39 protein-coding genes (1 of these 39 running past the window's edge) are annotated in these 57,671 nt (G+C 69.4%); 30 read left to right on the forward strand and 9 right to left on the reverse strand.

The features are described 5' to 3' along the window. The 4 genes from ACAM49_RS07815 to ACAM49_RS07830 all read left to right on the forward strand — a co-directional run. Positions 1-6,849, forward strand: a 6,849-nt coding sequence (locus tag ACAM49_RS07815; RefSeq protein ID WP_369634774.1) for an amino acid adenylation domain-containing protein, incomplete at its 5' end; no start/stop codon positions are given. Positions 6,850-7,080: 231 nt separating this feature from the next. Then, a complete protein-coding gene (locus tag ACAM49_RS07820) occupies positions 7,081-21,918 on the forward strand; it encodes an amino acid adenylation domain-containing protein (RefSeq protein WP_369634775.1) in 14,838 nt (4,945 codons plus the stop codon). A 160-nt stretch (positions 21,919-22,078) separates the two neighbouring features. After that, positions 22,079-23,071 (forward strand): alpha/beta hydrolase, encoded by a 993-nt coding sequence (locus ACAM49_RS07825; RefSeq protein ID WP_369634809.1) that lies wholly within the window; start codon positions 22,079-22,081, stop codon positions 23,069-23,071. Positions 23,072-23,222: 151 nt separating this feature from the next. Continuing rightward, complete coding sequence (locus tag ACAM49_RS07830; protein WP_369634776.1) at positions 23,223-24,476, forward strand: Nramp family divalent metal transporter; 1,254 nt, start codon at positions 23,223-23,225, stop codon at positions 24,474-24,476. Positions 24,477-24,484: 8 nt separating this feature from the next. Here ACAM49_RS07830 and ACAM49_RS07835 read toward each other — a convergent pair whose 3' ends face one another. Continuing rightward, positions 24,485-25,279, reverse strand: coding sequence for an enoyl-CoA hydratase-related protein (locus ACAM49_RS07835; RefSeq protein ID WP_369634777.1), 795 nt, complete (start codon positions 25,277-25,279; stop codon positions 24,485-24,487). Positions 25,280-25,406: 127 nt separating this feature from the next. Here ACAM49_RS07835 and ACAM49_RS07840 point away from each other — a divergent pair, with 127 nt between their 5' ends. Further along, positions 25,407-26,657: a TetR/AcrR family transcriptional regulator gene (locus tag ACAM49_RS07840; RefSeq protein WP_369634778.1), complete on the forward strand. Its 1,251-nt coding sequence runs from the start codon at positions 25,407-25,409 to the stop codon at positions 26,655-26,657. A gap of 31 nt (positions 26,658-26,688) precedes the next feature. On the opposite strand, the gene ACAM49_RS07845 is transcribed toward ACAM49_RS07840, so the two are convergent. Continuing rightward, positions 26,689-28,194 (reverse strand): aldehyde dehydrogenase family protein, encoded by a 1,506-nt coding sequence (locus tag ACAM49_RS07845; RefSeq protein WP_369634779.1) that lies wholly within the window; start codon positions 28,192-28,194, stop codon positions 26,689-26,691. 330 nt (positions 28,195-28,524) lie between these two features. On the opposite strand from ACAM49_RS07845, the gene ACAM49_RS07850 reads away from it, so the two are divergent. From ACAM49_RS07850 to ACAM49_RS07865, 4 genes are all read left to right on the forward strand, one after another. Then, positions 28,525-29,532: an ATP-binding cassette domain-containing protein gene (locus ACAM49_RS07850; RefSeq protein ID WP_369634780.1), complete on the forward strand. Its 1,008-nt coding sequence runs from the start codon at positions 28,525-28,527 to the stop codon at positions 29,530-29,532. Further along, on the forward strand, positions 29,529-30,341 hold the full coding sequence (locus ACAM49_RS07855; RefSeq protein ID WP_369634781.1) for an ABC transporter permease: 813 nt from the start codon (positions 29,529-29,531) through the stop codon (positions 30,339-30,341). The genes ACAM49_RS07850 and ACAM49_RS07855 overlap by 4 nt, the downstream gene beginning before the upstream one ends. Further along, complete coding sequence (locus ACAM49_RS07860; protein WP_369634782.1) at positions 30,338-31,216, forward strand: ABC transporter permease; 879 nt, start codon at positions 30,338-30,340, stop codon at positions 31,214-31,216. Before ACAM49_RS07855 ends, ACAM49_RS07860 begins: the two co-directional genes overlap by 4 nt. 113 nt (positions 31,217-31,329) lie before the next feature. After that, positions 31,330-32,358, forward strand: a complete 1,029-nt coding sequence (locus tag ACAM49_RS07865; RefSeq protein WP_369634783.1) for an SDR family oxidoreductase — start codon at positions 31,330-31,332, stop codon at positions 32,356-32,358. A 3-nt stretch (positions 32,359-32,361) separates the two neighbouring features. Here ACAM49_RS07865 and ACAM49_RS07870 read toward each other — a convergent pair whose 3' ends face one another. After that, positions 32,362-33,579 (reverse strand): lycopene cyclase family protein, encoded by a 1,218-nt coding sequence (locus ACAM49_RS07870; RefSeq protein ID WP_369634784.1) that lies wholly within the window; start codon positions 33,577-33,579, stop codon positions 32,362-32,364. A gap of 59 nt (positions 33,580-33,638) precedes the next feature. Then, positions 33,639-34,115 carry a hotdog fold domain-containing protein gene (locus ACAM49_RS07875; RefSeq protein WP_369634785.1) on the reverse strand — a complete coding sequence of 159 codons (477 nt, stop codon included), beginning with the start codon at positions 34,113-34,115 and terminating at the stop codon, positions 33,639-33,641. 185 nt (positions 34,116-34,300) lie between these two features. Between ACAM49_RS07875 and ACAM49_RS07880 the strand changes: the two genes are divergently transcribed. The 13 genes from ACAM49_RS07880 (at position 34,301) to ACAM49_RS07940 (ending at position 41,301) form a co-directional block, all read left to right on the forward strand. Next, positions 34,301-34,732, forward strand: coding sequence for a hypothetical protein (locus tag ACAM49_RS07880; RefSeq protein ID WP_369634786.1), 432 nt, complete (start codon positions 34,301-34,303; stop codon positions 34,730-34,732). A gap of 508 nt (positions 34,733-35,240) precedes the next feature. Further along, on the forward strand, positions 35,241-35,546 hold the full coding sequence (rpsJ, locus tag ACAM49_RS07885) for a 30S ribosomal protein S10 (protein ID WP_040804197.1): 306 nt from the start codon (positions 35,241-35,243) through the stop codon (positions 35,544-35,546). A 14-nt stretch (positions 35,547-35,560) separates the two neighbouring features. Further along, a complete protein-coding gene (gene rplC / locus ACAM49_RS07890; RefSeq protein WP_369634787.1) occupies positions 35,561-36,226 on the forward strand; it encodes a 50S ribosomal protein L3 in 666 nt (221 codons plus the stop codon). Continuing rightward, positions 36,223-36,894, forward strand: coding sequence for a 50S ribosomal protein L4 (rplD, locus tag ACAM49_RS07895; protein ID WP_040804200.1), 672 nt, complete (start codon positions 36,223-36,225; stop codon positions 36,892-36,894). Before rplC ends, rplD begins: the two co-directional genes overlap by 4 nt. After that, entirely contained in the window at positions 36,891-37,196 is a 306-nt protein-coding gene (rplW, locus tag ACAM49_RS07900; protein ID WP_033091018.1) for a 50S ribosomal protein L23, read from the forward strand. Before rplD ends, rplW begins: the two co-directional genes overlap by 4 nt. A 32-nt stretch (positions 37,197-37,228) precedes the next feature. Then, complete coding sequence (gene rplB / locus ACAM49_RS07905; RefSeq protein ID WP_369634788.1) at positions 37,229-38,059, forward strand: 50S ribosomal protein L2; 831 nt, start codon at positions 37,229-37,231, stop codon at positions 38,057-38,059. A 14-nt stretch (positions 38,060-38,073) separates the two neighbouring features. Continuing rightward, positions 38,074-38,355, forward strand: a complete 282-nt coding sequence (gene rpsS / locus ACAM49_RS07910; RefSeq protein ID WP_040804204.1) for a 30S ribosomal protein S19 — start codon at positions 38,074-38,076, stop codon at positions 38,353-38,355. Next, positions 38,352-38,753 (forward strand): 50S ribosomal protein L22, encoded by a 402-nt coding sequence (gene rplV, locus ACAM49_RS07915; RefSeq protein WP_040804205.1) that lies wholly within the window; start codon positions 38,352-38,354, stop codon positions 38,751-38,753. The genes rpsS and rplV overlap by 4 nt, the downstream gene beginning before the upstream one ends. Further along, positions 38,754-39,560: a 30S ribosomal protein S3 gene (rpsC, locus tag ACAM49_RS07920; protein WP_040804208.1), complete on the forward strand. Its 807-nt coding sequence runs from the start codon at positions 38,754-38,756 to the stop codon at positions 39,558-39,560. It begins immediately after the preceding gene. 3 nt (positions 39,561-39,563) lie between these two features. Further along, on the forward strand, positions 39,564-39,980 hold the full coding sequence (gene rplP, locus ACAM49_RS07925; RefSeq protein WP_040804212.1) for a 50S ribosomal protein L16: 417 nt from the start codon (positions 39,564-39,566) through the stop codon (positions 39,978-39,980). After that, positions 39,980-40,219, forward strand: coding sequence for a 50S ribosomal protein L29 (gene rpmC / locus ACAM49_RS07930; RefSeq protein WP_040804215.1), 240 nt, complete (start codon positions 39,980-39,982; stop codon positions 40,217-40,219). Before rplP ends, rpmC begins: the two co-directional genes overlap by 1 nt. Further along, positions 40,216-40,512 carry a 30S ribosomal protein S17 gene (gene rpsQ / locus ACAM49_RS07935; RefSeq protein ID WP_157388622.1) on the forward strand — a complete coding sequence of 99 codons (297 nt, stop codon included), beginning with the start codon at positions 40,216-40,218 and terminating at the stop codon, positions 40,510-40,512. The genes rpmC and rpsQ overlap by 4 nt, the downstream gene beginning before the upstream one ends. A 198-nt stretch (positions 40,513-40,710) precedes the next feature. Further along, complete coding sequence (locus tag ACAM49_RS07940; RefSeq protein WP_369634789.1) at positions 40,711-41,301, forward strand: hypothetical protein; 591 nt, start codon at positions 40,711-40,713, stop codon at positions 41,299-41,301. A gap of 4 nt (positions 41,302-41,305) precedes the next feature. On the opposite strand, the gene ACAM49_RS07945 is transcribed toward ACAM49_RS07940, so the two are convergent. Then, positions 41,306-41,701 carry a VOC family protein gene (locus tag ACAM49_RS07945; protein ID WP_369634790.1) on the reverse strand — a complete coding sequence of 132 codons (396 nt, stop codon included), beginning with the start codon at positions 41,699-41,701 and terminating at the stop codon, positions 41,306-41,308. A 64-nt stretch (positions 41,702-41,765) separates the two neighbouring features. Continuing rightward, positions 41,766-42,224, reverse strand: coding sequence for a MarR family winged helix-turn-helix transcriptional regulator (locus tag ACAM49_RS07950; protein ID WP_369634791.1), 459 nt, complete (start codon positions 42,222-42,224; stop codon positions 41,766-41,768). Positions 42,225-42,363: 139 nt separating this feature from the next. On the opposite strand from ACAM49_RS07950, the gene ACAM49_RS07955 reads away from it, so the two are divergent. Continuing rightward, entirely contained in the window at positions 42,364-43,557 is a 1,194-nt protein-coding gene (locus ACAM49_RS07955; RefSeq protein ID WP_369634792.1) for an MFS transporter, read from the forward strand. A gap of 204 nt (positions 43,558-43,761) precedes the next feature. Continuing rightward, positions 43,762-47,127: an FAD/NAD(P)-binding protein gene (locus ACAM49_RS07960; protein WP_369634793.1), complete on the forward strand. Its 3,366-nt coding sequence runs from the start codon at positions 43,762-43,764 to the stop codon at positions 47,125-47,127. Position 47,128: 1 nt separating this feature from the next. Here ACAM49_RS07960 and ACAM49_RS07965 read toward each other — a convergent pair whose 3' ends face one another. Next, positions 47,129-47,554 (reverse strand): DUF5997 family protein, encoded by a 426-nt coding sequence (locus ACAM49_RS07965; protein WP_369634794.1) that lies wholly within the window; start codon positions 47,552-47,554, stop codon positions 47,129-47,131. Positions 47,555-47,614: 60 nt separating this feature from the next. Here ACAM49_RS07965 and ACAM49_RS07970 point away from each other — a divergent pair, with 60 nt between their 5' ends. The 3 genes from ACAM49_RS07970 (at position 47,615) to ACAM49_RS07980 (ending at position 51,473) form a co-directional block, all read left to right on the forward strand. Next, a complete protein-coding gene (locus tag ACAM49_RS07970) occupies positions 47,615-48,538 on the forward strand; it encodes a LysR family transcriptional regulator (protein ID WP_369634795.1) in 924 nt (307 codons plus the stop codon). A gap of 197 nt (positions 48,539-48,735) precedes the next feature. After that, positions 48,736-49,260, forward strand: a complete 525-nt coding sequence (locus ACAM49_RS07975) for an EXLDI protein (protein WP_369634796.1) — start codon at positions 48,736-48,738, stop codon at positions 49,258-49,260. Positions 49,261-49,304: 44 nt separating this feature from the next. Further along, the gene (locus ACAM49_RS07980) at positions 49,305-51,473 is read left to right on the forward strand and encodes an MMPL family transporter (protein WP_369634797.1); all 2,169 of its coding nucleotides are present in this window, start codon (positions 49,305-49,307) and stop codon (positions 51,471-51,473) included. Positions 51,474-51,625: 152 nt separating this feature from the next. On the opposite strand, the gene ACAM49_RS07985 is transcribed toward ACAM49_RS07980, so the two are convergent. Together ACAM49_RS07985 and ACAM49_RS07990 are read right to left on the reverse strand one after the other, a co-directional pair. Continuing rightward, the gene (locus ACAM49_RS07985) at positions 51,626-52,408 is read right to left on the reverse strand and encodes a lysostaphin resistance A-like protein (RefSeq protein WP_369634798.1); all 783 of its coding nucleotides are present in this window, start codon (positions 52,406-52,408) and stop codon (positions 51,626-51,628) included. A gap of 79 nt (positions 52,409-52,487) precedes the next feature. Beyond that, positions 52,488-53,423, reverse strand: a complete 936-nt coding sequence (locus ACAM49_RS07990; protein ID WP_369634799.1) for an RluA family pseudouridine synthase — start codon at positions 53,421-53,423, stop codon at positions 52,488-52,490. A 94-nt stretch (positions 53,424-53,517) separates the two neighbouring features. Here ACAM49_RS07990 and ACAM49_RS07995 point away from each other — a divergent pair, with 94 nt between their 5' ends. The 3 genes from ACAM49_RS07995 to ACAM49_RS08005 all read left to right on the forward strand — a co-directional run. Then, a complete protein-coding gene (locus ACAM49_RS07995) occupies positions 53,518-54,327 on the forward strand; it encodes a DUF4190 domain-containing protein (protein WP_369634800.1) in 810 nt (269 codons plus the stop codon). 97 nt (positions 54,328-54,424) lie between these two features. Further along, positions 54,425-56,296 (forward strand): ABC transporter ATP-binding protein, encoded by a 1,872-nt coding sequence (locus ACAM49_RS08000; RefSeq protein ID WP_369634801.1) that lies wholly within the window; start codon positions 54,425-54,427, stop codon positions 56,294-56,296. Further along, positions 56,293-57,671: the 5' portion of an ABC transporter ATP-binding protein gene (locus ACAM49_RS08005; RefSeq protein WP_369634802.1), read on the forward strand. It continues 358 nt past the right edge of the window; 1,379 of the gene's 1,737 nt are visible here — the first part of the coding sequence; its start codon is at positions 56,293-56,295; its stop codon lies off the right edge, out of view. Before ACAM49_RS08000 ends, ACAM49_RS08005 begins: the two co-directional genes overlap by 4 nt.

Below are 57,671 nucleotides of genomic sequence, written 5' to 3' on the forward strand. Positions count from 1 at the left end.
GCCCACCCCATCTCCTACGCCGACCGCATCCGGCCGCTGACCGAACAGCACCTGGCCTACGTCATCTACACCTCCGGATCCACCGGCAAGCCCAAGGGCGTGGCCATCACCCACGCCGGCCTGGCCGGACTGGCCGCCCGCCGGGAAAGCCGTGCGGTGACCGGGGACTCGCGCATCACCCAGCTCACCACCCCGAGCTTCGACTTCTCCATCGTCGAGATGCTCTACGCGTTCACCGCCGGGGCGACCTTGGTCGTGGTGCCGCCGGACGTGTTCGGCGGCCAGGAACTGAGCGAACTGCTGCGGCGCGAGCGGGTCACCCACATCTGCATCACCCCGGCCGTGCTGGAATCGCTGGATCCGGCCGTGCCGGAGGATCTGCAATCGATCATGTGCGGTGGTGAACGCGTCCCGCCCGCGCTGGTGGACCGCTGGATCACCCCCGACCGCGACTTCTATATCGAGTACGGCCCGACCGAGGTGACCGCGCTGTCCACCGGCACCGGCCCGCTGGAGCCGGGCGGCGGCACCCACATCGGCACGCTGCTGCCGGGCATCGGCGCGTACGTCCTGGACGCGGGCCTGCGGCCGGTGCCGCCGGGCGTGGTGGGCGAGCTGTACCTGGCGGGTCCCGCGCTGGCCGAGGGCTATCTGAACCGGCCCGTGCTCACCGCCGAACGCTTCGTCGCCAGCCCGTACGGTGAGCCCGGCCAGCGCCTGTACCGCACCGGCGACCTCGTCAAACGCCTGGAGAACGGCAACTTCGAACACCACGGCCGCACCGACTTCCAGGTCAAGATCCGCGGCCTGCGCATCGAACTCGGGGAGATCGACAGCGCCTTCGTCGCGCATCCCGACGTGGATTTCGCGGTCACCCTCGGCACCACGCTGCCCACCGGTGCGGCCGCGCTGGTCACCTATGTGCTGCCGAGTCCCGGAAAGACCCTGGACACCGCGGAATTGGCGGCCTTCGCCGGAGAATCCCTGCCCGCGTACATGGTTCCCGCCGCGATCATGGTGCTCGACGAGATCCCGCTGACCCCGGTCGGCAAGGTGGACCGCGAGCGACTACCCGAGCCGGTGTTCAATACCCGCGCATTCCGGGCACCGGCCACCCCGGCGGAACGCGCCATCGCCGAGGTGTTCTCGGGCCTGCTCACCCCGCCCGACGCCGAGCCGCTGCGCGTCGGCTCCGACGACGACTTCTTCGAACTCGGCGGCAACTCGCTGCTCGCCACCCAGGCCGTGGCCCGCATCGGCACCGCCCTCGGCACCCGGGTGCCGGTCCGTGTGCTGTTCGAGGCCTCCACGGTGGCCGACCTCGCCGCGCTGCTGGCGGGGGAGGAGGCGGCCGAAACCGCCACGCCCGCACTGGTTCCCGGGCCGCGCCCGGATCGGGTGCCGCTGTCCTACGCGCAGCAGCGCATGTGGTTCCTCAACCGCTTCTACCCCGACAGCGCGGTCGACAACGTGCCGCTCGCGGTGCGGCTTTCCGGCGAACTCGACCTCGACGCCATGCGCGCCGCGGTGCGCGACCTGGTGGAACGGCACGAAGTGCTGCGCACCGTCTACCCGGAGGTCGACGGCGAGGGCTATCAGCAGGTGCTGCCGCTCACCGATGAGCGTGCGGTGCCCGAACTTTCGGTCGAGGACATCGACGCGGCCGACCTGACCGCGCGCGTGATGGCCATCGGCGGCGCCGGGTTCGACGTCACCGCCGCCCCGCCCATCCGGTTGAGCGTGCTGCGGCTCGGGCCCGGCGAACAGGTCCTGGTCGGCGTGGTGCACCACATCTCCGGCGACGGCTTCTCCATGGGACCGCTGACCCGGGACCTGGTGACCGCCTACGTGTCCCGGACCTCGGGCACCCCGCCGCGGTGGGAGCCGCTGCCCGTGCAGTACGCCGACTACACGCTGTGGCAGCGCGCGGCCCTCGGCACCGAGGACGACGAGAACTCCACGCTGTCCAAGCAGATCGCGTACTGGCGCGAGACCCTCGCCGACCTGCCCGACGAACTGGCGCTGCCCGCGGACCGCCCGCGCCCGCCGGTCGCCTCCTTCCGCGGCAGCACCTTCCGCTTCGAACTCGCCGACGACGTCTACGCGGGCGTGCGCCGGCTCGCGCGCGGCCACAACGGCACCACCTTCATGGTGGTGCACGCCGCGCTCGCGGTGCTGCTGGCCCGGCTGTCCGGCACCCGCGACATCGCCGTCGGCACCCCGGTTGCGGGCCGCGGCGAGGCCGCGCTGGACGACCTGATCGGCATGTTCGTCAATACCCTGGTGCTGCGCACCGATGTCGATCCGGCCGCCGGATTCGCCGAATTGCTGGGCGGGGTCCGCGAATCCGATGTGCGCGCCTTCGGCCACGCCGACGTGCCCTTCGAACGCCTGGTGGACCTGCTCGAACCCGCGCGCTCGCAGGCGCGCAATCCGCTGTTCCAGGTCATGCTGTCGTTCCAGAACCTGGCGCCCGCCGAATTCCGGCTGCCCGGCCTCACCGTCTCCGGCACCGACCTCGAGGTGCCCTTCGCCAAGTTCGACCTGCAGCTGACCGTGCAGGAGACCGTCGACGCGCGCGGCGACGGCACCGGCATGGCGGCCGAATTCTCTTACGCGCTGGACCTTTTCGACGAGCCGACCATCGCCGCCTTCGCGCAGCGTTTCGCCCGCGTGCTGGAGCTGGTCGCCGCCGATCCGGCCGCCCCGGTCGGGGATCTCGACCTGCTCTCGGCCGAGGAGCGGGCGCGGGTGCTGACCGACTGGAACACCACCGGCTTCGATGTGCGTGCCGCCGTGGGCCTCCGGAAGGACCTCGCGCCGACCCTGGTATCGATGTTCGAGGCGCAGGTCACCGACACCCCCGAGGCCGTCGCGCTGGTCTTCGAGGACGAACGCCTCACCTACCGGGAACTGTCCGAGCGTGCCGACCGGCTGGCCCGGGAACTCGTCGGCAGCTACAGCGTCGGGCCGGAAACCCTGGTGGCCCTGGCCATCCGGCGCTCCACCGAGCTCGTGGTCGCCATGTACGCGGTGCTCAAGGCGGGCGCGGCGTACGTGCCGCTGGATCCCGAGCAGCCCATCGACCGCAATGAGCACATCCTCGACACCGCCCGCCCGCGCCTGGTGCTGACCACCTGGCGCGACGGCTTCGGCAGCGGGAGCGGCATTCCGACCCTCTTCGTCGAGGAGGCCGAGGAGCGGGCGCGGCAGCGGCCCGCCGGGCGGCTCTCGAACGACGAACGGACGCAACCGCTTCGGGGCGAGCACACCGCCTACGTCATCTTCACCTCCGGCTCCACCGGACGGCCCAAGGGCGTCGTGGTCAGCCACGCGGCCATCGTCAACCGCCTGGTGTGGATGCAGGCGCAATACCGGCTCACCTACTCCGACGTGGTGTTGCAGAAGACCCCGGCGACCTTCGACGTGTCGGTGTGGGAGTTCTTCTGGCCCTTGCAAACCGGTGCGCGCCTGGTGGTCGCCAAGCCGGACGGCCACCGCGATCCGGTGTACCTGGCGCAGGCCATCGCCGAACACGGCGTCACCACGGCGCATTTCGTGCCCTCGATGCTCACGGTGTTCCTGTCCACCCTCGGCGGCGAGATCGCGCCGGACGGACTGTCCCTGCGGCAGGTGTTCGCCTCCGGTGAGGCGCTGCCCGCGCCGACCGCGCACCGGTTGCGCGAGCTTACAGGCGCGCGGCTGCACAACCTGTACGGCCCCACCGAGGCCGCGGTCGACGTCACCTATCACGAGGTGACCGATGCCGACACGGTGTCGGTGCCGATCGGTCGTCCGGTCTTCAATACCCGTCTGTACGTGCTGGATTCGCGCCTCAACCCGGTCGCGCCCGGCATCGCGGGCGAGCTGTACCTGGCCGGTGACCAGCTGGCCACCGGCTATGTGGCCCGCCCCGACCTGACCGCGGACCGCTTCGTGGCCAACCCCTTCGGCCACGGCGAGCGCATGTATCGCACCGGCGACCTGGTGCGCTGGAACGCGAGCGGCGAGGTGGAATACCTGGGCCGCACTGACTTCCAGGTGAAGCTGCGCGGCCTGCGCATCGAACTCGGCGAGATCGAGGCCGCGCTGCTGGCCCAGCCCGGCGTGGCCAACTCGGTGGTCGTGGTGCGCACCGACCCGCACGCCGGCGATCAACTCGTCGGCTACGTGGTCCGCGAGCCCGGCGTCGCCGTCGATCCGAGCGCGGTGAAAGCCGCATTGACACAGTCGCTTCCGGCGTACATGGTGCCGACGGCCATCGCGGTGCTCGACGGGTTCCCGGTCAACGCCTCCGGCAAGCTGGACCGCAAGGCCCTCCCGGCCCCGGTGTTCGAGGCCAAGCGCTTCCGCGCACCCTCGACGCCGCTCGAGGAGATCGTGGCGGGCGTGTTCGCGGAACTGCTCGGCGCGGACCGGGTCGGCGCGGACGACGACTTCTTCGACCTGGGCGGCAACTCGCTGGTCGCCACCCGCGCGGTATCGCGCATCAACGAGGCCCTGGACGCCACGGTCACGGTGCGCGAACTCTTCGAGACCGCAACGGTTTCCGGGCTGGCCGCGCGCATCGTGCCGGGCGCGGCCGCCGGTGCGCGCCCGCCGCTGGTGGCGGGGGAGCGGCCCGTCCGCGTGCCGCTGTCGCTGGCGCAGCAGCGCATGTGGGTGCTCAACCAGCTCGATCCGGAGTCCCCGGCCTACAACATCCCCATGGTCATCCGCCTGACCGGAGCGCTGGACATCCCGGCCCTGGCCCAGGCCGCCGAGGACCTGCTCACCCGCCACGAGGTGCTGCGCACCCGCTACCCAGAATCCGCCCCGGGCGCACCGGCCTACCAGGAGATCCTGTCGGTCGCCGAGGCGCTGCCGGGCGGGCTGGTGGTGGAGCGCGCGCACGACATCGGGGCGCGGGTGCGGGAGCTGGTGCTGGCCGGATTCGATGTGGCACAGCAGGTTCCGGTGCGGGTGCGCCTGCTCACCGGCGACGAGCCCGACGACTACCTGCTCATTCTGGTGGCCCACCACATCGCCGCCGACGGCGCCTCCTTCGCGCCGCTGGCCCGGGACCTGGTGACCGCCTACGTGGCCCGCACCGGGGGTGAGGCCCCGGGCTGGGCGCCGCTGCCGGTGCAGTACGCCGACTTCGCGCTCTGGCAGCGCGCGGTCATCGGCTCCGACGCCGACGAGAACTCGCTCGCCGCCGCGCAATTGGCGTACTGGCGCCAACAGCTGGCCGATCTGCCCGCGCGCGGGCCGCTGGCCCTGGACCGGCCCCGCCCGGCCGCACCGTCCATGGCCGGTGCGCTGGTCGACTACGTGGTGCCCGCCGAGATCCACGCCGAACTCAATCGCATTGCGCGCAGCCACAATGCGTCGCTGTTCATGGTCATGCACGCCGCCCTGGCGGTGCTGCTGGCCCGCATGTCCGGCAATCCGGACGTCGTCCTCGGCACCGCGGTCGCGGGCCGCGGCGAACGGGTGCTGGACGGCCTGGTCGGCATGTTCGTCAATACGCTCGCCCTGCGCACCGCGGTGGACCCCGCCGCCTCCTTCGACGAACTGGTGGCCGCCGCCCGCGAAACCGACCTGTCGGCCTTCGCGAATGCCGATGTGCCCTACGAGCGCGTCGTGGAGGCGGTCGCACCCGCCGGCAGCCGCACCGAACCGCTGCTGCAGGTGGTACTGGCGCTGCAGAACAACGAGGTGGCCGAGCTCGAACTGGCCGGGCTGACCGTCTCCGGAGTGGACGCCGACCTGGCCGCCGCCAAGTTCGACGTGCAGATCGGCGTCGAACCGCACCCGCCCGCCGCCGACGGCACCCCCGGCGACCTCGCCATCGTGTTCTCCTACGCCACCGAGCTTTTCGACGAGTCCACCATCGAGGCGCTGGGCGCGCGCCTGCTGCGCATCCTCGCCGCGGTGGCAGCCGACCCGCACATGCCGGTGGGTGATATCGACCTGCTGGACGCGGCCGAACACGCCCGCGCCCAGGCGCTGCCCGCGCCCGCGCCGGTGGCGGCGACCACCGCCTACGGCACCGCGCTGCCGCAATCGCTGGCGGCCACGGTCGAGGACGATCCGGACGGCCCCGCCCTGGTGTGGGGCGAGGAGGCGGTGTCCTATCAGGAGCTGGACGCCCGCTCCTCGCGGCTGGCCCGCTTCCTGATCGGGCGCGGCTGCGGACCCGGCACCGGCGTGGCCGTGCGACTGGATCGCGGCATCGATCAGGTGGTCGCCACCTGGGCGGTGCTCAAGGCCGGTGCGACCGTGGTGCCGCTGATCTCGGCGGACCGGCTGCCCCCGGCCGGACTGGATGTGAAGGTCGGTCTGACCACCGGACATCCGGCCGCCGCGCCCGGCATCGACTGGCTCGCCCTGGACGACTCGGGGGTGGCCGCGGAGATCGCCGCCGAATCCGCCCGCCCGGTCACCTACGCGCACCGCACCCGCGCCCTGCGCGGCGACGACATCGCCTTCGCCGCACCCGGGCGCGCCCAGCTCAGCTATGACGCCATGACGGGCCTGGTGGACCGGATTCGCGCCGGATCGGAACTGACCTTCGAGGCCCGCACCTACTGGCCGGGTTCGGCGGACCATCCGTTCGCCGTGCTCGAGGTGATCGCCACCGGTGGCGTCGGCGCGTCAATGGTGCTGGCCGAGCCCGATTCCGACCTCGCGGAGACGCTCGCCGAGGAATGGGTCACCCATCTCTTCGCCGAGAATCAGGTGTTGAGCCGGGTGGATCCCGCGGAACTGGACGATCTCGCGGCCGTCGTGGTGGACCGGCTCCCGGTCCCGGCGGCTTGGGACGGGCGTACCGTTCTTGCCGTCGACCCGGCCGGGGAGGCGTGATGAGCTCCGGCTGACGCGCCCGGAGTAGCTCTTCCGCCCGCAGGACTGAATACTCCTTGGGGGAACCCCGCGTGACTCCGCCTCGGACCGAGGCGAAAGTAACGCGGCCTGCGCGAATCCGATGAAGGTTGTCGGTGCGCGCCGCGGTTGAGCATTAACGGACAGGATGAGGACAAGCTGCATGATTCGGGTGGTCGGGGACCGGAAGAACGAGTTCGTGGCGGTAGTGGCATGACCCGCACGGCCCGCGTACGCCCCACCCGGACCCGCCGTCCCTCCTCGCCGACCCTGCCGCAGCTGCTGGCCACCGCCGTGGAGGCCAACCCGGGCGGCATCGCCGTCGCCCTCGCCGACGCGACCGGCACCCTCGCGCGGCTCGGCTACGCCGAACTGGACGAGCGCTCCACCCGCCTGGCCCGCCTGCTCATCGACCGCGGCGTCGGTCCCGAGGATCTGGTCGCCGTCGCGGTGCCGCGCTCGCTGGAGTCGGTGCTGGCCGTGTGGGCGGTCGCCAAGACCGGTGCGGGCTTCCTCCCCGTGGACCCGAACTACCCGGACGACCGGGTGCGCCACATGCTCACCGACTCCGGCGCGGTGCTCGGCCTCACCGTCGAATCCCGTCGCTCCGCGCTACCCGGCCTGGTGTCGTGGCTGGAACTGGACGCCGACGAACTGGATCGGGCCGCCCAGACCTACTCGGTCGATCCGATCACCAATGCCGACCGGGTGCGGCCGCTGCGCGCCGAGCATCCGGCGTACACCATCTACACCTCCGGCTCGACCGGTCTGCCCAAGGGCGTCGCGGTCACCCACACCGGCCTGGCCGCGCTCAGCGCCGAACAGCGGGAGCGATTCGCGCTCACCGCGCAGTCGCGCGTGCTGCAGGTGGCCTCGCCGTCCTTCGACGCCTCGGTCTTCGAGCTGCTCATGGCGGTCGGCTCCGGCGCGACCCTGGTGGTCGCGGCGCCGGAGGTCTACGGCGGCGACGATCTGCGGGCGCTGCTCGCCCGCGAGGCCGTCACCCACGCGGTGATCACCCCGTCCGTGCTCGCCTCGATCGATCCGGCGGGACTGGACGCGCTGGGCCTGGTGCTGGCCGCGGGCGAGGCCTGCCCGCCGGAACTGGTGCGGCGCTGGGCGGTTCCGATCGCGGGCGGGCGGCGTCGCCTGCTCAACGGCTACGGCCCGACCGAGACCACCATCTGGGCCACCTGCGCCGAACTGCTGCCCGACCGTCCCGTCACCATCGGCGGGCCGATTCGCGGTGCGGGCGTGCACGTGCTGGACGAGCGGCTGCGGCCGGTCGCGCCGGGCGTGGCCGGTGAGCTGTACGTGGGCGGCGGGCTGCTGGCCCGCGGCTATGTGCTGCGGCCGGATCTGACCGCGGCCCGGTTCGTCGCGAATCCGTTCGAGGACAACGGTTCCCGCCTCTACCGCACCGGCGACCTGGTGCGGGTGACCGCCGACGGGGAGCTCGAGTACCTGGGACGCAACGACTTCCAGGTCAAGATCCGCGGTCTGCGCATCGAGCTCGAGGAGATCGACGCGGTGCTCGCCGGGCACGAGAGCGTCGACTTCGCCGTCACGGTGGGCCGCGAGATCCAGGACCGCGCAACGGTTCTGGTCTCCTACGTGCACGCCGCGCCGGGCGCGCGGGTGGACGTCGAGGAGCTGGCCGCGCTGGCCGAGCGCGCGCTGCCGCCGCACATGGTGCCCGCCACCATCGTGGCGCTGGACGAGATCCCGCTGACCCCGGTCGGCAAGCTGGACCGCGACGCGCTACCCGAACCCGAACTGCCGCAGACCGAATACCGCGCCCCCGAGACCCCGGCCCAGCAGGCCCTCGCGCAGGTGCTGACCGAGGTGCTGCGCCTCGAGCGGGTCGGCCTGGACGACGACTTCTTCACCCTCGGCGTGGATTCCATCACCGCCATCCAGATCGTCTCCCGGGCCCGCGCCCTGGGCCTGGGCTTCAAGCCCAAGGAGATGTTCGCCGCGCGCACCGTGGCCGCGCTGGCCGAGCTCGCGGTGCCGGTCGAAGACGCCTCGGCCACCGAGGAACTCGCCACCGGACCGCTGGTCGAGCTGAGCGCCGCGGACGAGGCGCGACTGCGCGAGCGGTACCCGAACCTGTCGGAGGTGTGGCCGCTCACCCCGCTGCAGTCGGGCATGCTGTTCCACGCCCAGCTGGCCGAATCCTCCGTCGACGCCTACATGGTGCAGTTCGCCCTCGACGTGGCCGGCGAGATCGACGTGCCGCGCGTGCACGCCGCCGCCCGCGCCATGTTGGACCGGCACGTCAACCTGCGGGTGGTCTTCGGCGAGGACGGCGCGGGCAATCCGCTGCAGCTCGTGCTCGACGACGTCGAATTGCCTTGGCAGTACCTGGATCTCAGCGATCGGGTGCCCGCCGAGGCGGTCGCCGAGACCGACCGGCTGATGGCCTTCGACGTGTCGCGGCACTTCGACATGAGCGCCGGGCCGCTGCTGCGCGTCACCCTCTACCGCACCGCCGCCGACCGCTACCGCCTGTGCGTCACCAGCCACCACATCCTCGTCGACGGCTGGTCGCTGCCGCTGCTGATCCAGGACATGCTGCTGCTGTACGCCGCCGACGGCGACGGCTCCGCGATCCCGGCGATCCGGCCCTACCGTGACTACCTGGCCTGGCTGGCCGCCCGCGACCACGGCGCCGCGCGCGAGGCGTGGCGCGAGGCGCTCAGCGGTTTCACCGAGCCGACCCCGCTGGCGGCGGTCGACCCGTCGCGCGAGATCACCGCGGGCATCGGCGAAGTCGCCTTCTCGCTGTCCGAAGCCGAGACCGCGGCGCTGACCGAGCTCGCGCACCGCGCGGGCGTCACCCTCAATACGGTCGTGCAGACCGCGTGGGGTCTGCTCATCGGGCGCGCCACCGACCGCGACGATGTGGTGTTCGGCGCCACCGTGTCCGGGCGGCCGCCGCAGCTGGCGGGCATCGAGACCATGATCGGGTTGTTTCTCAACGCGATTCCGGTCCGGGTGCGCCTGAACCCGGGGGCCACCCTCACCGAGGTGCTGCGCGAGCTGCAGGACGAGCAGGCCGCCCTGCTCGACCACCACCATGTCGGGCTGGGCGAGATCCAGGAGATCGCCGGGGTAGACGGGCTTTTCGACTCCATCGTGGTGTTCGCCTCCTTCCCGGTGGACGAGCAGTCCCTCGACGATGCCGCCGCGCCCATCGACGGCGCGGGCATTCTCGGCGCGTCCACGGTCAACGGCACCCACTACCCGCTGACGGTCATGGTGTCGCCGCGCGGCAAGGGCCTCGGCTTCGGCCTCAAGTACCTGCGCGACCTGTTCACCGAGGATGCGGCACAGGCCATCGCGCAACGGCTTTCAACGCTGCTGAGCCGCATCGCCGCCGAGCCGGAGGCCAGGGTCGCCGTGGTGGACGCGCTGCTCGAGACCGAGCGCCGGGAGCTGGCGGCGGTCAACGCCACCGAAGTGCCCGAGCTGCTGGACGATTCGACGCTGCTGACGCTGTTCGACGCCCAGGTGGCGCGCGACCCCGACGCCCCGGCGATCATGTTCGGCCGCACGACCCTGACCTACGCCCAGCTCGACGCCCGCTCCCGCCGCCTCGCCCAGGAACTCACCCTGCGCGGTGTCGGCCCGGAATCCCGGGTGGCCGTGGCCATGCGCCGCGGCATCGACCTGGTGGTGGCCATCTACGCGGTGCTGCGCTCCGGCGGCGCGTACGTGCCGGTGGATCCCGACCATCCGGCCGAGCGCAACGAGTACGTGCTGGCCGGTGCCGCGCCGGTGTGCGTGCTCACCCGCGCCGCCGACGACTTCGAAACCGCCTCCGGCGTACCGCTGTTCTTCGTCGACGCGCTCGCGGGCGCGGACCCGCTGGTCGAGGTGGCGCCCGCCGAGGTGCGGCCCGACAATGCCGCGTACGTCATCTACACCTCCGGCTCCACCGGCCGCCCCAAGGGCGTGGTCATCACGCACCGGCAGATGGCCAACCAGTTCCGCTGGGCCCAGCGCACCTACCCGCACCGGCCCGGCGACGTGGTGCTGCACAAGACGCCCATCACCTTCGACATCTCCACCTGGGAGCTGTTCTGGCCGTTGCAGACCGGTGCGGCCGTGGTCATCGCGGAACCGGACGGGCACCGCGATCCGGCCTACATCGCGAGCCTGATCGACGAATACGCGGTCACCTCGGTGCATTTCGTACCGTCGATGCTCGACGCCTACCTCGACGGTGCGGCCCGGCGGCATCCGTCGCTGCGCTGGGTGTTCGCCGCCGGTGAGGCGCTGTCGGCCGAGAGCGCCGCGAAATTCGCTGCCGCCCTGCCGGATACGGAACTGATCAACTGGTACGGCCCGGCCGAGGCCACCGTGGTCACCGCCCACCCGGCCGAGCGCGCGCACGGCGTCGCGGTGCCGATCGGCAGCCCGGTCGCCAATACCCGGGTCCTGGTGCTGGATCGGCAGCTGCGGCCGGTGCCCGTCGGCGCGGCCGGTGAACTCTATGTCGCCGGTGTGCAGTTGGCGCGCGGCTACCTGGGCGCCCCCGCGCTGACCGCCGAGCGCTTCGTCGCACACGAGGGCGGGCAGCGGCTGTACCGCACCGGTGACGTGGTGCGCTGGGTCGCCGACGGTGACGGCCACGCGCTGGAATACCTGGGCCGCAGCGACTTCCAGGTGAAGCTGCGCGGTCAGCGCATCGAGCTCGGCGAGATCGAGACGGTGCTGCTGGCGCATCCGGACGTGCACCGCGCCGCGGTGAGCCTGGTGCGCGCCGAGACCGGCGACCGCCTCGTCGCCTACGTGGTGCTCGAGTCCGGCGCGCAGGTCACCGACGCCGAACTGCTCGCGCACACCCGCGAATCGGTGCCGTCCTACATGGTGCCCTCGGCCGTGGTGCGGCTGGAAGCCATGCCGCTCAACGCCTCCGGCAAGCTGGACCGCAAGGCGCTGCCGGTGCCGGAGTTCCAGGCCCGCGAATACCGCGAGCCCGCCACCGCCGCCGAGCGGACCGTGGCCGAGATCTTCGCGGCCGTGCTGCACCTCGAGCGCGCGGGCGCCGACGACGACTTCTTCGAACTGGGCGGCAACTCCCTCAATGCCACCCAGGTGGTCGCCCGCCTGGGCGCGGCGCTGGGCACCCGCGTGCCGGTCCGCGTGCTCTTCGAGCAGCCCACCGTCGCCGAGCTGGCGAAATCCTTGGGCGCGCTGGCCGATTCGGGTGTCGCCCCGCTGCGGCCCATGCCGCGGCCCGAGCTGATCCCGCTGTCCTACGCGCAGCAGCGCATGTGGTTCCTCAACCGCCTGGACACCGACGCCGCCACCTACAACCTGCCGATCGCGCTGCGCGTCACCGGCCCGCTGGACGTGCCCGCGCTGGCCGCCGCCGTGGCCGACCTGGCCACCCGGCACGAGGTGCTGCGCACCCTCTACCCCGAGCACGGCGGTGTCGGCCACCAGGTGGTGCTGCCGGTCGACGCGCCCGGCGCGCTGCCGTCGCTGCCGGTCATCGAGGTCACCGAAGCCGATGTGGCCCAGGCGGTCTCGGAGATCGCCTTCGCGCCCTTCGACGTGACCGCCGCGCCGCCGCTGCGGCTGCGGCTGCTGCGCCTGACCGAGCAGGACCACGTGCTGGTCTGCGTGGTCCACCACATCGCCGGTGACGGCTTCTCCGCGGGCCCGCTCACCCGCGACCTGATCACCGCCTACCTGGGTCGCGTCCAGGGCGGGGAACCGCAGTGGACGCCGCTGCCGGTGCAGTACGCCGACTACGCGCTGTGGCAGCGCGAAAGCCTCGGCGACGAGCACGATTCCGGTTCGGTGCTGGCCCGCCAGTTCGACTTCTGGCGCACCACCCTGGCCGGGCTGCCCGACCAGCTGGAGCTGCCGACCGACCGGCCCCGCCCCGTGGTCGCCTCCGGGCGCGGCGCGGTGCACGCCTTCGATATCGACCCGTACGTGCACGCCGCCCTGAACCGGGTTGCGCAGCAGCACAATACGACGCTGTTCATGGTGCTGCACGCGGCCTTCGCGGTGCTGCTGGCGCGGGTGTCCGGCACCCGCGACATCGCCATCGGCGCCCCCATCGCGGGCCGCGGCGAGGCCGCGCTGGACAACCTGATCGGCATGTTCGTCAACACCCTGGTGCTGCGCACCGAGGTCGACCCGAACGCCAGCTTCTCCGACCTGCTGGCCGCCGTGCGCCGCACCGACCTGGCCGCCTTCGAGCATGCCGACGCCCCGTTCGAGCGCATCGTGGAACTGCTGGATCCGCCGCGCTCGCAGGCCCGGCACCCGCTGTTCCAGGTCTCGCTGACCCTGCAGAACATGACCCCGGCGGTCTTCGAACTGCCCGGCGTCACCGTCTCCGACGTGGACCTGACCGTGCCGGTGGCCAAGTTCGACCTGGATCTGGCCCTGGTCGAGCGCACCACCGCCGACGGTGTGGCACAGGGCATCTCGGCCGGCTTCACCTACGCCACCGACCTGTTCGATCCCGAGTCCATGGACCGGCTGGCCGAGCGCCTGCGCCGCACCCTGGTCGCGGTTGCCACCCATCCCGAGCGGGCCGTGGGCGACTTCGACCTGCTGGCCGTGGACGAGCGCCAGCGGGTGCTCTCGGACTGGAACGCCACCACCGTCGACATCGCCGCCGGGCTGCCGCGCGCCGCGAGCACCACCCTGGTGTCGCTGTTCGAGATCCAGGCGCTGCGCACCCCCGACGCGGTCGCGCTGGTCAGCGGCGGTGAGCGGCTCACCTACGCCGAGTTCGCCGCCCGCGTGCACCGGCTCGCCCGCCGCCTCATCGCCGACGGGGTGGGGCCGGAATCGCTGGTGGCCGTGCACATCCGGCGCTCGGTCGACTTCGTGGCCGCCATCTACGCGGTGGTGACCGCGGGTGGCGCGTACGTGCCGGTGGATCCGGACCAGCCCGCCGAGCGGCTGGCCCATGTGCTCGACACCGCGAATCCGGTGTGCGTGCTGACCACCTCGCGCGATGCCTTCGACGCCGGTGACTACCCGGTGGTCGAGGTCGACACCGCCATTCTCGCCGGGTACCCGGACCATCCGGTCAGCGATGTGGAACGTCGTGCGCCGCTGCATCCGCAGCATCCCGCGTACGTGATCTTCACCTCCGGCTCCACCGGAAAGCCCAAGGGCGTCAGCGTCTCCCACGCCGCCATCGTCAATCAGATGACATGGATGCAGGCGGAGTACCAGCTCACCGGTGCGGATGTGTATCTGCAGAAGACGCCGAGCACGTTCGACGTGTCGCTGTGGGGCTACTTCATGCCGCTGCGCGTTGGCGCGACGCTGTTGCTGGCCGCGCCCGACGGGCACCGGGATCCGGCGTACCTGACCGATCTGATCGAGCAGTACGGCGTGACGGTCACCGACTTCGTGCCGTCGATGCTGAGCGTGTTTGCCGCGCAGGGCAATCCGGAGCGCCTACGGGAGGCGTTGCGGTCGCTGCGTCAGGTGTATGTGATCGGTGAGGCCTTGCCCGCTGAGACGGTCCGCGCGTTCGGTGCCGTGAGCGAAGCCGAGCTGCACAACCTGTACGGCCCGACCGAGGCCGCGGTGTCGATCACCTACCGGGATGTCACCGGTGAGGTCGATCGCATCGTGATGCCGATCGGTCGTCCGGAGTGGAACAGCCGTGTCTACGTGCTGGATTCGCGTCTGCACCCGACTCCTCCGGGTGTGGCGGGTGAGCTGTATCTGGCCGGTGTCCAGCTGGCCCGCGGCTACGTGGCGCGCCCGGACCTCACCTCGGATCGCTTCGTCGCCAACCCGTTCGGGCGGCGCGGTGAGCGCATGTACCGCACCGGCGACCTGGTCCGCTGGGACGACAGCGGCGACAATGCCGAGCTGGTGTACCTGGGCCGCACCGACTTCCAGGTGAAGTTCCGCGGTCAGCGCATCGAACTCGGCGAGATCGAGGCCGCGCTCACCGCCCACGACTCGGTCAGCCAGTCCGTGGTGGTGCTGCATTCGGCCGAGCACACCGGCGACCTGCTGGCCGCCTACGTCGTGCCCGCGGTGGTCGGCGCCGATCAGTCGGCCGCCGACGCGGTCGACCAGGAGGCGCTGCGCGCGCATCTGGCCTCGCGGCTGCCGTCCTACATGGTGCCCTCGGCCATCGTGGTGCTCGCGGAGTTCCCGCTCAACACCTCCGGCAAGCTGGACCGCAAGGCCCTGCCCGCACCGACTTTCGAGGCTCGCGCCTTCCGCGCCCCGGTGACCCCGGTCGAGCAGATCGTGGCGGCCGTCTTCACCGAGATGCTCGGCCTCGAGCGCCCGGTCGGCCTGGACGACGACTTCTTCGCACTGGGCGGCAACTCGCTGGTCGCCACCCAGGTGGTCGCCCGCCTCGGCGCGGCCCTCGACAGCCGCGTCCCCGTGCGCCTGCTGTTCGACGCCCCGACGGTGGCGGCGCTGGCCGCCGCCCTGGAGTCGGCCACCGGCACCGGCCGCATGCGGGCCCTGGTGGCCGGGCCGCGCCCGGAACGGATTCCGCTGTCCTCGGCGCAGCAGCGCATGTGGTTCCTCAACCGCTTCGACACCGAATCCGCGGCCTACAACATTCCCGCCGCGGTCCGGCTCTCCGGCGCGCTGGACGTCGACGCCCTGCGTGCCGCGGTATCGGATGTCGTTGCCCGCCACGAGATCCTGCGCACCATCTACCCCGAGACCGACGGCGGTCCGGTGCAGGTGGTGCTGTCGGCCGCCGACGCCGCACCCGAACTGGAGCTGCGCCGGGTCACCTCCGAGCAGGTCACGGGCGGGGTGCTCGCGGTGGCGTCGCACCTGTTCGACGTCACCACCGAGGTGCCGCTGCGCATCGCGCTGTTCGAGATCACCGACGCCCCGGGCGAATACGTGCTGGCGCTGGTCATCCACCACATCTCCGGCGACGGTTCCTCGGTCACGCCGCTGACCCGGGACCTCATGCTGGCCTACGCCGCCCGGTCCATGGGCGTCGAGCCCGCCTGGCAGCCGCTGCCCGTGCAGTACGCCGACTACGCCATCTGGCAGCGCGAACTGCTCGGCGACGAGAACGATCCGGAATCGCTGGCCGCCAAGCAGATCGGCTACTGGAAGCAGGCGCTGGCCGGACTGCCCGACCAGCTCGACCTGCCCTCGGACCGACCGCGCCCGGCCGTGCAGTCCTTCCACGGCGGCCGCGTCGATCTCGACCTGCCCGCCGAAACCCACCGCGCGCTGGCGGAATTGGCGCGCCGGGAGGGCGCGACCCTGTTCATGGTCGTGCACACCGCGCTGGCGGTGTTGCTGGCCCGGCTCTCGGGCACCGACGACATCGCCATCGGCACCCCGATCGCGGGCCGCGGCGAGGCCGCCATCGATGACCTCATCGGCATGTTCGTCAACACCCTGGTCTTCCGGACCCGGGTGGACGCGGGCGCGAGCTTCACCGAACTGCTGGCGCGCCAGCGCGAAACCGACCTGGCCGCCTACGCCCACGCCGACGTGCCGTTCGAGCGCCTGGTCGAGGTGCTCAACCCGGTGCGCTCCACGGCCCGGCACCCGCTGTTCCAGGTGGGCCTGTCCTTCCAGAACCACACCCAGTCGGCGCTCGAACTCTCCGACCTGAAGGTCGCGGGCCTCGAGATCGACACCGAGCTGTCGCAGTTCGATCTGCACCTCATCGCCGCCGACCGGTACACCGAGACCGGTGAGCCCGCGGGCATCATCGGCGGATTCACCTACGCGACAGCGCTGTTCGACAAGGCGACCGTCGAGGGCTTCGTCGAGCGCTTCGTGCGTCTGCTCGGCAGCGTCGCCGCCGATCCGGGTACCCCGGTCGGCGAGGTGGAACTGCTGGCCGCCGACGAGCGGACCCGAATCCTGCGGGGCTGGAACGACACCCGGCACGAGGTGGACACCAGCGCGACGCTGGCCTCCCTGCTCGACCGGACCGTCCAGGCCCATGCGGACCGGATCGCGTTGGTCGCCGACGGCGAGGGCGAACTGACCTACGCCGAACTCGACGCCAAGGTGAACCGGCTCGCTCGGGCCCTCATCGAGAGCGGCATCGGCCCGGAAGACCGGGTGGCGCTGGCCATTCGCCGCTCCACCGATCTGATCGTCGCCATGTACGCGGTCACCAGGTCCGGTGCGGCCTACGTGCCCGTCGACCCGGACCAGGCCGCCGAACGCGTCGGCCACATCCTGGAGACCGCGGCGCCCAAGGCCGTATTGACGACGGCGGCAGTCGGTTTCGAGACCGAACTGGCCGAGGTGGTCCTGATCGACGAGCTGGACCTGTCCGGCTACTCGGCCGAGCCGATCGCCGACGGCGAGCGGGTGCGCGCGCTGACCGCCGCCGACACCGCGTACGTCATCTTCACCTCCGGTTCCACCGGCCGCCCCAAGGGTGTGGCGCTGCCGCACGGCGCGGTCGTCAACCAGTTGCTGTGGAAGACCGCGGAATTCGGTCTCGGCATCGACGATGCCGTGCTGCTCAAGACCGCCGCCACCTTCGACCTCTCGGTCTGGGAGTTCTGGTCCGCGGCCGTCTCGGGCGGTCGCCTGGTCATCGCGGAGCCCGAGGGCCACCGCGATCCGGAGTACCTCAACGCGCTCATCGCGCGCGAGTCGGTGACCACCCTGCACACGGTGCCGTCCATGCTGGACGCGCTGCTGGCCGAATCGAATTCGGCCACCGGACTGGGCGCGCTGCGGCGCGTGCTCGCCATCGGCGAGGCCCTGCCCGGCGCGGTGGCACAGCGGTTCCGGACGGCGTTCCCGGCCGTCGCGCTGTTCAACCTCTACGGCCCGACCGAGGCCGCGGTGTCCATCACCAACCACGCCGTCACCGAAGCCGACCAGGTCGCGGTGCCGATCGGCGCGCCGGAATGGAACAGCCGCGTCTACGTGCTCGACGCCCGGCTGCGGCCGGTGCCGGTCGGGGTGCCGGGCGAGTTGTACCTGGCCGGTGCGCAATTGGCGCGCGGCTACTTCGGACGCCCGGACCTCACCGCGGACCGCTTCGTCGCCGATCCGTTCGCCGACGGTGAGCGCATGTACCGCACCGGTGACCTCGTCGCCTGGAACGCGGGCGGCGAACTGGAGTACCGGGGCCGCACCGACTTCCAGGTGAAGATCCGCGGCTTCCGCATCGAACTGGGTGAGATCGAGGCCGCGCTGCTGGCGTTGCCCGAGGTCGCGCAGACCGCGGTGCTGGCCAAGCGGGACGAGCGCACGGGTGACCGCCTGGTCGCCTACCTGGTGCCTGCCGGCGCGGAACTCGATGTCGCGCGGGTGAAGTCGGAGCTGTCGGCGGCACTGCCGTCCTACATGGTCCCGGCCGCCTTCGTGGTGCTCGACGCCCTGCCGCTGAACGCCAATCTCAAGCTGGACCGCAACGCGCTGCCGGATCCGGAGTTCGAGGCCGCCGAATACCGCGCCCCGGGCTCGCCGCTGGAGCAGACCGTGGCCGATGTCTTCGCCGATGTGCTGGGCCTGGAACGGGTCGGCGCGGATGACGACTTCTTCACCCTCGGCGGCAACTCGCTGCTGGCCACCCAGGTGGCCAGCCGGCTGCGCGCACTCACCGGCGCCGAGGTGCGGGTCGCCTGGTTCTTCACCGCGCCGACCGTGGCCGGACTGGGCGCCCGGATCGTGGCCGCGCTCGAGGGCGCGCACGACTACGACTCGAATTCCGAAGCCGGACTTCAGATCGTGCTGCCCATCCGCGGCACGGGCACCCGGACGCCGATCTTCTGCGCCCCGCCCATGTCCGGAATGTCGTGGTGCTATGCCGGTTTGGCGCGCTTCCTCCCCGAGGACCAGCCGCTGCTCGGCCTGCAATCGCCAGCCCTCACCGAAACCGATTGGGACCCGGCCACCCTCGACGACGTGGCCCGGCGCTACGCCGCCGAGATGCGCAAGGTGCAGCCGGAGGGGCCCTACCGGGTGCTCGGCTACTCGCTCGGCGGCAACCTGGCCCAGGCCATCGCCGCCGAACTGGAGGCCAGCGGGCAGCGGGTCGATCTGGTCGCCATCCTGGACGCCTACCCGGGCGCCTCGACCGACTTCCGCACCTCCATCCTCGACGAGTTCGCCACCATCGGCGTCGGCCCCGAGGCCTTCCCGGACGGTGATCTGCTGAATCTGGGCGACGACGCGCTCGCCGCGCTACACGCCGCGATCCCGGCGGACCTCGGCATCCTCACCGAGGACCGGCTGCGCCGCATCTACCGCGGCGCGGTGCGCAGCCTGGTGATGGAGAACGAGTACCGGCCGCGGCCCTTCAGCGGCCGCGTCGAGCTGTTCCGCGCGGAATACCGCAGTGCCGGTGTGCCGCAGGCGATGTCGTCCGCCGACTGGCGGCCGTACGTCAGCGGGGACATCGAGGAGTACCCGGTCCCGGGCACGCACCAGATGATGACCACCGCCGAATCCCTGGCTGTCATCGGACCGGTGCTGGCCACCCTCATCGATCGCGCCGACGCCGGAGTCGATATGGCCGACAACAGCAGTGCCGTCGTGGTACCCGAGAACAAGGTCGAGGAGCCGGGCGGCACGCTGACCGAGCTCATGGCCGCCGCCGTCGAGTCGAATCCGACGGGCGCGGCGGTCGTCATCCGCGGCCGCGCCTTCACCTACGCGCAGCTCGACGCCGAATCCTCGCGCCTGGCCCGGGTTCTCATCGAGCAGGGCGCGGGACCGGACAGCCGGGTGGCGGTCGCGCTGCCCCGCTCGGTCGCGCTGGTGCTCGCCGCCTGGGCGGTGGCCAAGTCGGGCGCGGCCCTGGTGCCGGTCGACCCGGCCGATGGCCGCCGCGTCCTCGACAGCCGTGCCACCCACGGCCTCACCCTGGGCGCGGCGGCGCGCACACTGCCGCCGCTCGCCGGCGGGCTGGACTGGATCGTCGTGGACGATCCCCGGGTAGGCGCGCTGGTCGAATCCCGTTCCGCCGCACCGGTCACCGACGCCGACCGCGCCGCACCCGTCGAACCCGGCCACCCGGCCTGGATCGACTATCCGGCCGATCGCTTCGGCGAGGTCGTGCTCACCCAGTCCGACCTGCACGGCATTGCCGAGCGGGCCCGGCGCTCCGGCCTCGGCCGGGAGGCGCGCGCACTGTATCTGGCGGCCGCGGGCTCCGGCCTGTCCCCGCTGGAACCGGTGCTCCCGCTGGGCGCGGCCGCCGCGCTGGTGGTCGCGCAGCACCGGGACTACGGCACCGCCGAACTGGTGGATCTGATCAGCGCCGAGGGCGCGACCCACGCGGTGCTGACCGCCGACATCCGGACCGGGCTCGACCATGCCGCGCTCACGGACATCCAGGTCATCGCGGCCGAGGACCTTATGACCGCGCCGGCCGAATCCGCCTCCGCCGCCGAGGATTCCGCCGAGCCCGCCTGGGCCACCACGGCGGTGCTGCCGGTCATCCGGCCCGAAGATCTCGCGCGGCCGGTGAAGCTGCACGATCCGGAACAGCCCGGAGCCGCGGTCGATTCGGCCCCGGAGCCCGACATCGAGCCGGAAGCCGCACCCGACGTCGCCTTCAAGCTCGACTCGGACACCGAAGCACCGGAAACGGCTCCGGCCGAACCGGAAGCCGTCGAGTCCGAGCCGGAAGCAGCGGCGTCCGAGCCGGAAGCGGTTGCGGCCGAACCGGAATCGCCCGCCCCCGCGCCGATCCCCGCCGTCTCGGAACCGGCCCCGCGCACACCCCAGCCGATCGTGCCCGTGAACCAAGGCCCGAGACTGACCGCGGTGGGCGAGGTTTCGGCGCTGCCCGCCGGGGCCATGAGCCTGCTCGAGGTGGAGCCGTCGGGCATCTGGGTCCGCGCCATCACCCTCGATATCGCCGCGGGCATCTCCGGCACCCGGGTCCGCCGTTCGGTGGCCACCCTGCTGGACCGGCATCCGGGCCTGTGGGCGCGGCTGCGCCGGACCGGCGATTCGGTCGCCCTCGATATTCCGGCGCAGCAGCCGCGCGGCGCGGCCGTGGTCTGGCAGATCGACCCCAATGTGGAGGCCGTCGGCGATCCCATCGAGGCCGTGATCCACGCCGCCGCGGCCGAATTGGACCCCGAGAAGGGGTACAACATGCGCTTCGTGCTGGTCGAGAACCCGCCCGCGGACGGCGAGCCCGAGGACCGGCCCGCCGCCGTGCTGGTGGTGGTCGCCAACGGCCTGGTGGTCGACGACACCTCGTGGCGCACCGTCATCGAGGACCTCACCGCCTCCTGGTCCGGCGGCCACGCCACCCCGCCCAGCGCGGACGCGCACCCGCTCGGCATCGCCCGCTCGCTCGCACAGCGCGCAGTCGCTCCCGACACCATCGCCGAATTGGACTGGTGGCGTAAGGCGCTCGCCGGAGTCTCCGAGGGCGTATCCCCGGACCGGGTGCTCGGCGACGCCGAATCCGGTGGCCGCGGCCGCGTCTCGGTCTCCATCACCGGGGAGGGCGCGGCGGCCGTCGACGCCGTCGCCCGCCGCTACGGGGCCAGCATCGACGATGTGCTGCTGGCCGCGCTGGCCGCCACCCTGCTCGACCCGGCCGCCGAAACCCTGCGCGACACACTGGGTTCGGTGGTGCGACTGATCGCCGACGGTCGCACACCGGGCGATGACGCCGGGCAGCGCACGGTCGGCGCGTTCAGCACCGCCTACCCGTTCGCATTGCGGCTCGAGGGCCTCTACCTGGCCGAGGTGCGCTCCGGCGGTCCCGGCGCGGGCACGGTCATCGAGCAGATCCGCGATCGCGTCCGGGAGGTGCCGTCCGGCGGCGTCGGATTCGGGCTGCTGCGGCACCTGAACCCGGAGACCGTCGCGGAGATCGCGGTGCTGCCGGCCGGCCGCATCGGTTTCCGCTACCGCGATCTGCGCCCGGCCCGGGTCTACCCGGAACCGGTCGCCGACGACCTGTACCTCGACGTCACCGTGGACACCAGTCAGGACGGGCTCATCGCCCGCTTCGACTTTGTGGGCGCGGTGCTCGGATTGGACCAGGTCAAGCAACTGGTGGAGGGCTGGGTGCAGGCACTCGGCGGACTGGCCGAACACGGCCGATGACCCTGCGGCCCGGCCGATGGGTTTGGCGTATGGTCTGTCGGGGGCCGAATTCGACACGAGATGAAGGTGCAAAACATTGATTCGTCGACATGTCCGGAACGGGCGGCGCGGGTTGCGGGCCGCGGCCTTCCTCGCTGCCACCGCGGTTCTCACCGGTCTCATGGCCGGCGTCGGTGGCGGCACCGCCTCCGCCGACCCGATCATCGACGGCAAGAAGCTGCTGGCCGATCCGGTGTCGGCGGACGGTTCCAAGATCACCAAGGCCGAGATGAAGGATGAGCGGAACATCCGCCTCTACGTCTACTCCGCGGCCATGGGCGCCACCTACCCGGTCGATGTGCAGCGGCCCGCCGACGCCTCGGTGCCGCGCCCGACCCTGTACCTGCTCAATGGCGCGGGCGGCGGTCAGGACGACGCCTCCTGGGTGAAGAAGACGAACATCGTCGGCGGCTTCCTCGGCGACAAGAACGTCAATGTCGTGCAGGTCATCGGCGGCAAGTGGTCCTACTACCAGGACTGGGACAACGACGATCCGGTACTGGGCCGCAACAAGTGGACCACCTTCTTCAGTGAGGAACTGCCCCCGCTGATCGATGCCGCCCTGGGCACCAACGGCGTCAACGCCGTCGCGGGCATCTCCACCTCCGGCACCACCGTGCTGACCCTTGCCGAGGCCCGGCCGGACCTGTACAAGTCCGTCGCCGCCTACTCCGGCTGCGCGCAGATGGCCGACCCGCAGGGTCAGGAATTCATGCGCCTGACCGTCGAGACCTGGGGCGGCGGCAAGCTCGAGAACATGTACGGTCCGTCGAACTCGCCGGAGTGGGCCGAGCACGATCCGGTCATCAATGCCGAGAAGCTGCGTGGCATCAACCTCTACATCTCCTCCGGCAGCGGTCTGCCCGGCCAGTGGGACACCCTCAACGGGCCCTACACCCTGCCCGGCGGCTACGGCCTGGCCAACCAGCTCATCATCGGCGGCGTCATCGAGGCGGGCACCAACTACTGCAGCCACAACCTGGCGAACAAGCTGAACTCGCTGGGCATCCCGGCCACCTACAACTTCCGGGCCACCGGCACCCACTCGTGGGGCTACTGGAACGACGAGTTCATCAACTCCTGGCCGGTGCTGGCGCAGGGCCTCGGCCTCTAGCCGAAAGTCCACTGGGACAAAACAATCGACCGCCCCGGCGTAGATACGCCGGGGCGGTCGGCTTTTCTATACCGGCCTTGCGGTTATGGGTAAGGTCACAGCTTGGTAGGAGGGGCTAAACAAAAAGTTCGGGAACCCGTAAACTCTTCTTGTGAGTACCAGTTTGGCCGAAGACCAGCGCAGCCCGTTCCAGCGAGCGCGATCGGCCACGGTCTTACTGGGCCCGGCCTTCGTTGCCGCCATCGCGTATGTCGATCCCGGCAATGTCGCGTCCAACATCAGCGCGGGTGCGCAATACGGCTACCTGCTGGTGTGGGTCATCGTCATGGCCAACATCATGGCCGGGCTGGTGCAGTTCCTCTCGGCGAAACTGGGCCTGGTCACCGGCAAGTCCCTGCCGGAGGTGGTGCGGGAGAAGGCGAGCCGCCCGGTCCGCCTGGCCTACTGGGCGCAGGCCGAAACCGTCGCCGTGGCAACCGATCTCGCCGAGGTGGTGGGCGGCGCCATCGCCCTGAACCTGCTGTTCGACCTGCCGCTCATGGTCGGCGGCGTCATCACCGGCACCGTCTCGATGATCCTGCTGCTCATCCAGAACCACCGCGGCCAGCAGCCCTTCGAGCGCGTCATCACCGGCCTGCTCGGCATCATCGCCATCGGATTCCTTGCCTCCGTGTTCATCTCGCCGCCCTCGGCGACGGAGACGGTCGGCGGCCTGCTGCCGCGCTTCGAAGGCTCCGGCAGCGTGCTGCTGGCCGCCGCCATGATCGGCGCGACCGTCATGCCGCACGTGGTCTACCTGCACTCCGGCATGGCCCGCGACCGGCACGGGCATCCGGAGGAGGGCGCGCCGCGAAAGCGCTTGCTGCGCATCACCCGTTACGACGTCGGCCTGGCCATGCTGCTGGCGGGCGCGGTGAACCTGGCCATGCTGCTCATGGCCGCCAGCACCCTGCGCGGGCGCGACGGCGTGGACACCATCGAGGGCGCGCACGCCGCGGTCGTCGAGGTGCTCGGGCCGGTGGCCGGATTGCTGCTCGCGGTCGGGTTGCTTGCCTCGGGTCTGGCCTCCACCTCGGTGGGCGCGTACGCGGGAGCCATGATCATGCAGGGCCTGCTGCACCGGCACATCCCGCTGGTCGTGCGCCGCGTCATCACACTGATCCCGGCCCTGGTGGTGCTCGCGCTCGGCATCGATCCGACTCGGGCGCTGATCATTTCGCAGGTGGTGCTGTCCTTCGGCATCCCGCTCGCGCTCATTCCGCTGGTGCGCTTCACCAGTGACCGGGCCATCATGGGCAGCGACGTCAACCGCCGCCTCACCACCGGCCTGGCCTGGTTGGTGGCGGCCATCATCACCACGCTGAACGTGGTGCTGATCTACCTGACCGTCACCGGAAAGAACTGACGCCCAGCCTATTCGGCGAAGACGGCCTTGCGCTTCTGGAGCATGGCGGCCGCGCCCTCGGCGAAATCGGCGGAGTCCAGCAGTTCGCACTGCCCGGACTTCTCGGCGGCCAGCACGGCGTCGAACGAGGACAGCGCGGCGGTGCCGAGAGCCTGCTTGGTGAGTTCGAGGGCGCGGCGCGGACCGTGCGCGAGCTTGTCGACCGCCGCCTCCACCTTGGCGTCCAGCCCCGCCTCGGAGTAGACGCCCGCGACCAGGCCGTGCGCCAGCGCGTCGCGCGCCGGGAGCCGCTCGCCCAGCAGCGCCATCTCGGCGGCCAGCGGGCGACCGGCGGCCGCCGCGACCAGGCCCGCCGCACCGCCATCGGGCATCAGCCCGATATTGATGAAGGCCAGCAGCAGGTAGGCGTCCTCGGACAGGTAGGTTAGATCGGCGGCCAGCGCGATGGCCACCCCGATACCCGCGGCCGAGCCCTTGACCCGGGCGATGACCGGAATCGGCGCCTCCACAATGGCTTTGACCATCCCGTTGGCCGCGTCCAGGATCATCTCGTTGGTGATGCCGCGAGCGGTGTACTCGTCGGCGGCGGACAAGTCCGCGCCGGTGCAGAAGTCGCCGCCCTCGCCGGTCACCACGATGACCCGCACCGCGGGGTTCGTCGACGCCGCGCGGATGGTGTCGCCCAGGGCCGCCATGGTGTCGTAGTCGATGGCGTTCTTGCGTTTGGGATTGGTGAGGGTGATGCGAAGCACCCGCCCGTCCAGGATCGCGGTGTAACCCGTCGTGGTCGCGATGTCGCTCATCGGGCGCTCCCAGATATATATGCGGCGGCATTGCCGCAGACTGTGTTCAAGTTTGCGAATTGTGGTTAACTTAAGGTCGTTCGTCCGGCACTGTCAACAGCCGGTGCCGTAGAGAAGGAGAAACCGTATGGTCGCCGATCGCAGCGAGGCCGCCCTCGCTTCCGCGCGACCAGAAGGTCAATCCGGGGCAATCGACAGCGAATCCGGTCCCCGTCGCCGCCCCAAGAACCGCAAGGTCCAAATCGTGCGGGTAGCGGCGCGAGCCTTCGCCGAACGCGGCTACCACCCGGTCGGCGTGGACGAGATCGCGGCCGAGGTGGGCATCTCCGGCCCGGCCCTGTACCGGCATTTCCGCAACAAGTACGCGTTGCTGGTGGCCGCCGCGGAAGGCGGTGCACAGCAATTGCTGGACGCCGCCGAGGCCGCCGACAATCCGGAGCTGGAACCGGAACCGAGACTCACCGCGCTGATCCGCGGCATCGCCGAGTACACCATCGACGTGCGCCGCGAGGGCGGGCTGTACCGGTGGGAGCGGCGCTATCTGGAGCGCGCGGACCGCGACCGCATCCGGGTCATCTACAACGAACTGCACGACACCGTGGCCGCGCCCATCGCCGAGCTCTACCCCGAGGCGGATCCCGCCGACATCCAGCTGCGCGCCGCCGCCGTGCTGAGCGCCATCGGCTCGATCACCGCGCATCGCACCGCGCTGTCCACCACCCGGTTGACCGGACTCATCGTCGACATCTGCTGGGACATCCTGCGCTGCGAGCTGCCGCCCGCGCCCGCCCCGGCCGTCGGCGACCCCATCGTGCGCGGGCTGCCCGTCATCTCCAAGCGCGAGCAGCTGCTCACCGAGGCCATCCGCATCTTCGGGCGGCAGGGCTACCACGAGGCCAGCATCGAGGAGATCGGCGCGGCCGCGGGCATCAATGCCTCCAGCGTCTACCGCTACTTCGCCAGCAAGGCCGACCTGCTGGCCGCGGCCTTCCACCGCACCGGCGAACGGGTCGCCATCGCCAATAACGAGGCGCTGGCCGAGGCCACCAGCCGCGCCGACGCGGCCGCGCGCATCGCCGACCGCTTCGCCCGCATGACCTTCGCCATGCCGGAGATCCTGCCCGTGTACTTCTCCGAATTCTCCAATCTGCCCGCCTCCGAACAGCATCGGCTGCGCTCGATCCAGCGGCAGAACGTGCTGGAATGGGCCAACCTGCTCGACGGCGATCAGATCGAGGCCCGCTTCCGGGTGCACGCGGCCATCGCCCAGGTCGCCGATGTCGGGCGGCGCATCCGCTTCGACGGGCGGCCGGAGAACCTGGCCCGGGTGAGCGCGCTCATGCGGGCGGTGCTGCTGGGCGCGCAACCGGCCGAATAGCCTTCGGCGGCAATCGGACTCGGTTCCGTCTTCAGACCCGGTGCCGCATGCGGAACAGGGCGCGCGCCACGCGCAGCCGCCGCGGATGCTTCTCGAACGTCCCGGAGGTGATCTGGTCGGACGGATGTTTCTCGGTGATCGTCTGCGCGCGGGCGAATTCCCGCAGCACCTGCGGATTACGAATGCGGCCCGGGCCGTGCACACCGTAGACGGGCGCCGAATTGACCGTGATCAGCTCACTGCGCAGGTGCGCCGCGAACTCCGGCACGCTGCGCACATCGCGCGTGAAAACCGCGACGGTGCGCGGGTTCTCGGCGGCGTTCACCCGCTCGGCGGCCTCGTCCATGGTGGCCACCCGGTTCACCACCAGCACCGGGCCCACCGGCTCGCCGGTGACCGCGCTGCTCACCTCGGGCACGTCGGTGAGCACGATCGGCTCGATATAGGGTTCGCGGATCGAATCCAGGCCCCCCACCACCAGCCGCGCGCCCCGGGTCACCGCATCGCGCACCTGCCGGCGCACCACCTCGATCTGCGACTCCAGGATCATCGGGCCGTAGGAGGCGCGGCGATCCGCACCTGGCCGCAGCCGCTTGGCCTGATCGGCGACCAGTTCCAGGAACGGCTCGTACACCGAATCGGCGACGTACACGCACCGCACACCCGCGGGTTGCTGTCCCGCATTGGCCATCGCGCCGTACACGGCCGCCGCTGCGGCGGCATCCAGCTTGGCGTCCACCTGCACCACCATCGCGCCGCGTCCACCCTGCTCGACGACCAGGGGAGTGGACGACTGCGCGGCCAGCGCGGCCACCTCGCGCGCGCCCGCGTTCGAACCGGCGTAGGCGAGCTTGTCCACGTGCGAGCGGCACAGTGCGGCGGCGGTGGCGCTGTCGCCCGTGACCACCTGCAGCACAGGCTGATTCGGGGCCAGATGGTTCCAGGTGTCGGCCAGCCAGGCGCCCACGCCGGGGGTCAGCTCACTGGGTTTGAACACCACGGCATTGCCCGAGGCCATCGCCCCGGCGATCGAATTCATCGGCGTGAGAACGGGATTGTGCCAGGGGCCGAGCACCCCGACCACGCCCAGCGGCAGATGGCCGATGGTGCCGGTGGAGTCGCGCCGCAGCGAGGCGCTGAGCCGGTTGGTGCGGCCCAGCGTCCGCCCGGCATGGCGCGCAACCCAATCCAGATGTTCGACGGCGAGCGTCACTTCGATGGCGGCGTCCAGGCGCGGCTTGCCGGTCTCGCTGGAGATCAGTTCGACCAGATCCCGGGTGCCGCGGGCGATGGCCCGCTTCCAATCCAGCAGCCAGCGCTTGCGCGCGTCGAAACCCAGTGCCGCCCACCAGTGTTCGGCGCTGTGCGCCGAGCGGACGGTGCGGGTGAGTTCCCCCGCGCCCATACTGGCGTACTCGCCCACGACCTCCCCGGTCCGTGGGTCGTAGGACGTCAGTACCTTCGATCGGCCCGCGACAGTGTTCTTCGATCGGCCCGCCTCAGCGCGCCCTGTTGCCGGCTGCGCCGACTCGGCCATGGTCAACCTCTCGTGGCCGGGAATGTCTCTCCCCGTGCAGCCAGACTATGGTTCGAGTCGCAGATGCGACAAGGTAGCGAAGTTGCCGCATACCGGCCGGTCTGCGCCCGGATCAGCGGCTATTCATGAACCTGTCGGTTTGTGACCAAGGGCACAGTTTGGAAATAGCTGCTTCGGCTAATGAACGTCAGCGTTTCGGATGCGCCGGTAACATCACGACCGACGGTGTGGATCATCCCTGCGGGCGGTAGCGACCTACCCCCGGCGGGGTTGTGGGGACCCGTCACCGGGGCGACATCGTTCAGCCCGACCAGCAATAGTGGAGAGTTGATGCCCAGCTTGGACAGACCGGAATCCGTGACACCCGACGATCCGGCCGTTTACGTCGAAGACGTCCGCAAGTCCTTCGGCGAGGTGCACGCGCTGCAGGGCATCAGCTTCACCGCCGCCCGCGGCCAGGTGCTCGGCATCCTCGGCCCCAACGGCGCGGGCAAGACCACCACGGTCAAGGTCCTGTCCACCCTGCTGCGCCCCGACTCCGGCACCGCCCGCATCGCCGGGCACGACGTGAACAAGGATCCCGCCGCGGTCCGCCGGTCCATCATGATGACCGGCCAGTACGCGGCCCTCGACGAGAACCTCTCCGGCCGCGAGAACCTCGAGCTCTTCGGACGCCTGATGGGCCTGCCCCGCAAGGCCGCCCGGCAGCGCGCCGACACCCTGCTCGAGGAATTCGACCTCACCGGCGCGGGCCGCCGCGCGGTGCGCCACTACTCCGGCGGCATGCGCCGTCGCGTGGACATCGCCTGCGGCCTGGTGGTCCGGCCCGAGGTGGTGTTCCTCGACGAACCCACCACCGGCCTGGATCCGCGCTCGCGCCAAGGCGTCTGGGACCTGGTCACCGCGCTCAAGAACCAGGGCATCACCGTCCTGCTGACCACGCAGTACCTCGAAGAGGCCGACGTGCTCAGCGACAACATCATCGTCATCGACAAGGGCACCGTCATCGCCGAGGGCACCGCCGACGCCCTCAAGGAGAAGACCGGCGGCAGCTACTGCGAGGTCGTGCCGCTGGATCCCACCCAGCTGAGCACCGCCGCCGACGCGCTCGGCGATCTGGTGCCCGAGGCGGTCCGCGCGGAACTGGCCGGGTCCGACCGGCTTTCGATTCCGGCCCCGGACGGCGCGGTCACGCTGTCGGAGGCGCTGCGCCGGCTCGACGGCGCCGGGGTCAAGCTCGCCGACATCGGCCTGCGCCGCCCCTCGCTCGACGACGTGTTCCTCACCCTCACCGGGCACGGCAGCAAGGAACTCGCCGACGCGGAGGGCACCGCATGACCACTGTCGAAAACGCGCGCGGCGCCGACCTCTTCGCCGATGTCCCCCCGGCCCGGCCCAACAGCTTCGCGCAGTGGCGCGCGCTCACGGGGCGCATCGTCTGGGTCATGGCCACCAAGGGCGAACTCATCGTCGCGGTGATCATCCCGCTGGTCTTCACCCTCGGCTTCTATCTGCCGCTGAAGTACGTCATGCAGTTCGGCGGCATCGACTACGCGCAGTTCGTGATGCCGATCATCGTGCTGCAGACCATGTCCTTCACCATGATGTCCAACGCGCAGCTGGCAGCGTTCGAGGCCATGACCGGACTCAACACCCGTATGCAGACCATGCCCATCGGCAAGATGGTGCCGCTGGTGTCCCGGCAGTCCGCGGGCCTGGTGCGCTCGGTGGTCTCGCTCATCGCGGCGTTGGGCTGGGGCCACATGATCGGCTTCCGCTTCGTGGCCGGTTTCGGGCAGGCGGTGCTGTTCTGCGTGTTCTCGCTCGCGGTCGGGACGGTGCTGGCCGTCGGCGCCGACGGGCTCGGGTCGCTGACCAAGAGTCCCGAATCCCTCAGTCAGGCTTTGACGCTGCCGACGCTGATCTTCGGCATGCTGTCCTGCGGCTTCGTGCCCGAGGGCGGATTCCCCGCCTGGGTGCGGCCGTTCGTGCGTAATCAACCGATCTCGCAGTTCTCCTTCGCGCTGCGGGACATGGCCGATCACGGTGTGACATGGCACGTGTTCTGGGTGCCGCTGGTGTGGCTGGTGGGCGGCGCGATCGTCTTCACGCCGCTGGCGGTCTGGGCGAGTGTGAGGCGAGCATGAGCAGTGCGGTGGCGACCGATTCGGTCGACAAGGATTCAGTGGTCGAAGATTCGTGGGCGGGGCATCAGCCGCTGCCCGTGGTGAAGCCGCGATCGGAGCGCGCGCTCTCGATCTGGGTGGAGCAGAGCCTGATCCAGTGCAAGCGACTGCTCACGGGCTGGATGCGCGACACCTCGACCACGATTCAGACGCTCGTCTACCCGGCGGCGACGCTGATCATGTTCCGGATCGTGCTGGGCGACTCGATCGCCAAGTTCACCCACATACCGGCCATTTACGGCTACGTGCCGCTGGTCATGCTGGTGGCCGCCATGTCCGGCTCGATCGTGAGCGCGCTCGGCTTCAAGGTCGAGAAGGCGACCGGACTGCTCGGGCGGTTCTATACCATGCCCGTCCACCGGGCGGCCGGGCTCACCGGACGCCTGCTGGCCGAGGCCGTCCGGGTGCTCATCACCTCGCTGTTCGTACTGGTGGTGGGGGTCGCGCTGGGCTTCCGGTTCTGGTACGGGCCCGCGGCATCGATCGCCATGATCGCCATTCCGGTGCTGTTCGCCATCGGATTCGCGGTCATGATCACCGCGCTGGCGACGCTTACGGAGGGCGTGCTGCTGGTGGCGGTCATCGGCATCGTGAACACCCTGCTGATGTTCTTCAACTCCGGATTCGTTCCCGTGTACGCCTATCCGACCTGGTTGCAGAAGACGGTGGAGAACCAGCCGATGAGCACGGCCATCGACGCCATGAAGGGGCTGTCGCTGGACGGGCCCATCGCCACGCCGCTGTTGAAGACACTCGCGTGGACCATCGGCATGATCGTCGTGTTCGCCTACCCCGCGATCCGCGGCTACCGGCGGGCGGCGGAGACCGGCGCTTAGACACGCGCCTCCCGAACCCTGACACGCCCGCGAAAGTTCGCGTGGTGTGCGGGGTTTGGGAGGTTTGCCGAGCCCCGATCGGGATGTGGCCCGCGTCACGTTAAGGTTGCCCCATGGCTTACCTGGTTACCGGGGCAACTGGGTTCATCGGTCGATTTCTGGTTCCCGAACTCCTGAAACGCGGCGCGGACGTGCACGTGCTGGTGCGTCCCGGCGAGGACTCCGTGCTGCGCTTCAACCGCTGCCTGCGCGACTGGGACGCCCGCGACCGGGTGCGCCCGGTGCGCGGCGACCTGGCCGCGCCCGGGCTCGGCATCGATTCGGGCTGGATTGCCGCGCACCGCGGTTCGATCGACCACGTCTTCCACCTGGCCGCCGGCTTCGACGCGGTCGGGGCGGGCGGCGGCAGCCGGCGGGTGGCCGAACTCGCGGCCATGCTGGAAGCCGGACGGCTGCACCATGTTTCGACCGCGCGCATCGCCGGGGCGTGGGAGGGCCTGTTCACCGAGGACATGACCGACGTCGGCCAGCTGCTGCCCACCCCCTATCAGCGCGCCATGCTGCGCGCCGAACAGGACGTGCGCGAGCAGACCGAGGTGCCGTGGCGCATCTACCGGCCGTCCATCGTCATCGGCGACTCCCGCACCGGCGAGATCGACCGCATCGACGGGCCGTACTACTTCTTCCGGGTGCTGCGCATGGCCGCCCAGCTGCCGCGCATCCTGCCCGTGGTCGCGCCCAAACTCGGCGAAACCAATATGGTCCCGGTCGATTTCGTGGCGCGCGCCCTCGACCACATCGCGCACCGGCCCGGCGACGGACCCTCCACCTACCACCTGGTGGATCCGCGCGAGCAGAGCGTCGCGGAGGTCTTCAACCTCTTCGCCGACGAGGCCGGGGCACCGCACCTGATCGAGGTCATGCCCAAGCAGACCCTCGACATGACGCTGCGCGTGCCCGGCATGGGCTGGGCGCTGCGCCAGGTCGGCATCCCCACCGATGTCATCGAGGACAGCGAATTCGCCTGCCGCTTCGACTCCCGCCACACCGCCGCCGCGCTCGCCGGGACCGATATCAAGGTCCCGCCGCTGGCCGCCTACGCCTCGATCATCTGGAAGTACTGGATCGAGAACTGGGTCTGAGGGTCAGGAGCTGGGGCTGTCCTCGGGTAGCAGCAGGTCGGTCTCCGGGCGCGCCCGCCCGTAATCCCAGTTCACCCAGCGGTTTCGGTTGGTCCAGCCGACCAGGTCGTAGCGCCAGCGGAAGGGCCAGGTGGTGGCGACCGTCATGAACAGGGCCGCGCCCAGGGCGGTGTAGTCGTCGTGGGCGGACAGCAGCGCGCGCTGCTGGCGGGGCGGGCGGGTGAAGAACGCGTCGAACATGGCGATCGACTGGGCGGTGGTGAGGCGGCCCAGGCCGTACACGCCACGCATGCGCATCCAATGCACCAGCCGGGCCTCGCGCGTCCACAGCGCCGCGACCGGATCGTCGCCGCGCCAGATCGCGTCGAGGGCGGTGTCGACCAGCGCGAGCGAATCCGCCACGCAGTAGCCGGTGATCGGATGCATCATGCCGCCGCGCGAGCCGTACGGAATCACCTGTCCGCGACCGGTTTTCGGCGGCACCCCGTCGAGCGGATAGTGCGCGGCCTCGGTCGGCTCGTCGCCGCGCAGCCGAATCCCGTGCGCCGCCAGCCGATTCAGCGTGCGCCGCCGCAACTCGTGCTGCGGCATGCCGCCGCGCAGGCCGAGGCTGGTCTCCTCGAAGATCACCGTGCCGTCGCCCAGCGGCACCGAGTACAGGAACGACGGCGGCTCGTCCGGGCCCGCGCCGTTCTCGTCGCGCCAGTCCAGCAGCAGGCCCTCACCGGCGGTCACCATGGGCGCGGCGATGTCCTCGTCCACGAAAATACCGTGCGCGCTGGCGGTTCTGCGCTGGCCCGGCGCGGCCTGCCCGCGGGTGTCGAACACGGTGGCGGCCCGCACCTCGGTGCCGTCGGCCAGCTCCACCCGATGCGGCTGCACCGTGCGCGCCCGGCCGGTGATCACCGTCGCGTCGTCCAGCGGCAGCGCGTCGAACAGGCCCTGCTTGGACAGCACGCAATACGGCCGCGGGATCCGATGCTCGGCCTTGGTCCACACCACCGGCGCGTCGATGCGGCTGGCAATCGCGCCGTGCCCCAACCACTCCGGCAGCTCGTCCACCCAGCACGAATACGTGGGCCCCCACAGCCGCGTGGGCCGCGGATCGATCGCGACGACCCGCATCCCCGCCGCCATCGCGCGATGAGCCAAGGCCCGTCCCGTGGGCCCGAGCCCCACCACACACACGTCGGCGGCAGCACCGACCTCCCGGCCACTCATACTTCGCATTCAAACAGCCCCGCCCCGGCGACGCCAGGCTGCCTCCGGCTTCGCGCCGCCTACTTCGGCGTCACCCAGGTGGTGATGTCCGCGTGCACGACCTCGAGTCCGGCCTTGTCGTAGATCGACACCGGCACGATCAGGTCCTGACCCTCGGTGATGGTCGAAAAGTCCGGCACCTCAGGCAGTTTCGCCACCGCCCGCAGCCCCGAGTTGGCCTTCGCCAGGTACTGCACGTTCATCGCCTTGGGAATCCACCGATGTGTCTCCGGCACGGTCGCCTCCGACAGCATCCCCATCGCCACCTCGGCCAGGTTGCACGCCGCGATCGCGTGGAACGTCCCCAGGTGATTGTGAATCCCGAACCACTTCGGCGCGGTCACCTCGCACAACCCCGGCTCCAGCCGCACCACACTCGGCAACACGGTCCCGAAGTACGGCACCCGAGCCACCATCCCGAGCGAGAACAACGTATGCCCGACCCGATTGTCGGGAAGCTTCTTCCACCCGCGATAAGTAGCGGTCTCTTTACCCATGCCGCTATCTTACTCAGAAGTAAGTTAACCGGAAGGGTGACCCGCGCGCCCGATTCGTAAGGATGCGGCTGGATCGGTCGTCGAATCCGTCACCGCCCGAAATCGACGCGCGAAACCGAGCGGTTTGGTTGTTGCATGGGAGGGTTGCGCGGGGAGCGCGACCTGAAAGAGGAGTTCTCGAAATCATGCGTATTCGCACCGCGGTGGCCACAGTTGGCATCGCACTCGCGGGGGCCGCGGCCGCCACGACCGCGTCGGCCGGATCGGCCGCGGCCTTCACGCCGTACATCAATCCGGGCGACGGCATCCTCGTGGTGGTGGACCTCAACCACGACGAGACCGTGGCGCTGTCCCGCAGCTGGATCCCGGCCGCGATCACCCAGATCAATCAGGCGCACAACCGGATCGCGCTCGATCCGTACTTCTCCGGGATGGGACTGGGCGACGGCATGGTGTACCCCACCATGTCCTCGACGGTCGGTGAGGCCGCGGACACCCCCGGCGGCCAGGTCAGCCTGGCCCTGGTCGATCCCGCGAAGTTCCGCGGCGGCAACTTCCTCTTGGTCGAGGACCTCGGCGGCTGGGACTACTACGTCGAGGACCTCCTCGATCGCTGAGGTGTAGCGGCGGCCGGTGTGCGAGATCACTTCGCGCTCCGTCCGTCGCGCTCTTCATGCCCGGCTTGCCCGGTTCGCGTCACCCACTGTGAGCTGGGCCATCGGTCCGCGGGGTGGGGGAGGGGGCGATTTGAACTGCCCCCATGGCTCGAGGCATACTATTCGGGTTGCCCACACCGGGTTGCGTCTTTTCCGTTGGATCAGCGCAGGTGGTGGGTGAGAAAGACCCAATTTTGCACCCCGCTGGATTGCGGCGTGGGTGCGTCCGGAACAATGTTCCGAGGCTTACAGGATTTTGGTCCGGGCCGAGGAATGAGCGGCGGAGCGACACGCCCGACCGCGTGGACCGGATGAACCATGACAGATGAACAGCGGCGATGGATCGGGCCCGAGGGCTGCGGTCGTGTGGTGGCTGATGCGTCTTCGTGTGTTCGGGCTGTGCAAATGAGGGTGGTTCGGAAGTGAAAGCTTCTGGGCCACAACGTAAGCGGAGAAAAGGACACTCAGCGTGGCGGGACAGAAGATCCGCATCAGGCTCAAGGCCTACGACCATGAGGCGATCGACGCGTCTGCGCGCAAGATCGTCGAGACGGTGACCCGTACCGGTGCCCGCGTCGTCGGCCCGGTGCCGTTGCCCACCGAGAAGAACATCTACTGCGTCATCCGTTCGCCGCACAAGTACAAGGACTCGCGCGAGCACTTCGAGATGCGTACGCACAAGCGGCTTATCGACATCCTCGACCCGACGCCGAAGACGGTTGATGCCCTGATGCGCATCGACCTGCCGGCCAGCGTCGACGTCAACATTCAGTGACGGGGACTTCGAATATGACTGACAACAAGACTCGTCCGGCCGCGGGCATCCTGGGCACCAAGCTCGGCATGACCCAGGTCTTCGACGAAAAGAACCGCGTCGTTCCCGTGACCGTCGTCAAGGCGGGCCCGAACGTCGTTACCCAGATCCGGACCCAGGAGCGCGACGGCTACGCCGCCATCCAGGTCGCCTACGGCGCCATCGACCCGCGCAAGGTGAACAAGCCGGTCTCCGGCCAGTTCGCCAAGGCCGGTGTCACCCCTCGCCGCCACATCGCCGAGCTGCGCGTCGCCGACGTCGCCGCCTTCGAGGTCGGCCAGGAGATCAACGCCGATGTCTTCGAGGCCGGCTCCTACGTCGACGTGACCGGCACCTCCAAGGGCAAGGGCTTCGCGGGCACCATGAAGCGCCACGGCTTCCGTGGCCAGGGTGCCTCGCACGGTGCGCAGGCCGTGCACCGTCGTCCGGGTTCCATCGGTGGTTGCTCCACCCCGGGCCGTGTCTTCAAGGGCATGCGCATGTCGGGCCGTATGGGTAACGACCGCGTCACCACGCAGAACCTCTCGGTCCACAAGGTGGATGCCGAGAACGGCCTGCTGCTGATCAAGGGCGCGATCCCGGGCCGCACCGGCGGCATCGTGATCGTCAAGAGTGCAGTGAAGGGTGGTGCCCGGGCATGAGCACCGAGACCAAGACCAACCTGACGCTCACGGTCAAGGCCGCTGGCGGCAAGACCGAGGGCACCGTCGAGCTCCCCGCGGAGATCTTCGACGTGACCGCGAACATCGCGCTGATGCACCAGGTCGTCGTGGCCCAGCAGGCCGCGGCTCGCCAGGGCACGCACGCCACCAAGACCCGCGGCATGGTCCGCGGCGGTGGCAAGAAGCCGTACCGCCAGAAGGGCACCGGCCGTGCGCGCCAGGGTTCGACCCGTGCGCCGCAGTTCGCCGGCGGTGGCACCGTCCACGGCCCGCAGCCGCGCGACTACTCGCAGCGTCTGCCCAAGAAGATGAAGGTCGCCGCGCTGCGGGGCGCCCTCTCGGACCGGGCTCGCAACGAGCGCATCCACGTGATCACCGAGCTGGTGGCGGGTCAGACCCCGTCGACCAAGTCGGCCAAGTCCTTCCTCGCCGAGCTCTCGGAGCGGAAGAACATCCTGGTCGTCGTCGGCCGCGAAGATGTCACCGCGTGGAAGAGCGTGGCGAACCTGCAGGGCGTGCACCCGATCGCCCCGGACCAGCTGAACACCTACGACGTCCTGAAGTCGGACGAGATCGTGTTCTCGGTCGAGGCGCTCAACGCCTTCGTGCACGGCCCCGCCGAAGCTGCACAGGAGGAGAGCAAGTGACCACCATCGCCGACCCCCGCGACATCCTGCTCGCGCCGGTGATCTCCGAGAAGTCCTACGGGCTGATCGAAGACGGCACCTACACCTTCCTGGTGCACCCGGACTCGAACAAGACGCAGATCAAGATTGCCGTTGAGAAGGTTTTCGGCGTCAAGGTGACCAGCGTCAACACCGCCAACCGTCAGGGCAAGCGCAAGCGGACCCGCTTCGGCTACGGCAAGCGCAAGGACACCAAGCGCGCGCTCGTGACGATCTCGGCCGACAGCAAGCCCATCGAGATCTTCGGAGGCCCGGTCGCGTAAGCGGCGGGGACTTCAGAAAGGCAGAAGAACTCATGGCAATTCGTAAGTACAAGCCGACAACCCCGGGTCGCCGCGGTGCCTCGGTCTCGGATTTCGCCGAGATCACCCGCTCGACCCCCGAGAAGTCGCTGCTGCGTCCGCTGAGCAAGACCGGTGGCCGTAACGCGCAGGGCCGCATCACCACTCGCCACAAGGGTGGTGGCCACAAGCGTGCCTACCGTCTGATCGACTTCCGTCGCCTGGACAAGGACGGCGTGCCGGCCAAGGTCGCTCACATCGAGTACGACCCGAACCGCACCGCCAACATCGCGCTGCTGCACTTCGCCGATGGCGAGAAGCGCTACATCATCGCGCCCAAGGGCATTTCCCAGGGCACGAAGATCGAGTCCGGCCCCGGCGCGGACATCAAGCCCGGCAACAACCTGCCGCTGCGCTCGATCCCGACCGGTACCACCATCCACGCGGTGGAGCTGCGTCCGGGCGGTGGCGCCAAGCTGGCTCGCGCCGCGGGCATGTCCATCCAGCTGCTGGGTAAGGAAGGCGCCTACGCCGTTCTGCGTATGCCCTCCGGTGAGATCCGTCGCGTCGATGTGCGCTGCCGCGCCACCATCGGCGAGGTCGGCAACGCCGAGCAGTCGAACATCAACTGGGGCAAGGCCGGCCGTATGCGGTGGAAGGGCGTTCGCCCGACCGTCCGTGGTGTGGTCATGAACCCGGTCGACCACCCGCACGGTGGTGGTGAGGGTAAGACCTCCGGTGGTCGCCACCCGGTCTCCCCGTGGGGCAAGCCCGAGGGCCGCACCCGTAAGCCCAACCGCCCGAGCGACAAGCTCATCGTCCGCCGCCGCGGCAAGAAGCGTTAAGGAGGAGGTTAAAGATGCCACGTAGCCTGAAGAAGGGCCCGTTCGTCGACGGACACCTCCTCAAGAAGGTGGACGTCCAGAACGAGAAGGGCACGAAGCAGGTCATCAAGACCTGGTCGCGTCGTTCCACCATCATCCCGGATTTCATCGGCCACACGTTCTCGGTCCACGACGGCCGCAAGCACGTGCCGGTGTTCGTGTCCGAGAACATGGTTGGACACAAGCTCGGTGAATTCGCGCCGACTCGTACGTTCAAGAGCCACGTCAAGGAAGATCGGAAGAGCAAGCGGCGATGAGCACTGAAACTCAGAACCCGACCGCGCGCGCGACCGCGAAGCACGTTCGCGTGACCCCGATGAAGGCTCGCCGCGTCGTGGACATGGTCCGCGGCCAGCGAGTCGAGGACGCGCTGAACATCCTGAAGTTCGCGCCGCAGGCCGCCAGCGAGCCGGTCGCCAAGGTTGTCGCTTCGGCGGCCGCCAACGCCGAGAACAACCTCGGCCTGAACCCGGCGACCCTGGTCATCTCGACGGCTTACGTCGACGAGGGCGCGACCATGAAGCGTTTCCAGCCGCGGGCCCAGGGCCGCGCGTTCCGGATCCGCAAGCGCACCAGCCACATCACCATCGAGGTCGAGAGCGTGCCCACCGCCGGCGCTGCCACTCGTAGCCGCCGGAAGGGAGGGGCAAAGTAAATGGGACAGAAGATCAATCCCCATGGCTTCCGCCTCGGTATCACCACCGACTGGAAGTCGCGTTGGTACGCGGACAAGCAGTACGCGGACTACGTGAAGGAAGACGTCGCGATCCGCAAGCTCCTCGCCAATGGCATGGAGCGGGCCGGCATCTCGAAGGTCGAGATCGAGCGCACCCGTGACCGTGTGCGTGTGGACATCCACACCGCGCGTCCGGGCATCGTGATCGGCCGTCGTGGCGCCGAGGCCGACCGCATTCGCGCCGAGCTGGAGAAGCTCACCAAGAAGCAGGTTCAGCTGAACATCCTCGAGGTCAAGAACCCCGAGTCGGACGCTCAGCTGGTTGCTCAGGGTGTCGCCGAGCAGCTGTCCAACCGTGTGGCGTTCCGTCGCGCGATGCGCAAGGCCATCCAGTCGGCCATGCGTTCGCCGAACGTCAAGGGCATCCGTGTGCAGTGCTCCGGCCGCCTCGGCGGCGCGGAAATGTCGCGCTCGGAGTTCTACCGTGAGGGTCGCGTGCCGCTGCACACGCTGCGCGCCGACATCGATTACGGCCTGTACGAGGCGAAGACCACCTTCGGCCGCATCGGCGTGAAGGTCTGGATCTACAAGGGCGACATCGTCGGCGGCAAGCGTGAGGTCACCGCGGTGGCCCCGTCCGGCCGCGACCGTGACGACCGCCCGCGTCGCGAGCGTCCGAGCCGCCCCCGTCGCAGCGGTGCCCAGGGCACCACCGCGACCAGCACCGAGGCCGGGCGTGCCGCGACTGCCGTCGCGGAGGCTCCGGCAGAGAACCAGGAGGGCTGACCTATGTTGATGCCCCGCAAGGTCAAGCACCGTAAGCAGCACCACCCGAAGCGCTCCGGTATGGCCAAGGGCGGCACCGCGGTTTCGTTCGGCGAGTTCGGCATCCAGGCTCTGGAGCCCGCCTACGTGACCAACCGTCAGATCGAGTCCGCTCGTATCGCGATGACCCGCCACATCAAGCGTGGCGGCAAGGTCTGGATCAACATCTACCCGGACCGCCCGCTGACCAAGAAGCCGGCCGAAACCCGAATGGGTTCCGGTAAGGGTTCGCCCGAGTGGTGGATCGCGAACGTGAAGCCCGGTCGGGTCATGTTCGAGCTTTCTTACCCGAACGAGGAGACCGCTCGTGAGGCCCTGCGCCGCGCGATGCACAAGCTCCCGATGAAGTGCCGGATCGTGACCAGGGAGGAGCAGTTCTGATGGCTACCGCTAATCCGACTGCAGAGCTCCGCGAGCTCGACAATGAGGCGCTCGTCGCCAAGCTGCGCGAGTCCAAGGAAGAGCTGTTCAACCTGCGCTTCCAGATGGCGACCGGTCAGTTGCAGAACAACCGCCGCCTGCGCGTGGTCCGCCACGAGATCGCGCGCATCTACACGGTCATGCGCGAGCGCGAGCTCGGGCTGGCCTCCGGTCCTGAAGGCAAGGGAGACGCCGCATGAGCGACGTAAAGGGCCCGGCCAAGACGCCGGCCAAGCAGGAGGAGCGTGGCTCGCGCAAGGTGCGCATCGGCTACGTCGTCTCCGACAAGATGACCAAGACCATCGTGGTCGAGCTGGAAGATCGCGTGAAGCACAAGCTTTACGGCAAGATCATCCGCACCACCTCGAAGGTGAAGGCGCACGACGAGAACGAGATCGCCGGCATCGGCGACCGCGTGCAGCTGATGGAGACCCGTCCGCTGTCCGCCACCAAGCGGTGGCGTCTGGTCGAGGTCCTGGAGAAGGCCAAGTAGGCCTGCTCCTCGACTGAAACGGTCGTAAGCGAAAGGCCCGCTTCCCAATTGGGAAGCGGGCCTTTCCTATTTCTGGTTGTTTTTCTGCGAGTCGGTAGTTGCCATGCGAGCCCCTACCCGAGTGTGACCAAACCGAAACACTGTATATCCAAAGGGAATTGGCGTGTCGCCCCGTTCAGGCGCTAACTTGGTTGGGCTATGAGGGATGCTGCAACGACTTCTGGTGCCTGGCGTACGAATTCCGACGAGACGGTGACCTTCCGCGACGCATCCGTCGCGTGGGCACTGGCCGCACATGAGGTGCTGGCCGAAACTGCTTCCGGCTACGGCCATTTCGTGACCGTGAACGAACTTGCCGAGCAGATTCAGGAGATGTCCGGCATCCGGACCAACGCTCCCACGCGCACCTGGATGGACGCCATCCTGCGCAAGGTGGCGCGCCGCTGCCACAATGCCGGTGAACCGCCGCTGACCGCCCTGTGTGTCAAGCAGAACCACAAGGTCAGCGAAAGCTACAAGTACGTACTGGAATTGGCGCACCTGCCGATTCCGGCCGACCTCGAGGTGCACGCCGCCTACGCCCGCTGGCAGTGCTATGCGGCCTACGGCGCCGAGATCCCGACCGACGGCGGCATCCCGCCCCTGGTCCCGCGCAACGGCGGCGCTCCCCGCCGGGTGACCGCGGCCGGTCCGGTCTCCACCCCGAAGCCGGAACCCGAGCCCCGCAAGGCCGTCTGCGCCTCCTGCTTCACCGAGCTTCCCGCGAACGGCGTCTGCTACTACTGCTGACCCGTCACGCGTCCTTGTGGCACACGGCTTCGAGCATGATCCCGTCGAAGCCGTTCCAGAACGTCGCGTAGTACGGCGGCGGATACTGCGGGAATTCCCGTGGCGCGTGCAGGATCTCGTCCCCGCGCCCCGCCGCCCACTTGTGCACCCGTTCCACCGCCGCCCGCGTCGGCACCATGAACGCCAGATGCTGCAATCCCGGCAACGCCCGTGAATACCCCGGTGTCTCCGCCGGATAGAAGAACACGTAAGTCCCCGGCTTCCGCCCCGCGGGCCAGTACGCGAACTGCGTGTCATCCGCCAGCAGCGGCTCGTAATCCAGCAGCGGCATCAATTCGTCGTAGTACTTCCGCGCGCCCGCCAGATCGCTGACGTTGATCCCGAGATGTCCCAGTGGCATGTCTGCGAACCTACTGCCGGAATGTGTTGCGGGAGTCCCGAATCGGTCGCGTGGGCGGGTTCGGTCAGACGGTTGCGTTGAGGCCTTCGACCGTCCGGACCAGGGGAGCGAGTTCGGGATTGCGGGCGGCGGCGTCGAGGGCCTCGCGCAGGGCGGCGTCATTGGTGGGGCGCGCCTGTTCCAGTAGAGCGCGGCCGGCGTCGGTCACCTGGGTGTAGATGCCCCGGCGGTCGTGCGGGCAGAGGTAGCGCTCGAGCAGACCGCGATCCTCGAGACGGGTCACCAGGCGGGTGGTGGCGGACTGGGACAGCACGACGGCGTCGGCCACCTGCTTCATCTGGAGCATGCCGCCGTCGCCGGTGTGCTGGCGAGAGAGGACGTCGAGCAGGGAGTACTCGCGGACGCTGAGGTCGTGGGCCGACTGCAGGGCGCGCTCGATGTGGGCCTCGATCTTGCCGTGCAGCAGGGACAGGGCGCACCAGCCCTGGGACAGGGCGGTCAGTGCGGGGTCGGTGGCGGTCATCGCGATTCCTCTGGTCGGAGGGGGTTCATACCAGGATAGACCAACTTCGAGATAGCCCGCGCTTGCAATTAGTACGCGTCTGCAATTATTGTGAACGCACGTAAGGCGCTCCTGCAACTCTTGCTCGGAAGGTGTATCCATGCCACTCGCGCTGCTCGCCCTCGCTATCGGGGCCTTCGGGATCGGCACCACGGAATTCGTGATCATGGGCCTGTTGCCCGAGGTCGCGGGGGATTACGGGGTCTCCATACCCACCGCCGGATGGCTGGTCACCGGCTATGCCCTGGGCGTCATGCTCGGCGCGCCGGTGATGACCGCACTCGGCACCCGTGTCTCGCGCAAGGGCATGCTCATGTTGCTGATGGGCCTGTTCATCGCCGGGAACCTGCTGTCCGCCCTCGCCCCGGTGTTCGGAATCATGCTCGTGGGCCGCGTGGTCGCCTCGCTGACGCACGGCGCGTTCTTCGGCATCGGGTCGGTGGTGGCGGCCGATCTGGTCGCACCCGAGAAGAAGGCGGGGGCCATCGCCATGATGTTCACCGGCCTCACCCTGGCCAATGTGATCGGCGTGCCGCTGGGGACGTTCATCGGTCAGAGTTCCAGCTGGCGAATCACTTTCGCGCTGGTGGCCGCGCTCGGGGTGGCCGGGCTGCTCGGCGTCGCCAAGCTGGTGCCGGATCTGCCGAAGCCCGAGGGCGTGCACCTGCGGCACGAACTGGCCGCGTTCAAGAACATCCAGGTACTGCTGGCCCTGGCGATGACGGTGCTGGGCTTCGGCGGCGTATTCGCGGCGATCACCTACATCGCGCCGATGATGACCGAGGCCGCCGGCTTCTCCGACGGGGCGGTCACCTGGCTGCTGGTGGTGTTCGGCGCGGGCATGTTCGTCGGAAACCTGGTGGGCGGCAAGTTCGCCGACCGTGCGCCGCTGCTCATGCTGGTGCTGCCGCTGACCGGGCTGGCGATCGCGCTGGGCCTGTTCACGGTGACCGCGCACGACAAGGTGGCGGCCGCGGTGACGCTCTTCGCGATCGGCGTGCTCGGCTTCGCGACCGTGCCGTCGCTGCAGAAGCGGGTGCTGGACCAGGCCCATGCCGCCCCGACGCTGGCCTCGGCCATGAATATCGGCGCGTTCAATCTCGGCAATGCGATCGCGGCGTGGCTGGGCGGACTGGTGATCGCCGCCGGGTTCGACTACACGGCATCGAACTGGGTCGGTGTGGGACTGGCGGTTTCGGCGCTGGCGCTGGCCTTCCTGGCCGAGGCGCTGGAGCGGCGGGGTGCTCCCACGGCGGCGGCACCCGATCGGCAACTGGCGGTCGCGACCCACTGAGAAATGCGAAACCAACGGGCCCGCAAGCTGTTCGGCTTGCGGGCCGGTTTGCTGTGTATGCCGCTCCAGCAAACTATTTTTCGACAATTGCGGCGAACAAGGCGTACCGTACCGTTCATTCTTGAGCGCCTGTGCGCCCCGCGCTAATGTCGGCCGAGTGCCCGGATTCGGGCGCGGTTAATCGAGCGCGATCGGTGAGTTTGCATGCTCGACAATGTTTTACGGATCGCCATAGTCGGAGTCGGTCCGAGAGGTCTGAATGTTTTCGAGCGGATTTGCGCCAATGCCCGGCAGCTAGGCTTCTCCGCCGGTGTCGATGTGGTGCTCATCGACTCGACCGAGGTGGGGACCGGTGCGGTGTGGCGGACCGACCAGTCGTCGCACCTGCTCATGAACACGGTCGCGGAGCAGGTCACCATATTCACCGATGACACGGTGGAGATGGCCGGGCCGGTGGAACGCGGACCCAGCCTCTACGAATGGTCCAACTTCCTGGCCAAAATAGGCAATTTCGCGGGTCTGCCCGCCGGTGCATTCCGGGAGGCGCTGCGCACCGCCCCGGAAACGTATCCGCCGCGCGCCTACTACGGCCATTATCTGCGCTGGGCCTTCGAACGCACGCGCGACCGATACGCCGAATGGGTGCGGGTGCGCGAAATCGTGGCAACCGCACTGGATATCCACGATGGACCCGGCGGATTCCAGGAATTGGAGCTCAGCACCGGCGAACGCCTGCGCGGATTGCACGCGGTGGTGCTCACCCAGGGCCACCTGGGTGAGGCCCCGTCGGCGGGCACCGGATCCCTGGTGACGGCCGCGGATCACCTTGGCCTGACCTACATTCCGCCCGGCAATGCCGCCGACGCCGACCTGGATCGCATCCGGGAGCACGAGCCCGTCATCATTCGCGGGCTGGGCCTGACCTTCTTCGACTACCTGGCCCTGCTGACCGCGGGCCGCGGCGGCCGCTTCAAGGAATCCGACAGCGGCCTGGAGTACATCCCCTCCGGGCGGGAGCCGCTCATCGTCACCGGCTGCCGCCGCGGGGTGCCGCATCACGCGCGCGGCGAGAATCAGAAGGGCGTCGACGGCCGCTACGAGCCGCTGCTGCTGAACGCCGACCGCATCGCCCGATTGCGCCTGCGCGCCAAGAAGTTCGGCGATGTCTCCTTCCGCCGCGACGTCTGGCCGCACATCGCCCGCGAGGTGGAGTCGGTCTACTACACCCGCCTGATCGCCGACCGCGTCAGCCCGCACCGGCTGCTCTCCTTCCGCGACCGCTACCTGATCGCCCCGACCCCCGAGGACGCCGAAGAACTGTTGAACCGCTTCGGCATTCCGCAGTCGGACCGCTGGGACTGGAACGCCCTGACCGACCCCACCGGCGGCCGCAGCTTCACCGACCCCGCGGACTTCCACGCCTGGCTGCTGGCCTACCTCGACGCCGATGTGCACCAGGCGCGCCTGGGCAATGTGCACGGCCCGGTGAAGGCGGCCCTGGATGTGCTGCGCGACCTGCGCAACGAGGTCCGGCTGGTGGTCGACCACGGCGGCATCGCGGGCTCCTCCTACCGCGACGACCTGGATCGCTGGTACACGCCGATGAACGCCTTTCTGTCCATCGGCCCACCGGCGCACCGGATTTCGGAACTGGCGGCCCTCATCCGCGCGGGTGTGGTGCGGGTCGCCGGTCCCGGCATGCGGGTCCGGGCGGACACCAGGCGCGAGTGCTTCGTGGTCGATTCACCCCTGGTGGGTGATTCGGCGACAACGGCACATTCCCTCATCGATGCCTGGATGCCCGCCCCGGACCTGCATCGCACCGCGGATCCCCTGCTGCGCAACCTGTTGCGCCGCGAGGAGGTGCGCGGCTACGTGATCGCCTCGCCGGACGGCAGCCGCTACCGGACCGGCGGTCTGGCCATCGCGCCCGGCTCGCATCATCCGGTGGACACCCTCGGCCGAATCCATCAGCGCCGCTACGCGTTCGGGGTCCCGACCGAGGCGGTGCGCTGGGTGACGGCGGCGGGCCCGCGCCCCGGCGTCAATTCGGTGACGCTGGCCGACGGCGACGCCATCGCCCGCGAGATCCTCACCGCCCACCGGTACGAGGGTCCCGCGCCGAATCTGCCCGGGGTGCAACGGCATTCCGAGCTCGCGGACGATTGTGAAAGGCACGATATGACGCTGGAGTGCGGCCTGCTGGCCCCGGTCGGGGTGGGCACGCCGGTGGAGTCCCTGCTGGGCGACGACGCCTGGATCGAGGCCATGCTGGAGGTGGAGCTGGCGCTGGCCCGCGCCGAGGGCCGGCTGGGCATCGTGCCCGAGACCGTCGCCGGGCATCTCGCGACGGCGGTGCGCGAGCACGAGTTCGACACCCGCGAGATCGCCCAGGCCTCGCGCGGGGCGGCGAACCCGGTGGTCACGGTGGTGGAGCGGCTGCACGACGCGGTCGCGGACGTGGATCCGGTGAGCGCCAACTACGTTCACTACGGTTCCACCAGCCAGGACATCCTCGATACCGCGACCATGGTGATCGCGTCCCGGGTGCTGGCGGTGATCATCGCCGACCTGGACACCATCGTCGCCGCGCTCGCCGAGCTGGCCCGCCGCCACCGCACGACCCCGATCGCCGGGCGCACCCTCGCCATGCACGCCGTCCCGACGACCTTCGGCGCGAAGGTCGCGATCTGGATGCAGGGGCTGCTGGACGCCCGCGAACGCCTGACCCGCGTCCGCGACGGCCTGCCGGTCCAATTGGGCGGTGCCGCAGGCACTCTGGCCTCTTACATCGAATGCGCCCGCTGCGCCGACTCGGAGATGTCGAAGGCCCCGGCGGGCGAGATCATGGAACGCCTCAGCCACGAATTCGCCGATGAACTCTCCCTCACGGTGAGCGCCACCCCCTGGCACACCGTCCGCACCCCGATCGCCGACCTGGCCGCCGCGCTGGCCCTGACCTCCGGCACCCTCGGCAAACTGGCCGTCGACGTGATCTCCCAGTCCCGCAACGAAACCGCCGAACTCCTCGAACCCGCGGCGCTCGGCCGCGGCGAGTCCAGCGCCATGCCGCAGAAGCGAAACCCGGTCCTGAGCACCATGATTCGCGCCGCCGCCCTCCAGGTCCCGGCCCTGGCCTCGACCCTGTTCGGCGCCCTGCTCGCCGAGGACGAACGCCCGGCCGGCGCCTGGCACGCCGAATGGCAGCCCCTGCGCGAATGCCTGATGCTGGTCGGCGGCGCCGCCCACACCGCGGTAGAACTGGCCACCGGCCTGATGGCCGACGCCGACCGCATGACCGAAAACCTCTCCCTCACCGAAGGCCAGATAGTCTCCGAACGCCTCTCCATCCGCCTGGCCCCCCTCCTGGGCAAACCGATCGCCAAGAAGACCCTCCAGGCAGCCTCCTTCGAGGCCCAGAACACCACCCGCCCCCTGGTCGAGGTGCTGGCCGAATCCCCGGACATCGCCCTGCACCTGTCCAAACCCGAACTGGCCGAACTGCTCCGCCCCGAGAACTATCTCGGCGCGGCCCCCGACCTGGTAGATCGGGTGCTGCGCCGACTGTGAACTACTTGCCCTCGCCGAAGCGGTTCTTGGGCGGGCGGTTGGAGGAGGCGCGGCGGGTGGCCTCCTTCTCCTTGACGCGCTCGGCTTCCTTGCGCACCTCGACGAGGTTCTCGCGCTCGCGGACCAGCCATGTCGGCGGGTCGGCGAGCAGGGCGTCGATCTCGGCGGTGGTGAGCGCGTCGGAGATGCCGTTGCGGGCCAGGCCGGAGTTCGAGATCCCGAGCTTGCGGGCCACCACGTCCCGCGGGAAGGGGCCGGTCTTGCGCAGTTCGGTCAGCCATTCCGGCGGATTCGTGCGCAGCTCCTCGAGCTGGGCGCGGGTGACGGGTGAGTTCCGGAATTCCTCGGGGGTTGCCGGGAGGTAGATGCCGAGTTTGTCGGCCGCGGTCAGCGGCTTCATGGTCTGGGGGTTCTTGTCCGGGCTCACCGATCAAGGGTATCGGGCGCATCGGACGAACCTGCTGGCCGGTGCAATAACCTTGGTCCAATGAGCCGCTTGGAGTCCATCGACACGACGCGCCTGCGCTGGTTCGTCGCGGTTGCCGAGGAATTGCATTTCGCGAGGGCGGCACGCAGCCTCGGTATTTCGCGGCAGCGGTTGAGCGGAACGGTCATCGAGCTGGAGGAAGAGCTCGATACCAAACTGTTCGTGCCGGGCGCGCAGCCGACGCAGTTGACCGAGGACGGGCAGGCCCTGCTGGACGAGGCCAGGGAAATCCTGGCGGCGGCCGAGGCGACCCAGCCCACGCCGGAGACGGACGGCCTGGAGCGGCTGCGCGTCGGCTTCGTCCCCGGTGTGACAGTCACCAAGTGGGAGCGCATCTGGGCCGACCGGTTCCCCGGCACCGCCCTCGAGCTGCGGCCGATCCCCATGAAGGACCAGGAGTCGGCGCTGCGCGACGGCGCGGTCGACATGTGCTTCGTGCGCCTGCCCATCGACCGCGAGGGCATGAGCGCCATCCCGCTCTACCGCGAGCTGCCCGTGGTCGTGGTCCCCAAGGATCATCCGATCGCCCTGTTCGAGCAGGTCGCCACGAAGGACCTGACCGAGGAGCGCATGCAGGACGCCTCCGACCTCGACGATGCCGCCATGACAATGGAATTGGTGGCCGCGGTCAGCGGCGCGGCCATCGTCCCGCATTCCATCGCGCGCCTGCACCACCGCAAGGATCTGGTCTATCGCACGGTCACCGACGTGCCGGAGACCGAGATCGCCCTGGCCTGGCCCGCCGACCGGACCACCGAATTGGTGGAGGAGTTCGTCGGTGTGGTGCGCGGCCGCTCCGAACGCAGCTCGCGCTCTCCTTCGGTCAAGAAGCCGGAGAAGAAGAAACCGGTCCCGGCCAAGAAGCCGGCGGCCAAGTCTCGTCAGGGCGGCGCCAAGAAGCCGGGTAAGCGGCGCGGCCGCTAGATCTCAGGGACCATCCCGGAAAAGTTCAGGGTCGACTCAGGGTTGCGCTATACGTATACGTCTACTTATAGTGGCTGAAGTCGGACGATAACGTCCGCGCACCCTGAGAGCCGGTGCGGCGCAGCGGAAATGGACCCGCACCGCCGTATCGAATACGCATGCCCATATGCGCATCCGCTGATGATTTGGAGCACCCCATGGACTTCGAGAAGGACACCAACGAAACCGCCGCCACCACCGAGCTGGTGATCGATTCCTTGCCCGAGGGCATGCAGGAGATCACCCTGCGCGTCGGCCCCGGCGGCGGCCGCACCCAGCGCTTCGTCGGCAAGCTGCTCTCGCAGGCGCACCGCGTCACCAAGGAGGGCTCGGAGACGGTCCGGGTCTACCAGAGCCGCAAGGGCAAGCTGGTGCTGCACAGTCACATCATCGACTGGAACGACTTCGCCACCGCCACCAAGCACGCGGCTCAGGAACGCCGCGAGGAGTTCATCACCGCCAAGAACAACTCCGATTCCTCGGACTACACGCCGATCATGAACTGGGCCAAGGGATTTAAGAACTGGCGCGAGATGCTCGGTCTGGATGAGGATGGCTATGGCGACTTCACCCTCGAGATCGTGGATTCGCTCGAGGAGTTGCGCGACCGGATTCCGGCGAAGGTCTACCGAATCGTCGCCGATGTCGTGGAGAACCCGTCCTCGCAGGTCCTCGATATCTAGTCGAACTGAATAGCGCGGCCGAACCCTGAAAGGACTTCTCCCGCATGTTCTCCCGTTTGGGGCGCTTCGTCGTCCGATTCCCGTGGCTGGTGATCGCCGCGTGGGCGATCGCCATCGTCGCGGTCTTCGTGTCCGCGCCGAAACTCACCGCCACTACCGACCAATCCGACTTCCTGCCTTCGCATTACGAGTCCGTGCAGGCGATCCAGCTGCAGCAGAAGGCATTCCCCAACAGCAATACCCCGGCCGCGCTCATCGTCTTCGAACGGTCTGACGGCGCACCCATGACCGATGCCGACACCGCCTCGGTGCAGGCCGCGGCCACCGCGCTCGGGCAGCGAAACATCAAGGACGTCACCGGAGTACAGGCGGTGCCCCCGGCGCAGAACCGGGCCATCGAGGTGGTCGCGGTGCAGATGACCAAGGTCACCAGCGGCAATGACACCCATCAGGCCGATGCGGTGAAGGACATCCGGGACGCGCTGAAGGATCAGGTCAAGGACACGGGCCTGAAGGCCGGCGTCACCGGTACGGCCGCGCAGACCCTGGACCAGCAGGATTCCAGCAAGAAGGGCCTGGCCATCATCGGCGTCGTGACGGTGGTGCTGATCCTGGGCCTGCTGTTGATCATCTTCCGCAGTCCGATCATCGCGCTGCTGCCCATCCTGACCATTCTGGTGGCGGTGTCCCCGCTGGCCAGCGGTCTGATCGCGATCGCCAGCGACACCTTCGATCTCAAGATCGACAACTCGGTGCAGTCGCTGCTGATCGTGGTGCTCTTCGGTGTCGGCACCGACTACATCCTGTTCCTGATGTTCCGGTTCCGGGAACGCCTGCGGGCCGGTGACGATGCCAAGACGGCCGTGGTCAACGCGGTCACCCGGGTCGGTGAGGCGATCACCTCGGCGGCCGCGGCGGTGATCATCGCCTTCGGCGCGCTGACGCTGTCCACCCTGGGCATGTTCCGTTCCATGGGCATCGCCCTGGCCATCGCGGTGGCGGTGGCGCTGCTGGCCGGGCTCACGCTGATTCCGGCGATCGTCTCGCTGTTGGGCACCAAGGTGTTCTGGCCCTCCAAGGCCTGGCAGCGCGAGCCCAAGGGCGCGCGCTTCGCGGCGGTCGGCAATTCGCTGGGCAAGCGGCCCGCGCTGTTCGCCGCGGCCTCGGGCGCGGTGCTGATCGTGCTGGGCGTCTTCGCCTTCGGCTTCAACCCGACCTTCGATCTGGGTTCGGGTTCGACCTCCGACACCTCCGAATCCGTGGTCTACGGCAAGGAATTGCTCAAGAGCATGCCCGCGGGCAGCACCCAGCCCTCGCAGGTGTACCTGCAGAGCCAGCACGGTGCGCTGACCGCGGATGAGCTGAACGCCTTCGGCGCCGCGCTGCGCGGGGTCAAGGGCGTGGGCGAGGTCGGGCCGGCGCCGGCCATCTCGGCCGACAAGACGGTGGCCGAATACCAAGTGACACTTGCCGACAAGCCGGAATCCGATGCGGCCCTGGCGACCGTGAAGGGTCCGCTGCGCGACACCGCGCACTCCGCGGCCCCGGTCGGCACCACGGCCGTGGTGGGCGGGCTGACCTCGGTGTTCGTCGACTTCCAGCACGCCATGAACCGTGACTACACGGTGGTGTTCCCGGTCGCCGCGATCCTCATCATGATCGTGCTGGCCCTGCTGCTGCGCAGCGTGGTGGCGCCCTGGTACCTGATGGCCTCGGTGTTCCTCGGCTTCGCGGCGACGCTCGGCGCGGCGGTGCTGGTTTTCCAGCACCTGCAAGGGGATTCGGGTCTGATCTTCACGCTCCCGCTGATCATGTACCTGTTCGTGGTCGCGCTCGGCACCGACTACAACATCCTGATGGTCGCCCGGTTGCGGGAGGAGGCCCGCGAGGGTCACGATCCGCATCGCGCCGCGGCCCTGGCCGTGCGCCACACGGGTCCGACGGTGGCGGCGGCCGGTGTCATCCTGGCGGGCACCTTCGCCTCGATGATGTTGGCGGGCAATACCGTGCTGACCTCGATGGGCTTCGCCATCTCGGTCGGCATCGCCATCGCGGCCTTCGTCATGGCGCTGTTCTTCACCCCCGCGGTGACCGCCCTGATCGGCCGCCGCGCTTGGTGGCCGGGCCACGGCGGCGACGCCCAGGGCACGCCGATGAACTGGGATACGGAATGGACGCCCGAGGATGTGGTGAGCGACTCCTCGCGTCGATAGTCCGCGGCGGTTGTCCAGTGTCTGAACGAAACGTGTTTCAGTTTTTTCCCGAAACCGCCACGCACTGAACTGGACAACCGATACAGTTCGCCAGGGCCGACTGACCATAATCCTCTGTTCCCAGGTCAGTCGGCCCCCTCGGCGTGTCAGCGCTAATGCACGGTGACGTGCCAGACCACCGCCGCGGTCAGCGCGCCCGCACCGTTCAGCGCCCAGTGCAGGGCGATGGGTGCGAGCAGGCTGCCGCTGCGGCGGCGCAGCCAGGTGAAGACCATGCCCGCGCCGGCGGTGGCCAGTACGGCCAGCGCGATGCCGAGGAGCTGTCCGGCCGGGCCGCTCCCGAGGAATCCGGTGAGACCCTTGTTGCCGCTGGTCAGGCCGAGCGACGAGGCGATGTGCCAGAGCCCGAAAAGCATTGACCCGGCGGCGAATACGCCCCGCGCCCCGGCCACCCGGTCCAGGGTGCCGTGCAGCACGCCGCGGAAGGCGAGCTCCTCCGGGATCGCGGTCTGCAGCGGAATCACCACCATGGACGCGATGAGCGCGCCGGAGATCGCGGCATAGCGGTCGTTGAGGAAGAACGGGCGGGTGATGGGCAGCGCCGCGCCGATGACCACGGCCGCCAGCACCACGCCCACCGCGGCCAGCGCCCACAGTGAACCGCGCCGCCACTGCCGCGGCGAGAGCCCGAGCTCGGCCCAGCCGAGGCCGCGGCGGCGGACCAGGGCCACCAGCAGCACCGCGGCTATCGGCACGGAGAGGATGCTGGCCCACTTGTTGGTGAAGTGGGCGATGAGGTTGGTGCCGGTGAGAACGACGATGACGACCGCGACATCCACGTAGGCGTGCAGCTTGTGACCGGGGGGAGCGGGCGGGGCATCCGGCGGCTGGGCCGCATCGAGTACCGCGACGGCGTCGTTATCGTTTCGAGACATCCGGGCCAGTCTACGAGCGAATTCTTGGAAAGCGCTTCGAATGTGGTTAATCCCGCTGGGCCGTACGGGTCGTCGCCGGTCAGCGGCCGGTCGCCCAGCCCTCGGGATCGTCCCAGGCCTGCAGCGTGCGGGCGGTGTCGAAGCGGCGCGGTTCCCGTGTGATCGGGTCGATGAATTCCAGTGTCGAGGCCAGTAGCTGCAGCGGCCGCGTGTAGTCGTCGACCGGCTTGTCGGTGAGCTCGGGATAGAAGTCGTCGCCGAGGATCGGAATCCCGAGGCTGTTCATGTGCAGTCGCAGCTGATGCGTGCGCCCGGTCCTCGGCTTCAGCCGGTAGCGGCCCAATCCGTCGCGCTGCTCGATCAATTCGACGACGGTCTCGGCATTGGGTTCGCCCTCGGTCTCATAGGCCTTGAGCACCTGCCGTTCCTTGATGATCCGGCTGATGACGGTGCGCGGCAGCTCCAGTTCCGGATCGAAGCGCGCGATGGCCTCGTACTCCTTGTGCACCAACCGCTTGTGGAACATGGTCTGATACGCCCCGCGCCGAGCGGGATTCACGATGAACAGCACCAGTCCGGCGGTGACGCGGTCGAGCCGGTGCGCCGGAACCAGATCCGGCAGATCCAGTTCGCCGCGCAGTTTCACCAGGGCGGTCTGCAGGATGTGCTGTCCGCGCGGGATGGTCGACAGGAAGTGCGGTTTGTCCGCGACCAGGATGTCGTCGTCGCGGTAGACGATGCCGATCGGGAAGGGCACCTCGGTCTCGTCGGGCAGATCCCGGTGGAACCACACCGCGCCGCCGGGGACATAAGGAGTGTCGAGCGCGATCGGTCCCTCGAGATCGACGATCCCGCCCTCGCTCAACAGCTCGTCGATGCGTTCGGGGCGAACCCGCGGCAACCGTTCCACGAGGTGGTCGCGGATGGTGGCCCAGTCGCCCTCCTCGGGCAGTCGCAACCGGGCCGGATCCAGTCCGTGCCGCTTGGGTAGCGGGGGTTGCTGACGGCGTCTCACTCGCCAAACCCTAGTCCCCGGGTTTGTCCGGACCAGGGGGTACGGTTGGCCCACGCCCGGATTGTCTGGGTCCGAACGACTGATCGGGGGTCTCGTGTATCCGAACGACCAACAGCCGCAAGGTCTGCCGGGCCAGCCCGGACAGCCGGACCCCAACCAGCCGATGTATCCCGGCTACGGGCAACCCGGGCAGCAGTGGGATTACGGCCAGCAGGGGCAGCCGGGGTATCCGCCCGGGTATCCGCCGCAGCCCGGCTATCCGATGGCTCCGCCGCCGCAGGGTACGAATGGTTTGGCGATCGCCTCGTTCGTCGTCAGCCTTTTCGGCTTCTGCTTCCTGGGGATCCCATTCGGCCTCATCGCGCTGAGCCAGATCAAGCAGCGCAATCAGGGCGGTCGTGGTTTCGCGATCGCGGGTCTGGTGATCTCCGGGTTGTCGATTCTGGTGGTGGCCGCGGGCGTGGCCATCGGTATCGCCACCGACTCGGACAACTCGGCGTCGCGGGACAATACGACTCGCACCGCGGCCCTGCCGAATTCGCCGACCTCGATTCCCGTCGACGATGTGAAGACCGGCGACTGCCTGCAGACGGTCGAGGAGAACAACCACATTCGCAAGGTGACCGTGCTGCCGTGCAGTTCGCCGCACGACGCCGAGGTCATCACCCAGGTGCACCTGCCCGGTTCGTGGCCGGGTTCGCTGGACTCGTCCTTCGACAAGGCCAATGACGCCTGCATGACCGAGATCGACAAGCTGCTGAGCGGCAGCTCGATGTACGACCAGCTGGAGACCTTCATCCTGTATCCGGCCAATGAGACGCAGTGGAACAAGACCAATGGCCGCGCGACCTGCATGGTCCACGACGCCAATGGCAAGAAGCTGACCGCGAAGGTGCCGCGCTGACCTACTCGGTATGGTCGCAGAGCGAAAGTTAGCCTAACCTATCTTCTCGTCGGTGCTCAGGGGAGCGCCCGGACGGACGAAGGTGGGAGGCGGACTGATGACGGTCGAGTCACCGCCCGCGGTCGAGGCACAGGCCATCGACCCGGGCCCGGCGGCAACCGATGGGGGAGGGCCGGACGCGAAGGCGGAGGTGAAGGCCCGCCGCAAGCGAGAGGCCCTGGCGCGCAAGGAGATCCTGGCACCTGTCAGCGGCCCGCTGAGCATTGCCGGGCTGGTGGTCGCGCTGGCCTCGGTGTGCTCGGTGCTGCCGTTCCTGCTCATCGTCTCGGCCTGCCGTGAGCTGCTGGCGAATTCGCCCGATACCGATCGCGTCTGGCGGCTGCTGCTGATCGCCGTGCTGGTGCTGGTGGCCCGCGCGATCCTGCAGGCCGCGGCGCTGACCTGGTCGCACGCCGTGGACGCGCGCTATCAGCTGAGCCTGCGCCGGCTGCTGGCCGACAAGCTGACCCGGGTGCCGCTGGGCTGGTTCGGGGCGCGCAGTTCGTCCGAGGTGAAGAAGTACCTGCAGGACGATGTCGAGGCGCTGCACTATCTGGTGGCGCACGCCCGCCTGGACTTCATCGGCTCGGTGACCATCCCGCTGGTGACGCTGATCTACCTGGCCACCGTCGACTGGCGCCTGACGCTGGTCCTGCTGCTGCCGCTGGTGATCTACGCGCTGTGCATGCGCGCCATGCTGGACGAGCCCGGCCGCGAACGCCTTTCGGCCTACAACGCCGCCGAGCAGCGTACCCGCGCGGCCACCGTCGAATTCGTGGACGGCATCCAGGTGGTGCGGGCCTTCGGGCGGGCGGGCAAGGCGCACACCGAGTTCCGCGAGGCCGTGGAGGCGCAGACCGAGCGGCTGCGGCAGCTGAAGATGCCGGTCATGACGGTGCAGTCGGTGTCGGACACCGTGGTCGCGCCGGTCTTCGTCATGCTGCTGATCGTGGTGGCGGGCCTGGCGGGCGTCGGCCTGCACTGGCTCGAGCCGCTGGACCTGCTGCCGTTCCTGCTGGTCGGCCTCGGGCTGGGCAGTTCGCTGCTGGGTCTGGGCTACGGCGCGCAGGCGCTGCGGACCGCCGGTGACGCCGCGCTGCGGCTGCACGAATTGCAGCAGACCCCCGAATTGGCTTCCGGCTCCGGCGAATCCGCGTCGGCCGACGCTCCCGCCGGGCTGATCCGTTTCGAGGACGTGAGTTTCGGCTACCGCGACGACCATCAGGTCCTGCGCGGCATCGAGCTGGAGCTGGCCCCCGGCACCATGACCGCGCTGGTCGGCCCCAGCGGTTCCGGCAAGTCGACGCTGGCCAAGCTGCTGCCCCGCTTCTACGACGTGAACTCGGGCCGAATCACCATCGGCGGCCGCGACATTCGCGACATTCCCAGCGAAGAGCTGTACCGCACCGTCGGATTCGTCTTCCAGGATGTCCGCCTGATCCGCGGCACCGTCGCCGACAATCTGCGCCTGGCCCGCCCCGACGCCGACGACGCGGCCCTCGAACGCGCGGCCCGCGCCGCCCGCATCCACGACCGCATCACGGCGCTGCCGCGCGGCTACGACTCCGAGATCGGTGTCGACGCCATCCTGTCCGGTGGTGAGGCGCAACGCCTTTCGATCGCCCGCACCCTGCTGGCCGACACCCCGATCCTGGTGCTGGACGAGGCCACCGCCTTCGCCGATCCGGAATCCGAGGCCGCGGTCCAGGACGCCCTGGCCGAACTGGTGGCGGGCCGCACCGTGCTGGTGATCGCCCACCGCCTGCACACCATCACCGGTGTGGACCGAATTCTGGTGCTGGAGAACGGAACCCTGGTCGAGCAGGGCGACCACGCCACCCTGCACACCGCGGGCGGGCTCTATCAGCGTCTGTGGGAGATCAACGCGGCGGCGCTGGAGACCGTTGCCGCTGAGGAGGCCACTCGATGATCCGCAAAGTTTTGAGCCTGGTCCCGGCCGAATACGCCCGCCTGACACCGCGATTGCTGCTGGCCATCGTGCTACAGGCACTCGCGCAGGCCACCGCCTACGTGCTGCTGGTGCCGGTGTTGCAGGCGTTGTTCGACAACGACCTGCGCCGCGCCTGGTGGTGGACGGTGGGGCTGGGCGTGGCGGTGCTGGCCGTCGTGGTGTTCGGCTATGTGCAGTCGCTGCTCGGTCTGCGGATCGGCGTGGGTATGCAGCACGGTCTGCAGACCCGCCTCGGCGATCAACTGAACGCCTTGCCGCTGGGCTGGTTCGACGACCGGCACGCGGGCGAGCTGTCGCGGGTGGTGGTCGAGAACGTGCGCGAGGTGCAGGGCCTGATCGCCTACCTGCTGGCGAAAATGCTGACCGGCGTGCTGGTTCCGCTGGGCGTTGCGCTCGGCATGCTTTTCGTCGACTGGCGCATCTCGCTGGCCATGCTGGTGGCCGCGCCGGTGCTGTTCGTGGTGAACCTGTGGGCCAACCGCTCCTACGTCACCGCCGACGAGCGCATGCACGAGGCCGCGACCGAGGCCAATGCGCGAGTGCTGGAATTCGCTCAGGCCCAACCGGTGCTGCGTTCCCTGGGCGCGGTCGGCGCGGGCAACCGCGGCCTGGACGCGGCGCTGGCCCGGCAGCGGAAGGCGGCCTCGGGCCTGCTCATCGCCGCCGTCCCCGGCCTGATCGTGTTCTCCCTGGTGGTGCAGGCCATCTTCCTGGTGCTGGTCTACCTGGTGGTGGGCCGGGCCACCGACGGCGCGATCTCGGCCGCCGCGGCCATCGCCCTGATCGCGGTGAGCTCCCGCTTCATCGAGCCGCTGACCCAGGCCGCGCAGCTGGGCGGCGCGTTGCGCACGGCCGCCGCGGCGGCCGACCGCGTCACCGGTTTGCTGTCGGAACCGACTCTGCCGCAGCCGGATTCAGTCGTTACTCCGGGCGAGGCGCGGGTGGAGTTCGACGGCGTCACCTTCGGCTACGGCCCCGGCAAGCCCGTACTCACCGACATCACCTTCACCGCCGAGCCCGGCACGACCACGGCCATCGTCGGCCCCAGCGGCGCGGGCAAGTCCACGCTGCTGCGCCTGGCCGCCCGTTTCCACGACGCCGATTCCGGTCGCGTCGCGGTCGGCGGCCATGACGTCCGCGATCAGCCGACCGAGACGCTGCTGAATCAGCTGGCGCTGGTCTTCCAGAACGTCTATCTCTTCGATCGTTCTGTGCTGGAGAACATTCGGGTCGGCCGTCCCGACGCCACCGATCACGAGGTGCTGCAGGCCGGAACGGTCGCGCGGGTCGACGAGATCGCCGCGCGCCTGCCCGACGGCTGGCAGACCGCGGT

Source organism: Nocardia sp. JMUB6875, assembly GCF_041154655.1.
Lineage (GTDB): Bacteria > Actinomycetota > Actinomycetes > Mycobacteriales > Mycobacteriaceae > Nocardia.

Excerpts from the sequence above, each read along its gene's own strand:
- ACAM49_RS07950 (WP_369634791.1), bottom strand. The coding sequence starts at position 42,224 with ATGACCGCCACCGACCCCGCACTGACCGCCCTGTCCCAGGGCTGGTGC.
- ACAM49_RS07865 (WP_369634783.1), top strand. The coding sequence starts at position 31,330 with ATGGCTTACCTGGTTACCGGGGCAACTGGGTTCATCGGTCGATTTCTG.
- ACAM49_RS07860 (WP_369634782.1), top strand. The coding sequence starts at position 30,338 with ATGAGCAGTGCGGTGGCGACCGATTCGGTCGACAAGGATTCAGTGGTC.
- rpsS (WP_040804204.1), top strand. The coding sequence starts at position 38,074 with ATGCCACGTAGCCTGAAGAAGGGCCCGTTCGTCGACGGACACCTCCTC.
- ACAM49_RS07835 (WP_369634777.1), bottom strand. The coding sequence starts at position 25,279 with ATGAGCGACATCGCGACCACGACGGGTTACACCGCGATCCTGGACGGG.
- ACAM49_RS07975 (WP_369634796.1), top strand. The coding sequence starts at position 48,736 with ATGGACTTCGAGAAGGACACCAACGAAACCGCCGCCACCACCGAGCTG.
- ACAM49_RS07980 (WP_369634797.1), top strand. The coding sequence starts at position 49,305 with ATGTTCTCCCGTTTGGGGCGCTTCGTCGTCCGATTCCCGTGGCTGGTG.
- rpsC (WP_040804208.1), top strand. The coding sequence starts at position 38,754 with ATGGGACAGAAGATCAATCCCCATGGCTTCCGCCTCGGTATCACCACC.
- ACAM49_RS07845 (WP_369634779.1), bottom strand. The coding sequence starts at position 28,194 with ATGGCCGAGTCGGCGCAGCCGGCAACAGGGCGCGCTGAGGCGGGCCGA.
- ACAM49_RS07945 (WP_369634790.1), bottom strand. The coding sequence starts at position 41,701 with ATGCCACTGGGACATCTCGGGATCAACGTCAGCGATCTGGCGGGCGCG.
- ACAM49_RS07850 (WP_369634780.1), top strand. The coding sequence starts at position 28,525 with ATGCCCAGCTTGGACAGACCGGAATCCGTGACACCCGACGATCCGGCC.
- ACAM49_RS07880 (WP_369634786.1), top strand. The coding sequence starts at position 34,301 with ATGCGTATTCGCACCGCGGTGGCCACAGTTGGCATCGCACTCGCGGGG.
- ACAM49_RS07970 (WP_369634795.1), top strand. The coding sequence starts at position 47,615 with ATGAGCCGCTTGGAGTCCATCGACACGACGCGCCTGCGCTGGTTCGTC.
- ACAM49_RS07870 (WP_369634784.1), bottom strand. The coding sequence starts at position 33,579 with ATGAGTGGCCGGGAGGTCGGTGCTGCCGCCGACGTGTGTGTGGTGGGG.
- rpmC (WP_040804215.1), top strand. The coding sequence starts at position 39,980 with ATGGCTACCGCTAATCCGACTGCAGAGCTCCGCGAGCTCGACAATGAG.
- ACAM49_RS08000 (WP_369634801.1), top strand. The coding sequence starts at position 54,425 with ATGACGGTCGAGTCACCGCCCGCGGTCGAGGCACAGGCCATCGACCCG.
- ACAM49_RS07985 (WP_369634798.1), bottom strand. The coding sequence starts at position 52,408 with ATGTCTCGAAACGATAACGACGCCGTCGCGGTACTCGATGCGGCCCAG.
- ACAM49_RS07825 (WP_369634809.1), top strand. The coding sequence starts at position 22,079 with ATGGCCGGCGTCGGTGGCGGCACCGCCTCCGCCGACCCGATCATCGAC.
- ACAM49_RS07955 (WP_369634792.1), top strand. The coding sequence starts at position 42,364 with ATGCCACTCGCGCTGCTCGCCCTCGCTATCGGGGCCTTCGGGATCGGC.
- ACAM49_RS07940 (WP_369634789.1), top strand. The coding sequence starts at position 40,711 with ATGAGGGATGCTGCAACGACTTCTGGTGCCTGGCGTACGAATTCCGAC.
- ACAM49_RS07855 (WP_369634781.1), top strand. The coding sequence starts at position 29,529 with ATGACCACTGTCGAAAACGCGCGCGGCGCCGACCTCTTCGCCGATGTC.
- rplC (WP_369634787.1), top strand. The coding sequence starts at position 35,561 with ATGACTGACAACAAGACTCGTCCGGCCGCGGGCATCCTGGGCACCAAG.
- ACAM49_RS07960 (WP_369634793.1), top strand. The coding sequence starts at position 43,762 with ATGCTCGACAATGTTTTACGGATCGCCATAGTCGGAGTCGGTCCGAGA.
- ACAM49_RS07875 (WP_369634785.1), bottom strand. The coding sequence starts at position 34,115 with ATGGGTAAAGAGACCGCTACTTATCGCGGGTGGAAGAAGCTTCCCGAC.
- rplB (WP_369634788.1), top strand. The coding sequence starts at position 37,229 with ATGGCAATTCGTAAGTACAAGCCGACAACCCCGGGTCGCCGCGGTGCC.
- ACAM49_RS07820 (WP_369634775.1), top strand. The coding sequence starts at position 7,081 with ATGACCCGCACGGCCCGCGTACGCCCCACCCGGACCCGCCGTCCCTCC.
- rpsQ (WP_157388622.1), top strand. The coding sequence starts at position 40,216 with ATGAGCGACGTAAAGGGCCCGGCCAAGACGCCGGCCAAGCAGGAGGAG.
- rplV (WP_040804205.1), top strand. The coding sequence starts at position 38,352 with ATGAGCACTGAAACTCAGAACCCGACCGCGCGCGCGACCGCGAAGCAC.
- rplD (WP_040804200.1), top strand. The coding sequence starts at position 36,223 with ATGAGCACCGAGACCAAGACCAACCTGACGCTCACGGTCAAGGCCGCT.
- rplP (WP_040804212.1), top strand. The coding sequence starts at position 39,564 with ATGTTGATGCCCCGCAAGGTCAAGCACCGTAAGCAGCACCACCCGAAG.
- ACAM49_RS07840 (WP_369634778.1), top strand. The coding sequence starts at position 25,407 with ATGGTCGCCGATCGCAGCGAGGCCGCCCTCGCTTCCGCGCGACCAGAA.